The organism is Agrobacterium sp. LAD9 (genome assembly GCF_003031125.1).
In the GTDB taxonomy this organism is placed as follows: domain Bacteria; phylum Pseudomonadota; class Alphaproteobacteria; order Rhizobiales; family Rhizobiaceae; genus Agrobacterium; species Agrobacterium radiobacter.
In genome coordinates this window covers 461,372-519,042 of sequence record NZ_PHGS01000025.1, presented here as the reverse complement: position 1 = coordinate 519,042, position 57,671 = coordinate 461,372, and the positions used below count along the sequence as shown (strand labels likewise).

50 protein-coding genes and 1 pseudogene (2 of these 51 running past the window's edge) are annotated in these 57,671 nt (G+C 59.1%); 19 read left to right on the top strand and 32 right to left on the bottom strand.

The window, feature by feature from the left end:
• On the top strand, window positions 1-413 hold the 3' portion of the coding sequence (locus tag DA915_RS23840; RefSeq protein ID WP_035213215.1) for an Lrp/AsnC family transcriptional regulator. 106 nt of this gene lie to the left of the window's left edge; only the last 413 of its 519 coding nucleotides appear in the window; its start codon lies off the left edge, out of view; it ends in the stop codon at window positions 411-413.
• 48 nt (window positions 414-461) lie between these two features.
• Here DA915_RS23840 and DA915_RS23835 read toward each other — a convergent pair.
• Window positions 462-554: pseudogene (locus DA915_RS23835) on the bottom strand (L,D-transpeptidase); the annotation flags it as partial.
• A gap of 305 nt (window positions 555-859) precedes the next feature.
• Between DA915_RS23835 and DA915_RS23830 the strand changes: the two are divergent.
• Both DA915_RS23830 and DA915_RS29490 read left to right on the top strand, forming a co-directional pair.
• On the top strand, window positions 860-1,900 hold the full coding sequence (locus tag DA915_RS23830) for an alpha/beta hydrolase (protein ID WP_162722620.1): 1,041 nt from the start codon (window positions 860-862) through the stop codon (window positions 1,898-1,900).
• A 20-nt stretch (window positions 1,901-1,920) separates the two neighbouring features.
• Window positions 1,921-2,169, top strand: coding sequence for a YXWGXW repeat-containing protein (locus DA915_RS29490; RefSeq protein WP_080570356.1), 249 nt, complete (start codon window positions 1,921-1,923; stop codon window positions 2,167-2,169).
• 101 nt (window positions 2,170-2,270) lie between these two features.
• On the opposite strand, the gene DA915_RS23820 is transcribed toward DA915_RS29490, so the two are convergent.
• The 9 genes from DA915_RS23820 to DA915_RS23780 all read right to left on the bottom strand — a co-directional run bounded on the left by DA915_RS23820 (window position 2,271) and on the right by DA915_RS23780 (window position 14,432).
• Complete coding sequence (locus tag DA915_RS23820) at window positions 2,271-2,516, bottom strand: DUF378 domain-containing protein (protein WP_060723529.1); 246 nt, start codon at window positions 2,514-2,516, stop codon at window positions 2,271-2,273.
• A gap of 10 nt (window positions 2,517-2,526) precedes the next feature.
• Window positions 2,527-3,564 (bottom strand): AI-2E family transporter, encoded by a 1,038-nt coding sequence (locus DA915_RS23815; protein ID WP_107677496.1) that lies wholly within the window; start codon window positions 3,562-3,564, stop codon window positions 2,527-2,529.
• Window positions 3,565-3,669: 105 nt separating this feature from the next.
• Window positions 3,670-5,106, bottom strand: coding sequence for an amidohydrolase family protein (locus DA915_RS23810; protein WP_107677495.1), 1,437 nt, complete (start codon window positions 5,104-5,106; stop codon window positions 3,670-3,672).
• 107 nt (window positions 5,107-5,213) lie between these two features.
• On the bottom strand, window positions 5,214-6,458 hold the full coding sequence (gene arcA / locus DA915_RS23805; protein ID WP_003508257.1) for an arginine deiminase: 1,245 nt from the start codon (window positions 6,456-6,458) through the stop codon (window positions 5,214-5,216).
• A gap of 17 nt (window positions 6,459-6,475) precedes the next feature.
• Window positions 6,476-7,906, bottom strand: coding sequence for a basic amino acid/polyamine antiporter (locus DA915_RS23800; protein WP_099086982.1), 1,431 nt, complete (start codon window positions 7,904-7,906; stop codon window positions 6,476-6,478).
• 81 nt (window positions 7,907-7,987) lie between these two features.
• Window positions 7,988-9,418 (bottom strand): basic amino acid/polyamine antiporter, encoded by a 1,431-nt coding sequence (locus DA915_RS23795; RefSeq protein WP_107677494.1) that lies wholly within the window; start codon window positions 9,416-9,418, stop codon window positions 7,988-7,990.
• 3 nt (window positions 9,419-9,421) lie between these two features.
• A complete protein-coding gene (locus DA915_RS23790; protein ID WP_107677493.1) occupies window positions 9,422-12,574 on the bottom strand; it encodes an efflux RND transporter permease subunit in 3,153 nt (1,050 codons plus the stop codon).
• Window positions 12,571-13,713, bottom strand: a complete 1,143-nt coding sequence (locus DA915_RS23785) for an efflux RND transporter periplasmic adaptor subunit (protein ID WP_107677492.1) — start codon at window positions 13,711-13,713, stop codon at window positions 12,571-12,573. Before DA915_RS23785 ends, DA915_RS23790 begins: the two co-directional genes overlap by 4 nt.
• A gap of 197 nt (window positions 13,714-13,910) precedes the next feature.
• On the bottom strand, window positions 13,911-14,432 hold the full coding sequence (locus tag DA915_RS23780; RefSeq protein WP_003508248.1) for a YqhA family protein: 522 nt from the start codon (window positions 14,430-14,432) through the stop codon (window positions 13,911-13,913).
• A gap of 224 nt (window positions 14,433-14,656) precedes the next feature.
• Here DA915_RS23780 and DA915_RS23775 point away from each other — a divergent pair, with 224 nt between their 5' ends.
• The gene (locus DA915_RS23775) at window positions 14,657-15,358 is read left to right on the top strand and encodes an MgtC/SapB family protein (RefSeq protein ID WP_244600781.1); all 702 of its coding nucleotides are present in this window, start codon (window positions 14,657-14,659) and stop codon (window positions 15,356-15,358) included.
• A 323-nt stretch (window positions 15,359-15,681) separates the two neighbouring features.
• Window positions 15,682-17,235, top strand: coding sequence for an FAD-dependent monooxygenase (locus tag DA915_RS23770; RefSeq protein ID WP_107677491.1), 1,554 nt, complete (start codon window positions 15,682-15,684; stop codon window positions 17,233-17,235).
• Between the two features lie 15 nt (window positions 17,236-17,250).
• Here DA915_RS23770 and DA915_RS23765 read toward each other — a convergent pair whose 3' ends face one another.
• Window positions 17,251-18,069 (bottom strand): helix-turn-helix transcriptional regulator, encoded by an 819-nt coding sequence (locus DA915_RS23765; protein WP_107677490.1) that lies wholly within the window; start codon window positions 18,067-18,069, stop codon window positions 17,251-17,253.
• A 107-nt stretch (window positions 18,070-18,176) separates the two neighbouring features.
• Between DA915_RS23765 and DA915_RS23760 the strand changes: the two genes are divergently transcribed.
• Entirely contained in the window at window positions 18,177-19,061 is an 885-nt protein-coding gene (locus tag DA915_RS23760; protein WP_107677489.1) for an SDR family oxidoreductase, read from the top strand.
• Window positions 19,062-19,104: 43 nt separating this feature from the next.
• Here the strand turns inward: DA915_RS23760 and DA915_RS23755 are convergent, their stop codons facing one another.
• On the bottom strand, window positions 19,105-22,185 hold the full coding sequence (locus DA915_RS23755) for a multidrug efflux RND transporter permease subunit (protein ID WP_107677488.1): 3,081 nt from the start codon (window positions 22,183-22,185) through the stop codon (window positions 19,105-19,107).
• Window positions 22,186-22,199: 14 nt separating this feature from the next.
• Entirely contained in the window at window positions 22,200-23,366 is a 1,167-nt protein-coding gene (locus DA915_RS23750; RefSeq protein ID WP_107677487.1) for an efflux RND transporter periplasmic adaptor subunit, read from the bottom strand.
• Between the two features lie 163 nt (window positions 23,367-23,529).
• Here DA915_RS23750 and DA915_RS23745 point away from each other — a divergent pair, with 163 nt between their 5' ends.
• The 4 genes from DA915_RS23745 (at window position 23,530) to DA915_RS23730 (ending at window position 27,622) form a co-directional block, all read left to right on the top strand.
• Complete coding sequence (locus DA915_RS23745) at window positions 23,530-24,219, top strand: response regulator (protein WP_003508238.1); 690 nt, start codon at window positions 23,530-23,532, stop codon at window positions 24,217-24,219.
• Window positions 24,216-25,280: an ATP-binding protein gene (locus tag DA915_RS23740; RefSeq protein ID WP_107677486.1), complete on the top strand. Its 1,065-nt coding sequence runs from the start codon at window positions 24,216-24,218 to the stop codon at window positions 25,278-25,280. The genes DA915_RS23745 and DA915_RS23740 overlap by 4 nt, the downstream gene beginning before the upstream one ends.
• A 164-nt stretch (window positions 25,281-25,444) precedes the next feature.
• The gene (locus DA915_RS23735; protein WP_107677485.1) at window positions 25,445-26,983 is read left to right on the top strand and encodes an MFS transporter; all 1,539 of its coding nucleotides are present in this window, start codon (window positions 25,445-25,447) and stop codon (window positions 26,981-26,983) included.
• A gap of 66 nt (window positions 26,984-27,049) precedes the next feature.
• Window positions 27,050-27,622: a cytochrome b gene (locus tag DA915_RS23730; protein ID WP_107677484.1), complete on the top strand. Its 573-nt coding sequence runs from the start codon at window positions 27,050-27,052 to the stop codon at window positions 27,620-27,622.
• Between the two features lie 80 nt (window positions 27,623-27,702).
• Here the strand turns inward: DA915_RS23730 and DA915_RS23725 are convergent, their stop codons facing one another.
• The 3 genes from DA915_RS23725 to ampC form a co-directional block, all read right to left on the bottom strand.
• Entirely contained in the window at window positions 27,703-29,025 is a 1,323-nt protein-coding gene (locus DA915_RS23725; RefSeq protein WP_107677483.1) for a solute carrier family 23 protein, read from the bottom strand.
• 347 nt (window positions 29,026-29,372) lie between these two features.
• Window positions 29,373-30,536, bottom strand: a complete 1,164-nt coding sequence (locus DA915_RS23720; RefSeq protein WP_060723480.1) for an MFS transporter — start codon at window positions 30,534-30,536, stop codon at window positions 29,373-29,375.
• 133 nt (window positions 30,537-30,669) lie between these two features.
• Entirely contained in the window at window positions 30,670-31,827 is a 1,158-nt protein-coding gene (gene ampC, locus DA915_RS23715) for a class C beta-lactamase (protein ID WP_107677482.1), read from the bottom strand.
• Window positions 31,828-31,960: 133 nt separating this feature from the next.
• Between ampC and DA915_RS23710 the strand changes: the two genes are divergently transcribed.
• Window positions 31,961-32,842 carry a LysR substrate-binding domain-containing protein gene (locus DA915_RS23710; protein WP_107677481.1) on the top strand — a complete coding sequence of 294 codons (882 nt, stop codon included), beginning with the start codon at window positions 31,961-31,963 and terminating at the stop codon, window positions 32,840-32,842.
• 3 nt (window positions 32,843-32,845) lie between these two features.
• Here DA915_RS23710 and chrA read toward each other — a convergent pair whose 3' ends face one another.
• From chrA to DA915_RS29035, 6 genes are all read right to left on the bottom strand, one after another.
• Window positions 32,846-34,075 (bottom strand): chromate efflux transporter, encoded by a 1,230-nt coding sequence (gene chrA / locus DA915_RS23705; RefSeq protein WP_107677480.1) that lies wholly within the window; start codon window positions 34,073-34,075, stop codon window positions 32,846-32,848.
• Window positions 34,076-34,240: 165 nt separating this feature from the next.
• The gene (locus DA915_RS23700) at window positions 34,241-34,723 is read right to left on the bottom strand and encodes a hypothetical protein (protein ID WP_087745469.1); all 483 of its coding nucleotides are present in this window, start codon (window positions 34,721-34,723) and stop codon (window positions 34,241-34,243) included.
• Between the two features lie 139 nt (window positions 34,724-34,862).
• Window positions 34,863-35,405, bottom strand: a complete 543-nt coding sequence (locus DA915_RS23695; protein ID WP_107677479.1) for a hypothetical protein — start codon at window positions 35,403-35,405, stop codon at window positions 34,863-34,865.
• A gap of 219 nt (window positions 35,406-35,624) precedes the next feature.
• Entirely contained in the window at window positions 35,625-37,493 is a 1,869-nt protein-coding gene (locus DA915_RS23690; protein WP_107677478.1) for a tyrosyl-tRNA deacylase, read from the bottom strand.
• Between the two features lie 50 nt (window positions 37,494-37,543).
• On the bottom strand, window positions 37,544-38,446 hold the full coding sequence (locus DA915_RS23685) for a hypothetical protein (RefSeq protein ID WP_107677477.1): 903 nt from the start codon (window positions 38,444-38,446) through the stop codon (window positions 37,544-37,546).
• A gap of 594 nt (window positions 38,447-39,040) precedes the next feature.
• Window positions 39,041-39,208, bottom strand: coding sequence for a hypothetical protein (locus tag DA915_RS29035; protein ID WP_155272865.1), 168 nt, complete (start codon window positions 39,206-39,208; stop codon window positions 39,041-39,043).
• A 78-nt stretch (window positions 39,209-39,286) separates the two neighbouring features.
• On the opposite strand from DA915_RS29035, the gene DA915_RS23680 reads away from it, so the two are divergent.
• The gene (locus DA915_RS23680; protein WP_107677476.1) at window positions 39,287-39,913 is read left to right on the top strand and encodes a hypothetical protein; all 627 of its coding nucleotides are present in this window, start codon (window positions 39,287-39,289) and stop codon (window positions 39,911-39,913) included.
• Here DA915_RS23680 and DA915_RS23675 read toward each other — a convergent pair.
• From DA915_RS23675 to DA915_RS23650, 6 genes are all read right to left on the bottom strand, one after another.
• Window positions 39,862-40,611 (bottom strand): aspartate/glutamate racemase family protein, encoded by a 750-nt coding sequence (locus tag DA915_RS23675; protein ID WP_107677475.1) that lies wholly within the window; start codon window positions 40,609-40,611, stop codon window positions 39,862-39,864. The genes DA915_RS23680 and DA915_RS23675 overlap by 52 nt on opposite strands.
• Window positions 40,612-40,622: 11 nt before the next feature.
• Window positions 40,623-41,441, bottom strand: a complete 819-nt coding sequence (locus tag DA915_RS23670) for an ABC transporter permease (protein WP_026372407.1) — start codon at window positions 41,439-41,441, stop codon at window positions 40,623-40,625.
• A 4-nt stretch (window positions 41,442-41,445) separates the two neighbouring features.
• Complete coding sequence (locus tag DA915_RS23665) at window positions 41,446-42,357, bottom strand: ABC transporter permease (RefSeq protein ID WP_003508215.1); 912 nt, start codon at window positions 42,355-42,357, stop codon at window positions 41,446-41,448.
• Window positions 42,358-42,585: 228 nt separating this feature from the next.
• A complete protein-coding gene (locus DA915_RS23660; protein ID WP_020812848.1) occupies window positions 42,586-43,875 on the bottom strand; it encodes a PotD/PotF family extracellular solute-binding protein in 1,290 nt (429 codons plus the stop codon).
• A gap of 30 nt (window positions 43,876-43,905) precedes the next feature.
• Window positions 43,906-44,991 carry an ABC transporter ATP-binding protein gene (locus tag DA915_RS23655; RefSeq protein ID WP_020812847.1) on the bottom strand — a complete coding sequence of 362 codons (1,086 nt, stop codon included), beginning with the start codon at window positions 44,989-44,991 and terminating at the stop codon, window positions 43,906-43,908.
• A gap of 181 nt (window positions 44,992-45,172) precedes the next feature.
• Window positions 45,173-46,153, bottom strand: a complete 981-nt coding sequence (locus DA915_RS23650; protein ID WP_107677474.1) for a 3'-5' exonuclease — start codon at window positions 46,151-46,153, stop codon at window positions 45,173-45,175.
• Window positions 46,154-46,343: 190 nt separating this feature from the next.
• Here DA915_RS23650 and DA915_RS23645 point away from each other — a divergent pair, with 190 nt between their 5' ends.
• Window positions 46,344-47,246 (top strand): hypothetical protein, encoded by a 903-nt coding sequence (locus DA915_RS23645; RefSeq protein WP_080866707.1) that lies wholly within the window; start codon window positions 46,344-46,346, stop codon window positions 47,244-47,246.
• Between the two features lie 36 nt (window positions 47,247-47,282).
• On the opposite strand, the gene DA915_RS23640 is transcribed toward DA915_RS23645, so the two are convergent.
• From DA915_RS23640 to DA915_RS23630, 3 genes are all read right to left on the bottom strand, one after another.
• Complete coding sequence (locus DA915_RS23640; protein ID WP_192886643.1) at window positions 47,283-47,696, bottom strand: hypothetical protein; 414 nt, start codon at window positions 47,694-47,696, stop codon at window positions 47,283-47,285.
• Window positions 47,697-47,864: 168 nt separating this feature from the next.
• Window positions 47,865-48,758: a lytic transglycosylase domain-containing protein gene (locus DA915_RS23635; protein ID WP_107677472.1), complete on the bottom strand. Its 894-nt coding sequence runs from the start codon at window positions 48,756-48,758 to the stop codon at window positions 47,865-47,867.
• A 230-nt stretch (window positions 48,759-48,988) separates the two neighbouring features.
• On the bottom strand, window positions 48,989-50,773 hold the full coding sequence (locus tag DA915_RS23630) for a PAS domain-containing methyl-accepting chemotaxis protein (protein WP_107677471.1): 1,785 nt from the start codon (window positions 50,771-50,773) through the stop codon (window positions 48,989-48,991).
• Window positions 50,774-51,263: 490 nt separating this feature from the next.
• Between DA915_RS23630 and DA915_RS23625 the strand changes: the two genes are divergently transcribed.
• The 5 genes from DA915_RS23625 to DA915_RS23605 all read left to right on the top strand — a co-directional run bounded on the left by DA915_RS23625 (window position 51,264) and on the right by DA915_RS23605 (window position 56,347).
• Window positions 51,264-51,737: a VOC family protein gene (locus tag DA915_RS23625; RefSeq protein ID WP_107677545.1), complete on the top strand. Its 474-nt coding sequence runs from the start codon at window positions 51,264-51,266 to the stop codon at window positions 51,735-51,737.
• Window positions 51,738-51,985: 248 nt separating this feature from the next.
• Entirely contained in the window at window positions 51,986-53,329 is a 1,344-nt protein-coding gene (locus DA915_RS23620; protein WP_003508201.1) for an extracellular solute-binding protein, read from the top strand.
• A gap of 81 nt (window positions 53,330-53,410) precedes the next feature.
• Window positions 53,411-54,301, top strand: a complete 891-nt coding sequence (locus DA915_RS23615; protein ID WP_003508200.1) for a carbohydrate ABC transporter permease — start codon at window positions 53,411-53,413, stop codon at window positions 54,299-54,301.
• 7 nt (window positions 54,302-54,308) lie between these two features.
• Window positions 54,309-55,193: an ABC transporter permease subunit gene (locus DA915_RS23610; protein WP_003508199.1), complete on the top strand. Its 885-nt coding sequence runs from the start codon at window positions 54,309-54,311 to the stop codon at window positions 55,191-55,193.
• A gap of 32 nt (window positions 55,194-55,225) precedes the next feature.
• Window positions 55,226-56,347 (top strand): sn-glycerol-3-phosphate import ATP-binding protein UgpC, encoded by a 1,122-nt coding sequence (locus DA915_RS23605; protein ID WP_107677470.1) that lies wholly within the window; start codon window positions 55,226-55,228, stop codon window positions 56,345-56,347.
• 248 nt (window positions 56,348-56,595) lie between these two features.
• Here the strand turns inward: DA915_RS23605 and DA915_RS23600 are convergent, their stop codons facing one another.
• Window positions 56,596-56,775 (bottom strand): hypothetical protein, encoded by a 180-nt coding sequence (locus DA915_RS23600; protein ID WP_107677469.1) that lies wholly within the window; start codon window positions 56,773-56,775, stop codon window positions 56,596-56,598.
• Here DA915_RS23600 and DA915_RS23595 point away from each other — a divergent pair.
• A protein-coding gene (locus tag DA915_RS23595; RefSeq protein ID WP_107677468.1) for an LLM class flavin-dependent oxidoreductase crosses the window boundary here: on the top strand, window positions 56,774-57,671 show its 5' portion. The gene runs 431 nt beyond the window's last position; 898 of the gene's 1,329 nt are visible here — the first part of the coding sequence; its start codon is at window positions 56,774-56,776; its stop codon lies off the right edge, out of view. The two genes, DA915_RS23600 and DA915_RS23595, sit on opposite strands and share 2 nt — an antisense overlap.

The window sequence follows — 57,671 nt, the reverse complement described above, 5'->3', positions numbered from 1 at the left end:
GCCCCTGCTGGCAGCGCGTCAAGCGGCTGGAAGACGAAGGGGTCATTCGCGGCTACACCGCCATTCTCGATCAAGCCAAGCTCGGACTGACCGAAACCGTTATCATCGAGGTGATGCTGGAGCGCCACGACGACGAGGTTCTGGAGCGTTTCGGGGAAGCGATGGCCGCTCTTCCGGAGGTGTTGGAAGCCTATCTGACAACGGGTGAATATGATTATCTCATCAAGGTGGCGGTGGCGGGAACCGCAGGCTACGAGCAGTTTTTGCGGCGGAAACTCTATAAGATAGAGGGTGTGCGCCACTCCCGATCCTGTTTCGCGCTCAAATGTCTCAAACACACATTATCAGTCGTGCCCGATCCCGAACCTCCAATAACCGAAGCGGCAGGCATTGCCCGCGTGCCGGCAAGATAGCGGAATGCATTCCCATTCTTTTGCATGGTCTGTCCCTTGAGTTCGCAAAGGCTTCCATCTCGGCCATGGCTGACGCCAATGGATGTTACCCCGCCCCTGCCACGCAAATCCATCCCGGCCAATGCCGACGCCATAGCGCATGCAGGCGCATCGGGCTCGACAGTTTATCCACCTCCTGGCATCCGGCCTGCGGCTCTGACGATCGTTGTGGTGCTTAGCGTCTCCCTCGGCAAGCGCTGCAAGAACTCGTCCGATGATCATCACCTGGCAGCATGATATTATCCCTATTTACCAATATCCTCGGGGTATGTTTTAATCTCGCCATGTTGGAGAAACCAAGGTGTTTCGGGGTATCCACCCTTAAGGCGTTATGCCTTTTGCTGAGTGTTTCTGTATGTCTTTTCCTGGCCTCGTGTGCGCGGCCAGGCCAGGCGAGTTTGCAGGTCGTGCAGCCGGCAAGGGGCGCGACACAGCAGACAATTCTGGTCGTGACAACGCGCGAACCGGATAAATTGGGCAATAACGGCTTCTCCAGCGAAAGAGCCCAATATCCGACCTATCTCCGCATGGTCGTTTCGGTTCCACCGGGACACAGACCGGGGACGATCGAATGGCCACGCGGAACACCAAATGCCGCGTCTTCCTTTGCGGTCATCGAAAGCAAAGTTATCTCTCACGAGAAATTCATCGATATGGCTGCAGCCGGGCGCTCGGCTTTGGTCTTCGTGCACGGTTACAACAACAATTTTCAGGAAAGCCTGTTCCGGCTCGTCCAGATATCGGCCGATGCTGACGCCAGGAGCACACCGATATTGTTTGCGTGGCCGTCTCGGGGAAATTTCTCGAGCTATCTCGCCGACAGGGATTCCAGCAATTTCTCCCGTGACGAACTCGTGCAAACCCTTGATGATCTCGGCACCAGAAAAGTCGAGACGAAAATTCTGGCACATAGCATGGGCAGTTGGCTGACCGTCGAGACATTGCGGCAATTGCGCCTTCAGTCGAAAAGTCTTTCCCTTGGCCAGATCGACCAGGTGATACTTGCCGCGCCTGATATCGACATCGATATCTTCCGGAAGCAACTGAAAGTCGTCGGCAACCTGAAAAAACCGATCATCGTACTGTCCACAAAGGACGATCTCGCTCTCGCGACATCACGATGGCTGTCAGGCGCATCAGCCAAAGCCGGGGCGCTCGATATCGACGATCCCCGCACCATCGCATTGGCCGAAGAACGCAATCTCCAGATCATCGATATTAGCGATGTGAGAGCGCCGACGAGGATCAGACACGACAGATTCGTCACGCTGGCGACCATGCTGCCCCGGATTCCCTTGAGGGCCCTGACGGCGGGAACGGTGGGAACGGGCACGCTTTCCGTCTCGCCGGCCAACTCCGAGGATGAACGTATTCTCAGGGAGGCCGCCGAACTGCTGGACGAAGACAACCATCCGGCATTGCCACGTCGATCCGCCGGTTCAATGTAATAACGCGAGAGGTGAGTGAAATGGAAAGACATCGCAGATTGTTTCTTCAGCTCATTGGAGCCTTGATACTGGTACCAGGGGCAGCATCCTCGGAAACGGTGGGGCCTCGCGCTCCCGTGGGCAGACGCCCGCCGCCGCCGCCGAAACGGAAAGAACACACTCCTCCTCCACGAAAGGGCTATCGATGGATTGAGGGACGATGGGTATGGAATATCCGGCGAAGCCGATATGTCTGGGTGGCCGGGCGGTTTCAACGCCATCGGTCATAGGACGAGATCAGGCTATAGCCGCGAAGGATCAGGTCGTCCTGCGCTTTCACAACGACATTCTGCTCCGCCAAAAATGGTGCCCCCGGAGCAGATTGCATCATCTATGGCCGATGGACATTGCTACGCTTTATCTTGGCTTCAGCGTCGCGACGAGCCACCGCACCGAAGAGGGGAAGGAGTTGCCAGAGAGCGGAAACCCCGATCAACGTATAGATGATACGCGCAAGGATGGCGCCCGGGCCTCCCAACAAAAGCCCTATGGGATCGAACTGGAACAGGCCGATGAGAAGCCAGTCAAGCCCGCCGATGACGATAAGAAGCAATGTAATCGTGTTGAGTATACGCATCTCGCCGCTCCTACCCATCTGAATTTGCAGTTTCGCTGTCTGAAAGGACGGTGGCGAGCCACGTCGTGGAGGCGACCATCGAACAGAAGACGATGAATGTGATCAATATCGGAACCCCTATGAAGGCTCCGGCCAACCCCCACATGAAACTCCAGAAGAACACCGAAAAGATGACCGCAAAAGGCGATATGGCCAGTGATGCACCCGCCAGCCTCGGTTCGAGGTAACTGCCGATAACGAACTGTATGAGGTTGAGGCTCACAAAGATAAGCAGTGCTGGCTGCCAGGTATCGAACTGGGCAATGGCGAAGAGGGTCGGCAGGGTCGTCGCCACCAATGGCCCCAGAAACGGAATGTAGTTGAAGGCAAATGCGATGACGCCCCAGGCCGCGGCCAGTTCCAATCCCGCACCGATGGACAGGAGCCATACGAGCAATCCCGTGAGAATGCTGGCGAAGGTACGCACAAGCATGAAACGGCGAAATTTCATTGCGATGATGCGGCTCGCCGCAAGGATGATCTGGCCGTGAGGCTGCGCAGCCGGCAGCCCCAAGCGAACGGCGAAATCCTCGACCTCCAGAAGCCCCAGCATGACGAAGATCAGCACCAGCAGCGTAAACCCGCCGAAGCTGTTCAGGCGCCCCGCCGTGTTCTGCAGAACCGACAGCAGTCTGGTGACATCGAACCAGTCCCCGATCGGCCCGGCTATCGCTATGCCATGCTGTTCCAGCCAATCCACGACAGCCGAATAAGTGGCTTGCAGGCGGTCGGCATTCATGAACAGCCACTGGCCCAGCCTGCCCAATCCCCAGGCGAGCGAGGAACCGATCGCGACGATGAAGCCGATCGTGATGATCAACGTGATCAGCAGCGCCAGAAGACGCGGAAGCCTCGTCTGCAAGGCAAGCTGGCAAGGCCACACGATGGCGATGATGAAGAGAGCGAAAAATAAGGGCGCAAAAACCGCTTGCGCTGTGAACAGGAGAGCCAAAACGAGAATGCCGGAAACGAGCATGCCTGTCATCGGTCTGCGAGGTGCTTCCGGCATTTTCCGCTCCTGACAGCTGCCAAATCGGGCGTGCTCGCTTGTCTCGTGGCCTAAAGCGCTAAAGCTGGCCTTCGGCGGCCGCCGTAGAGCCCGGATGGATTGATTTCAAAGAATGTTTTTATGGATGCGGCCATCCTTCATGATGACGGAAAGGTATTTCTGAGGATTTTCCATGAGGCTGATGTCATCGAGCGGATTCCCGTCAACGACGATAAGATCTGCCAGTGCATCGGCTTCGATCACACCGAGCTTGCCGGGATAGGGATTGCGGAAACTGGAAAGTGCCAGCAATTCCGCATTGCCGGACGTCGCCATCTGCAGGATTTCTGCACTTGTGTACCAGTGACGCAGATGCGTGAGCATGAAATTCTGACGCGGACCGAGTTGCGGCGAAAACAGAACATCCGACCCCCAGGCCGTCTTGATCCCGTATTTCCGGGCAAACTCATAGATTCTGGGCGTGCCGGCGAATAGTTGCTGGATACGCTCCAGACCCGGTCCGATCTGCGATGCCGCGTCCTCCATCGTCAGGAAGGGCTGCATGCTGAGCCATGCTCCCTTGTCGGCGATCATTCTCGCCGTTTCCTCATCGATCAGATGGGCGTGCTCGATACAGGCGACACCCGCTGCCAGCGCCCGTTGCACCGCGCGAGGCGTATAGGCGTGGGTCGTAACATAGGTGTTCCAGTCCCGCGCCACCTCGACGGCTGCCCGCAGCTCTTCCTCGCTGAATGTCGTCATGTCGAGCGGACTTCGCGGAGACGACACACCCCCGCTTCCGACGATCTTGATCTGCGATGCTCCCTGGAGCAATTGCTCCCGAACACGCAATCTCATCTCGCCTATGTCGTCGACAATTGCCGATGCCCCCATCAGCTCGCTTGAGCTTAGCCGCCCTCCATCCCTTGGGATTTCCGTCGGCAAACGTAAATCGCCGTGACCACCTGACGTCGTTATCATCGCCCCGCACGGGAATATGCGTGGCCCGGGTATCATCCCTGCGTCCACGGCCTGCTTGAATGAAAATACAGGTCCTCCAAGATCGCGCACCGTTGTGAAGCCGCGCATGAGCGTCCGCTCGGCTTCGGCAGTCGAGGCCGCAAAAATGATACCGGGGTCTCCCGCCAAGAGGATATTAAGGGGAACCGCCGCAAAAATCGTATGCCAGTGAGCATCGATCAAACCCGGCAGCAGAACACCATTGCGGCAGTTTATGACGGTCGCGTCTGCGGGTACCGGATTGTTGGCCGGGTCAACAGCGGCGATTTTCCCGTTTTCTACAAGGACCTGCACCCCCGTTTGCACCGTGCCTGATTTACCGTCGAAAAGACGCACCTCGCGGAATACGGTTTTCGACTGGGCTTCCTGGGCAGCGGAGGACTTCGGCATTCCGGTCGAAAGCGCGGCAGCTGCGAGACCCGCCAGGAATCCCCGTCTCGACAGGGATTCCAGCCGACGCGAGACGGTCTGCAGCGAAGGATTGAAGCAGCCGCAGCCAGCACTGTGGACCAGATGGCTATATTTCCGTCCGAAACTTTGCATGAGGCGTCGTCTCCTCAACAGGGGCTGCCTGGATGACGGCATCCCATTACGGCAAGACAGGAAGCGCGCGTGTCAGGTGCGCGCTCCCAGCGGTTTCGTGAAATGCTTCAATAGTCAACGGCATCGCGGACAATCGGGCACGTCATGCAATGGCCGCCGCCGCGACCGCGCCCAAGCTCGGCGCCGGTGATCGTAATGACCTCGATACCCTCCTTGCGAAGCAGGGTATTGGTGTAGGTGTTTCGGTCATAGGCATAGACGACGCCAGGTGAAGCACATACGAGGTTCGCGCCGCTGTCCCATTGGGTTCGCTCGCGCATATAGTCGTTGCCGCCGGTCTCCACGACGCGCATCTTTTTCAGGCCGAGGGAATCCCTGACAGTCTCAACAAAGCTGCCCTTGTCCTTGTGCAGTTCGACCCCTCCATTGCCGTCCGGGCGGAAAGAAAAGGCCTCGATACCGTTGACGATATCCGGATAGAGCAGGACGCAGTCGCGGTCGGCGAAGGTGAAGACCGTATCGAGATGCATGGCTGCGCGCAGCTTGGGCATGGCGGCGACAATCACACGTTCCGCCGCTCCCTTTTCGAACAAGGCGGCCGCGACCTGGCTGATGGCCTGACGGGACGTACGTTCGCTCATGCCGATCAGGACATTGCCTTTGCCGATCGGCATCACGTCACCGCCTTCCAGCGTGGCAAGGCCCCAGTCCTTGGTCGGATCGCCCCACCAGACATTGACCTTGCCCGCAAAGTCCGGATGAAACTTGTAGATAGCCGTGGTGAGGATCGTCTCCTCATGACGCGCCGGCCAATAAAGCGAGTTGAGGGTAACGCCGCCATAGATCCAGCATGTCGTGTCCCGTGTGTAGAGGGTATTCGGCAGAGGTGGCAGGAGATATTCGTTGACCCCCGCAGCATCGCGTATCAGAGCGAGCTGCTCTCCCCCGACACTGTCCGGAAACTCAAAGGTCGACAATCCGCCGATCAGCGTTTCGGCGAGTTCCCGATCTCCCAGTCCTTCGAGATAGGACCTGACCTCATTGAGAAGACCCAGCCCGATCTGGTTGGGCACGACCTGTTGATCGAGAATCCAGGTTCTGGCTTCCGGTATGGCCACGGTTTGCGCCAGGAGATTGTGCATCTCCAAGACCTCGATTCCGCGATCCCGCATTTTCGTCATGAAGTCGAAATGATCGCGCTTGGCGTTTTCCACCCACAGGACATCGTCAAAGAGAAGCGCGTCACAATTGCTTGGTGTCAGTCGCTGGTGCGCTCGCCCGGGGGCGCAGACCATGACCTTGCGCAGTTGCCCAACTTCGGAATGAACGCCAAAAGGTGTCGTTTGTGTCATGACCTTCGCCTCTCAGTTTAGGGTGTGATGATACCTGTAAGCAATCCGTAGGCCCCAACCAGGCCTCCGATAATCGTCACTGCGAACACGATGAGTTCGGCCGGTGTGAACAATGTGAGTTTCTGTTCGCGCCGTGCCCAGAAGTAGAGAATGGTGCCCGGCACGAACAGCACTGCGACAAGCAGGACATATTTCAAACCGGCGGCGGCAAACATAAAGAGCGTGTAGACCACCGCAACCCAGGCGAAGAATTGATCGCGCCCCCGTTGTTCCGGCGTGGTCTCGTAACCCTCACCCCGACGAGCCACCAGCACGCCGTAGCCAGCAACGAGAAGATAGGGCAAGAGCGCCGTCACGCTTGTCATGTCCAGCATGAAGTTGAATGCATCTCGCGACCAGTAGGTCGAAATGACGAAAAGCGAGACAACGATATTGGTCAGCCAAAGCGCATTTGCGGGCACCCTGTTGCCATTCTGCTCTGCAAACATTTTCGGCATGTCCTGCGACTTGGCTGCGGCAAAAAGCACTTCCGCGCAAATGAGAGACCACGCCAGATATGCGCCGAGAACGGAAATCAGGACGCCGATGGATATGAACACAGCACCCCAATGCCCAACGACCGCTTCGAGAACGCTGGCTATGGATGGCTGTTGAACCGCTGCAATGGCCGATTGGGGCAAGACCGCATAGGGCAGCAACGTTACGGCGACCATGAGGCCCGTAACGCCAACGAAGCCGAGGATCGTGGCAGAGCCGACGTCAGATCGTTTCTGGGCGAAGCGGGAGTAAACGCTTGCCCCTTCGATGCCGAGGAACACGAAAACGGTAATAAGCATCGTATCCCGCACTTGTGAGACAAGCGACTTCACGGGCATGTCGGCGCCACCGAAAAAGTTCTCGGAAAACTGTGTGTAGTTGAAGAATATGATCAACGCCACAATGAAGACCAGGATCGGAACGATCTTGGCAATGGTAACGATCGTATTGACAAAAGCCGCCTGCTCCACGCCGCGCAAAATCATGAAATGAAACGCCCATATGCCGACAAGCGATACGATGATTGCCGTCGCGCTGCTTCCATCTCCGAAGATTGACGGAAAAAAGCGACCGAGAGTCGAGCCGATCAAAACCCAGTAAAAAACGTTGCCAAGGCAACTGCCGAGCCAATAACCGAAGGCGGAAAGGAAACCCATGTAGTTTCCAAAACCTTCCTTGGCGTAGGCGAAAACACCTGAATCTATATCCGGCTTCTTCTCCGCGAGCGCCTGAAAGACGCGCGCGAGCATATACATGCCCGTCCCCGCGATAACCCAGGCGATGATCGCGCCAAAGGGTCCCGTGGCAGATCCGAAGCGGCCCGGAAGGTTGAAAATACCCGCCCCCACCATGGAGCCGACAACCATTGCCGTCAGTGAGAATAACGTGAGTTTCTGTTGCGACGTTGCCATAAACATACCTCTCCCATTAAAGTATAAATTCAGCACCAAGCTCGCAAAAGCGAGCAAACACCTCTTCGCCAATCGCAAAAACTAAATAACCAGATAACCGTTCATAATACTGAAAATGACCATACAAAATCCGGCACCCAGAATTGTAAAGATAATCCACTCCAGACGGTTAAATAGATTCATACTTTGCTCAGTCCTTGCCATGAAGAAAAGCAAAGTACCTGGAGCATAGATCAAGGTCGTCAGAAGGAGATACTTCACTCCGGCCGCATAGATAAGTCCGGCGGTGTAGATCAGTGCGATAAGTGACTGTATCGTTTCAGTCCGATTGAGCTTGCCTTTGATCAGTGCGCCATTGCGCTGCAAGTTCGTTTTCACGCCGAATGCCGCAACAAGCAGGTACGGCACAAGGATCATGGAGCTCGTCATTGCGACAGCGAGCATGAACGCATAGTTCGAAAACATCGATACGATCAGAAACAGCTGGACAATGATGTTCGTCAGCCAGAGCGCGTTGGCCGGAACGCCAGACCTGTTTTCCCTGGCGAGAAACTTTGGCATGGTCTTGTTAGTCGCCGCGGAATAGAGGATTTCCGCCGCCAGAAGCACCCAGGCGATATAAGCGCCGGCGACAGATATGACCAGGCCGATACTGACGAAGACCGCTCCCCACGGTCCCGTGGCCGCTGCCAGCACCCCTGCCATTGACGGGTTGCGCAACTGTGCAAGCTCTTCCTTGGGCATGATCCCATATGAGAGCAGCGTGACGGCCAGCATCAGAGCAAGAACGAACAGAAAGCCGGTGACCGTGGCGGTTCCAACATCGGCGCGCTTTCGCGCGTATCTCGAATAAACGCTCGCGCCCTCTATCCCGACAAATACGAAAACGGTGACCAGCATCGTATTTCTGACCTGGCTGGCAAGCGGCCCTAATCCGGCTTCGCTGGCGCCCCAGAAATTTTCACGAAAAGTCTCCCAATCGAAGGCCATCAGGACCAGCAGGAGAAACGCGAAGATCGGCAGGATCTTGGCTATTGTCACCACGGTATTGAGCGCCGCCGCCTGCCGGATACCTCTCAGGATCAGACTGTGAAACACCCACAGCAATACGGACGATGTCGCAACCGCAATCAACGTGTTGCCATCACCAAAAGCTGGAAAAAACAGACCGAGCGTCGATTTCACCAGAATGAAATAGGTCACGTTTCCGAGAAGAGCCGCTGCCCAGTAACCAAGCGCCGAGAGAAAGCCGAGATAGTCTCCAAAGCCTTCCTTCGCATACATGAAGATGCCGGCATCCAGGTCCGGACGCCGCTGCGCCAGGGCTTGGAAAACGAACGCCACCATGAGCATGCCAATTCCGGCGATGGTCCAGGCGATAATCGCGCCAAACGGTCCGGTCGCCTTTCCGAATGCCTGCGGCAGCGAAAATATCCCGGCGCCGACCATGGAGCCGACGACCATGCCCGTCAACGTTACCAGCGACAGCTTTGCGTCATCTTTTCCGGACATGGTTCATTCCCCCTCGCCTGCCATCGGTTGCCGGGGTTGCGCGTGCCTGCCAAACCAGGACGACTTGATCCTTTCCCGCGTGGTCTGAACAAGGACGTATAGAAGTGGAATGATCAGAATGCCGACCAAAGTGCCGACCAGCAGGCCGCCGAAGATCGAGACGCCGATCGCCTGTCGGCTTGCCGCTCCGGCCCCCGTCGCAAAAACCAGTGGTAGCACGCCGAGAACGGACGCCATCGCCGTCATGAAGACGGGCCGGAAACGCTGGAATGTGGCCAACCGTGCAGCCTCGGTAATCTCGAGGCCCGCCTCCCGCCGGTCCTTGGCAAATTCGACAATCAGAATTGCATTCTTGGCCGCAAGCCCTATCAGGAGAACCAGTCCGATCTGTGCGTAGACATTCAGATCCAGACCCGCAATCAGGAGGCTGCACAGCGCGCCGGCCGCAGCAGCAACTACGGAAAATATGACGGCTAACGGCACCGACCAGCTCTCATACTGGGCGACGAGGAACAGGTAGGTGAAGACAACGCCCATGATGAGCAGCACGGCGGTTTGCGCGCCAGCCTGCCGTTCCTGCAACGCCAGCCCGGTCCATTCGAAACCAAATCCCGCAGGAAGCGCCTCAGCGGCGACATTCTCCATCGCGACAAGCGCTTCTCCCGTGCTCACGCCCGGACTCGGCTGGCCGTTGATCGCGGCAGCGGGAAAAAGATTGTACCGGTTGATGGAGCTTGGGCCGTATATCGTGGAAACAGACGCCACGGCCTGTATTGGCACGAGCGCACCGTTTGAAGACCGCACTCTGAGACGCTGGATGTCCTCGACACGAGAGCGGAATTGACCGTCGTTTTGCAACCGCACCTGAAAGACGCGGGAGGAAAGATTGAAATCATCGATATAGGCAGAACCAAGCTGCGCCTGCGCGGCGCTGAAAATGGCCGCAGGCGATACGCCATATAGTTCCGCCCGGTTTCGGTCGATATCCATGAATAATTGCGGCGAATCGGCCGAGAATGTGCTGAACACCCCAGCAAGATCGGGGCTCTGATTTGCCTTGCCTATGAGGCCGCGCATGACCTGACCAAGCTCGTCCGGCTGCTGCCCATCGCGCGCCTGCAGCCGGAAATCGAAACCGCCCGTGGTGCCCAGTCCAGGTATCGCGGGTGGATTGAAAGCAACGACGGAGGCGTTGGAAAATACGGTAAAATCGCCTCTGAGTTTCCGCAGGATAGCATCGGCGCTTTCGTCCGGGCCACGCTCGCTCCACGGCTTCAAGGCAGCAATCACCATGCCGGCGTTCGACCCGCCTCCTCCAATGAGGCTCATGCCTGAAATGCCGATGACGTTTTCAACGCCGGGCGTGTTGCGCAGAATTGTCTGGACCTGCGCCACGGCCTGTTCCGTCCGCCCGATCGCTGCGGCATTCGGGAGCTGGACATTTGTGAAAAGATAGCCCTGATCCTCCGAAGGGATGAAACCAGTCGGCAGCACGCGCACCAGTGCATAGGTCCCGGCGAAAATCCCAAGGATGACCAGGATCGACACGGCAAAACGCGTCGACAGCGCAAGGAGCATCCGGATGTAGAAATCCCTGATCCAGCCCAATGAAGAATTGAACCTTTCAAAGACCTTCGCCCGTTTCGCCGGCGGCGGCTTCAGCAGCATGGCACATAGCGCCGGGCTGAGAGTGAGGGCATTGATCGTCGAAAAGCTGATCGTCACCAATATCGTGACTGCAAACTGCCGATAGAGCTGTCCGGTTATTCCCGGCAGAAAGGATACGGGAACAAACAATGCCGCAAGCACAAGCGTCGTTGCGATGATCGGGCCCGTAACCTGTTCCATTGTCCTGAGCGTCGCGTCGGTAATCGACAGCCCTTCTTCCTGCATGACACGCTGCGCATTTTCCGCCACGATGATCGCGTCATCCACGACAAGGCTGATCGCCAGAACCATTGCGAACAATGTGATCGTGTTTGCAGAGTAGCCAATGAAATAGAGAACGGTAAAAGCGCCGATCAACGAAACCGGAATCGTGAGTGTCGGGAGGATTGTGGCCCGCCAATCCTGCAGGAAGACATAGACAACCGCGACCACCAGAACGAATGTTATGGCAAGGGTTATGATGATTTCCTGGATCGTCGCGTTGAGAAAGCTCGTTGTGTCGAAGACTAAGGTATAAGCGATGTCTTCAGGGAACTGCTGCTGCAAACGCTCCAGTTCGGCTCTCGCGGCCTGAGATACCGACAAGGCATTTGCATCGGCCGATTGATAAAGAACAATCGTCGCGCTCGGCCTTCCGTTGAAGGTCGACACGGTGTCATAGGACTGAGCCCCAAGCTCGACCCTCGCCACATCACGCAATCTCACGATCGCCCCGTCGCTGTTGGTGCGGACAACGATGTTGCCGAATTCCGAGGGATCGCTCAGCCTGCCCTTTGCAAGTATGGTGAGCTGCAATTGTTGTCCGTCCGAGATCGGCGGCGAGCCAATCTGGCCTGCGGACGCCTGGGCGTTCTGGGCTTGGATTGCGGCGCCAAGATCAGCCGCGGTAACACCCAGCGCCTCCATGCGATCGGGGTTCATCCAGATGCGCATGCTGTAGGCGGGGCCAAAGACGCCGGCGTCTCCAACACCCGAAATGCGGGCCAACGCATCTCTGATGTTGATAGAGGCATAATTGCTGACAAAGAGCGCATCCTTGGTGCCCTTCGGCGAATAGATCGCGACCCCCATCAACATGCTTGACGATCGGCTTCTGACCGTGACGCCGGTTTGCGAAACCACCGCCGGCAAACGCGGCGTCGCCGTCGCCACCCTGTTTTGCACGTTGATCTGCGCAATTTCGGGATCCGTCCCGACGGCAAATGTAACGGTGAGCGAATAGGTGCCGTTGTTGGTGCTGGATGAAGACATGTAGAGCATGCCTTCAACACCATTCACCTGCTCCTCGATCAGAGCCCCCACGCTTTCCGCCATGACATTGGCGTTGGCGCCGGGATAACTCGCAGAAACCTGTATTTCGGGAGGTGTGATCGGTGGAAATTGCGTGACCGGGATCTGCGTCATCGCAAGGGCGCCGGCAATCACCATGACGATCGCGATAACCATCGCAAAGCGGGGAAGCCGGATGAAGCTTCCGGGGCCTATCATGGTTTCGTTCCCGCGCCGCCGGTATCCCCGGGCATCACTTTGAGCGGCATACCCTCGGCAACACTCTGGAGGTTTCCCGTAATAAGCCGCTCGCCACCGGCGAGACCTTCCTCCACGATCCAGTTGCCGGATATTTCGTTATCAGCCTTGATGCGGCGCAATTCTGCACGATCGCCGGCACCGGCGACGAGCACATATTTCCCCTCTTGATCCTGCAGTACGACCTCCTGCGGAACCACCGGTTTCATCACGGGCGCTCCCTCAGTCACGACAACAGTCACGAACTGGTTGGGCACGAGCAAAGCATCCGGGTTGGCAAACAACGCCCGTACGGCCAGCGTCCCGGTCTGCATATCAACCTGATTGTCGAGGAACTCGATCTCGCCCGTCTGAATGTAAATCTGGCCATTGGACAAACGCAGGCTGGTCTTGAAGTGCCTCGCAAGCTCTTCCTTGGAAACCCCGCCGGCGGCGGCGCGCAGGTCGAGGATAGAGCGATCACTTATCGAAAAAACCACCCGAATTGGATCCATCTGGACCACGCGAGCAAGCACGGTCGTGGCGTTGGCCACAAAGCCGCCAACGGAAACGTGCGAGACACCTATCCTCCCCTGGATCGGCGAGGAAATTTTTGTGTAACTGAGGTTCAGCCTGGCTTGGCTGACCTTCACATCGGCAGAACGAAGACTGGCGGCTGCGGAATCGCGTGCGGCCTGACTTTGCTCGAGAACCGCCTGGGAAACGCTGCCTCTGGCGAGTGAAAGGTTCCGGCTGAGGCTTTGTTCGGCGTTCACGAGGCTGGATTGCGCGGCGTCCCGCGTAGCCTGCGCATCGTCCAGCGCCAGTTGATAGCCGTCCTGCTCGATCACATACAAGGGCTGGCCAATAGTGACCATCTGCCCTTCCTGAAACGTTCGTTGCTGGATAAATCCCGGTACCCTTGCGAGGATGTCCACCGAATTTGCCGCCTCTACCCGGCCAACGAATTCGTATTTCGGAGAGACATTCATCAATAGTACGGGAACAACTTCTACGCTCTGAAGTGGCTGCGCGTTGAGATCGAAAGAAATCGCCGAGAATAACAGGGCTGCACACAGCCATCTCAATCTTGGGATAGTGATGAAGTTACATTGGCGCATTCAACTCACACTCCATCTTTAGCTGACAGGCAACTGCCGACTATCGATCTTGGCTACAGAGTTATTGCGGTAAGCCGCAGATGCACGTTTAAAACTAAAGAATGCAGGTACTTAGAACTGCATCCACTCACAATTTCATCTACCGGATACTAGCTGTAACGCAAAAAAAATATGACACAACTACAAGAAGTAGTGAGTTAGTCGTCTCCCGCAGAAGAACGGTTGACGTCACTGGTCTCCGCAACATGGCGCGACGAACCGTGTGTCGTCGCGATGATCTTCATGGCAGCCGCGAGGAGAAGGATGGAAACCGGTAACACCAATGCATTCCAATCGGGCATCTCCTCCAATTCCGCGACCAGCGTCACGAAATGCACGACGAGATAGAGAATGATCATCTGAAAGAAGAGATTCTTGAGTTCGGCGACGCCTTCTATCAGCATCCAGGGAGGGAGTTGCGCTCTCCAGTTTGCGGTTGAACTGACAACGAAACCGACCGTAATTGCACAGCCGAAAATCACGAGAACAACAGCGAAGAGCAATTTGTCGACGCCCTGCAACACCGCTGCGACAATTACCTGATCGGGGTTCGTCCGAACCTGGACGAAGGCTTTGCCGATGGCCGACAAACCTTCCCAGAACATAAGCGACGAGGCTGCAATCACGCCGACAGACGCAAGGGCCATGACGTATCGAAGGCTTAGCAGAAGTGTCAACATGCCCCATCTCCCCGCAAGTGCGCCGGACTTCCAACTTCCTGCATGCTTTTGCAGACACTGTGCCTCAACTATGATCGGCACTGCAAGAATGCTGCAGCACCCAATATAATTCATGAAATCTTGGGGTCGACTTCATCAGTTTCATAAGTGTTTCTATGCTGGACGCATTCGGAAAATCTGGAGTTTAGACTTGTAACGCGTGTAAAAATCGGCGGGTGGCGCACTTGATCAATGACCTCATCCCTTGGCTCCATGACACGTTGTCCATCTCGGTTCGCTTGATTGCGGCCGTTGTATTCGGAACGATAATCGGCCTCGAGCGACAATGGCGACAAGGCATGACCGGGCTGACAACGCATGCGCTTGTCGCCTTTGGCGCCGCAGCCTATTGCGCGCTGCCTGCAATACTCAACGTCAACGAAGACATCAGAATGGGTGGCCAGGTCGTCACGGGAATAGGTTTTCTTGGCGCCGGCTTGATCATGCGCGACGGCCATAACATCCGTGGGCTCAGCACGTCAGCAACTGTCTGGGCGACCGGAGCGATCGGCGTTTTGGCCGGCTACGGAGAACTGTTCGAAGCGGCCGAAGCCACGCTCCTGATCTTGCTGATCAACATAACGTCTCCTAAATTGGTCCGGCTGGTTGCAAGGGTCGTTCCGCATGGTCCAATCACCGCACAACAACATACGATCGAGGTTCGCACGGCCGCCGAAAACGAAGCCGAGGTCCTGGCGCGCCTGATGGCACAGATCGGAGATCACCAGCTATCGGTCAAATCGCTTGCACGGCGCAGTAACTCGCTTGATCAGACGATTACCATCGAGATCGTTATTTCAGGCGAAGTGATCGATACCGAAGTCGTCAGCGCGCTCGTTCAATCACTCAGTCTTTCCCCAACAGTCCTCTATTGCGCTTACAGATAACGCATTCAATCCGCATGTGGAGAGAACCTACCGCAGCTGCGGCGTTGGGTGGATACCTTCAAACCGTTGGCATGGCCCTCACTGGCCTCGAAAACGGCATCCGTTGCATACCGCCAGTCATTGCGCTATTTTGGCCCCGTCGGAAAAGGCAGACTTGGTTTGGTAAGCCCAAGTCCTTCTGGTAACGGAAGCTCTGGTCTTTGGCCTCTGGTCGGAGATCCCCGCGACGAACGAAGGATGCATTGTGCATCCATCTGTTCGTCCGTGTGGGTCTCAGGTTGGAGAAACGCTCCGGTCGAATATCGACTTTAAGGAGCCCGACCGTGCATATACCCTCTATTTGTTTTCATGACGTCCTGATCGCCGGCGCTGGCCCGGTCGGCCTGTTTCTCGCCTGCGAGTTAAGGCAGGCCGGTTGCTCGGTGCTGGTTCTCGAAGCATCGCCATATCCGGATTCACCCCTGAAACGGCCTCCCTTCGGCCTGCGCGGCCTGACGGTGCCGACGATCGAAAGCCTTGATCGACGCGGTCTGCTCGAGGCGATCAAAGAGCGGGAGGCAGGCCGTGACACACCCGGGACGGCGCACTGGATGAAAGGGCAGCGGCGGCCCGCCGGGCATTTCGCGGGCATCCAGTTTTTTCATGACCAGATCGACGCGCAACGCTGGCCTTATCGCCTTGCCGGTTCGGCCAGCAACCTTGCCACCGATATGGCGAGTATAGAGACCGTTCTGGCGGCGCGGGCCGAGGCTCTGGGCGTCGAGATACGGCGTGGGTTTGCCGTGGAAGGCTTCAAGCAATCCGAGGAGGATATCGCCGTTCAGGCGGGCGGCGCGGTGTTTCGGGGCCGCTGGCTTGTCGGCGCCGATGGCGCTCGCAGCATAGTGCGTAAGGTGGCAGGGATCGCTTTTGCCGGCACTGAACCCGAATTCACCGGCTATTCCGCGCAGGTCGAACTGGCCGATGCCGGGGCGCTGAAGCCCGGCCGCCACTATACCGCTGCTGGCATGTACATGTTCACGCCAACAGGTACGATCGCCATGGCCGATTTCGACGGTGGCGCCTTTCATCGTTCCGCACCGATCACGCGTGAACATGTCGAAGCGGTGCTGCGCAGGGTCTCGGGCACGGATGTTTCGGTAACAAGGCTTGATCTGGCCACCACATGGACAGACCGCGCCTTCATGGCGGTGGAATATCGCCGGAAACACGTGCTGCTGGCGGGCGATGCCGCCCACATTCACTCGCCGCTGGGCGGCCAGGGGCTCAATCTCGGCCTGGGCGACGCGATGAACCTTGGCTGGAAACTCGCTGCCGTCATTCGCGGCGACGCATCGCCGGACCTGCTCGACAGCTATGCCATCGAGCGCCAACCCATAGCCTCGCAGGTTCTGGACTGGTCGCGTGCGCAGGTGGCGCTGATGCGGCCCAGCCGAAGCTCGCGGGCGCTGGAAGGCATCATCCGCGATCTCGCCGCCACGCGCGATGGCGCAACCTATTTCGCCGAGCGCGTCTGGGGCATCGGTATCCGCTACGATCTTGGCTCTCCCCAAGCCCTTGTCGGCCGCAGCGCGCCGGATTTCGCGCTCCTTGACGGCACAAGACTGAATGAGCACCTGCGGAGCTGCCATGCGGTGCTACTCGATTTCGATGCGCGCCCAATGCTCGGCAATGTCGCGGAACGCTGGTCTGATCGGCTAGACTACGTTGCTGTGGATGCCGAAGATCGAATGGGACTGAGTGCCTTGCTGGTACGCCCCGATGGCATTGTCGCATGGGCCTGTGACGCCACCCCCGACGAGGCGGAACTTGAAGAGAGTATCGTTCGCTGGCTGGGCGTCTCGGTTCTGGAACTGGAGCGCCCCGATTGTGGATAGGACGGCGTGATGGGATCAAGCGGATTTTGAGATCAGCGAGCGAAACCGTTCGGTCATTTCGGGATTGGCGGGATTATAGACCATCATGTTGAGATCCGAGCGTCCCTCCACCGCAAAGCTTGAAAACTCCAGTTCAATCGTTCCGAGAACCGGGTGGTGGAGGCGCTTGAGGCCCTCATGCATGCTTGTGACCTCGTTATCATCCCACATGGCCTTGAATTCGGGGCTGGCGGCAGAGAGCTCATCGACCAGTTGCTGGATGCCGGCCCCCGCGCCGGCGCGCGCAGCATCCGCCCGGAACGCGCCGACGACATAGCGGGCGACATTGCACCAGTCCTCCTGGGCGGTGCGCACCCGTTCATCGGAGAAGATCAGACGCAGAATGTTGCGGTTCTCCCTCGCCAGTTTGCTGTAATCCGTCAGGATGAGGGCGGCGGCCCGGTTCCATGCCAGAACATCCCATGTCGCCGTCCTGATGATGGCGGGGCTGAAGGGCATGGCGTCTAGCACGCCCTGTAGCCGGGGCGTTATGGTCTCGGGTTGACGGTAACGCTGCTCGGGCGGATGTCCGAAGGCCAGTATATGCAGGTAATCGCGCTCGGGATCGGTCAGCATCAATCCCTTGGCGATGCGATCCAGCACATCCGCCGAGGGCGAACCGCCACGACCCTGTTCCAGCCAGGTATACCAGGTCGGACTTATGTTGGCGCGCTGGGCAACCTCTTCCCGGCGCAGGCCCGGTGTGCGGCGGCGGCCGATGGGAAAACCGAAGGTTGCGGGATCAAGCCGCAGGCGACGATCGCGCAGGAAGGTGCTGAGTGCATTGTCCGTCATTGCATTTCCTCGCCGCAGCCTGTTGAGAATTATACCATGATAAGGTCACTACTTTAACAGGACAATTCTTCATGAGATCACCTCTCCCGTCAACGCGGGAGATTTATATGCGTGTTTTTCTGACAGGTGCCACCGGGTTCATCGGCTCCCGGATTCTTCGCGAACTGCTGGCGAGTGGCCATGAGGTGACCGGTCTCACCCGCTCGGAGGCCGGCGCAAGAGCGTTGCAGGCCGCAGGCGCTTCCGCCCATATTGCCACGCTGGAAGATGCGGCAGGGCTTGCCGCGGGTGCGGAAACTGCCGATGCCGTCATCCATACGGCTTTCGATCATGATTTTGCGAATTTTGCCGCCAATTGCGAAAAGGATCGCCGGGTGATCGCGGCGCTGGGCTCTGTATTGGCTGGCTCCGAACGGCCGATGCTCATCACCTCAGGGGTCGGCATGGGTGATCCCGGCAATGGCGAACCTGCACGGGAGAATGTGTTCGACACGCATCATTTCAACCCGCGCATCGCCTCCGAACTGGCGGGCCAGGAGCTATTGCAGGCGGGCGTCAATCTCGGCGTCATCAGGCTTCCGCAGGTGCATGACACGGTGAAGCAGGGTCTCATCTCGCCCTATATCGAGATGTCGCGCGACAAAGGCGTCGTCGCTTATGTCGAAGACGGTGGCAATCGCTGGTCGGCTGGTCATGTGGACGATGTGGCAAAGCTATACGTGATGGCGCTCGTTCGGGGTGAACGGGGTGCTCGATATAATGCCGTGGCGGAAGACGGCGTTGTCGTGCGCGATATTGCCGGGATCGTTGCCGAGGGGCTGGGGCTGCCACTCGTTTCCATAGGCAAAGATGAGGCCGCCGCCCATTTCGGCTGGTTTGCCCTGTTCGCTTCAATGGATCTCAGGGCTTCCAGCGCCCTGACACGGAAGAAGCTCGGCTGGGTGCCGAAAGGGCCGAACCTGCTCGATGATCTCAGAGCCATGGACTACTAATTTGGAGGCAGGCGTCCGCTGAGGCGGAGGCCTGCCTCCAGCATCAGTTGCGGCGCAGACGGGCCACGACGACGTAAAAGACGGGAACGAAGAGCACCGCCAGCACGGTCGCCGAAATCATGCCACCGAAAAGGCCGGTGCCGATGGCGTTCTGCGTCTCCGAACTCGCGCCCTTGGCGATGACAAGCGGCACGATGCCGAGCGTGAAGGCGAGCGATGTCATCACGATCGGCCGCAGACGCAGGCGTGATGCCGCAATGACGGCATCAGTAAGCGTCTGCCCCTCCTGCTGGCGTTTTCGGGCAAACTCCACGATCAGCACGGCATTTTTCGCCGAAAGCCCGATGAGCGTGATCAGGCCGACCTTAAAGAACACGTCGTTTTCCAGCCCGCGCAGATGCACCGCAATGACAGCGCCGATAATGCCGAGCGGCACGACAAGCATGACGGAAAGCGGCACAGTCCAGCTTTCGTAAAGTGCTGCAAGAACAAGGAAAACGATGAGGAACGAAAACGCCATCAGCATGGGCGCCTGCGCACCGGACTGGCGTTCCTGCAACGATTGACCGGTCCACTCAACCGCAAAGCCCTTGGGCAATTTGGCTGCGAGCCGTTCCATTTCTTCCATCGCCTTACCGCTGGATACGCCCGATGCGGCGGAGCCGGAAATGCTGGTCGAGGGATAGCCGTTATAGCGGGTGAACTGCAGCGGCATTGTCGACCATTGCGGCGTGACGATTTCCGAAAGGCGGACCATCTTGCCGGCATCGTTGCGGACGTGGAGGTTGAGCACGTCATCCACCTGCATGCGGCTTGCGGCCCTGGCCTGCACGATCACCTGCTGCAGGCGTCCATCGCGCGGGAAATCATTGACATAGGTCGAACCAATGGCCCCGCCGAGCGTATCGGCGATGGTCGAGTAGGACACGCCGAGCGCGCTCGCTTTCTGCCGGTCCACGTTCACGGTGACGCTCGGGCCGCTGGGAAGACCATCGATGCGGACATCGCTCACGAGCTTGCTCTCCGCCGCAAGCCGGGTCAGTTGGGCCGCAGCCTCGCCGATCGCATTCGCCCCGTGGTTGGCGCGGTCCTGCAGCCGCAACGCAAAGCCCGATGTCGTGCCGAGCTCATCGATTGCGGGCGGCTTGAGGCTGAATATCTGCCCTTCGTCGGCGGCCGCCATCGCGCTGGTCGCAGCGCCGACTTCGTCGTCCACGCCTGTCTTACGCTCGCCCCATTCCTTGAGCGTGGTGAAAGACATCGCCGTGTTCGGGCCCGAGCCCGAGAAACCAAAGCCCATCACCGTCAGATTATTGGCGATGTCAGGCCGGGTCTTGACGTGATTTTCGAAGAGGTCGACGACGACGCGGGTGCGCTCGGCCGTGGCCTCCGCCGGCAGGGTAAAGGATGTCATGAAGGAACCCTGGTCCTCATCCGGCACAAAAGCCGTCGAGAGCGTGCCATATCCATAGGCAACCGCGCCGATGATAGCGAGGTAAACCACCATGGTACGCCCGGTCTTGCGCACGAGAATGGCGACCCAGCCGGCATAACGCGCGGTCAGACGCTCAAAGGCGCAGTTGAACCAGCCGAAGAAACCTTTCTTCTGATGGTGATCGTGACCGACCGGCTTCAGCAGGGTCGCGCACAGAGCGGGTGTGAGGCTGAGGGCCAGAAATGCCGAGAACAGGATCGATACGGCCATCGATACGGTAAATTGCCGGTAGATCGCACCGACCGAACCGGAGGCCATGCCCATCGGCAGGAAGACGGCGGTCAGGACCAGCGTGATGCCGATGACCGCGCCGGATATTTCCGTCATCGCCTTGCGCGTCGCTTCAAGCGGCGACAGGCCCTCCTGAGCCATCAGGCGCTCGACATTTTCAACGACCACGATGGCGTCATCGACAATGATGCCGATTGCCAGAACCATGCCGAACATGGTCAGCGCATTGATCGAATAGCCGATCGCCAGCATGACCGCGAATGTGCCGAGAAGTGCGATTGGTGCAACGATGGCCGGAATGAGCGTGTAACGCAGGTTCTGGAGAAACAGCAGCATGATCAGGAAAACCAGAACCATGGCCTCGGCGAGCGTCTGGACTACCTTCTCTATCGAAACCTTCACGAAGGGCGCGGTATCATAGGAGATGGCGAATTCCATTCCCTCCGGCATGGTCGTGGAAAGCTCCGCCAGACGCTCCCGCACACCGGTCGAGGTGCTCACCGCATTGGCGCCGGGCGTCATCTGAATGGCGGCGGCCGTCGCAGGTTTGCCGCCATCGAGGATGGAGAAGCTCGATGTCTGTGATCCGACTTCGATTATCGCTACGTCTCCCAGTGTCAGCCTGGAGCCGTCTGGGTTGGAACGCAGAATGATCTGCGCGAATTCATCGGGCGTCTGCAATTGACCGCTTACGCTGAGCGGCACGCTGACCTTCTGGCCCGGCACGGTTGGCGTTTCACCCAGACGGCCGGGGGCGACCTGAATATTCTGAGACTGTATGGCCTGTGTCGCCTCGGCCATGGAGATGGAATGGGCAACAAGGCGGACGGGGTCGAGCCAGATGCGCATCGCCGCTTCGGACCCGAAGGATTGCACGCGACCGACACCGCCGACACGTTTCAGTTCCGGCGCAATGTTGCGGACGAGATAATCATCGAGAGCGAGAGCGTCGAGCGAGCCGTCCTTCGATTTCAGCGAAACGATCATCAGAAATCCTGACGATGCCGATTCCACCGTCAGTCCGGCGCGGCGGACCTGTTCCGGCAGGCGCGGTTCCACGGCCTTCAGCCGGTTTTGAACATCCACCTGCGCAAGCTCGGGATTGGTGCCCGGCTTGAAGGTGACGGTAATGGTGGCCGAGCCCGAGGAGTCGGCCGATGAATCGAAATAGAGGATGTTTTTCGCGCTCGAAAGTTCGCGTTCGATCAGGCTCGTCACGCTGTCATTGATCGTCTGCGGCGTGGCGCCGGTATAGGTGGCGTAGATCGAAACGCTGGGCGGAGCGATGACGGGAAACCGTGAGACGGGCAGTTGCGGGATGGACATCACCCCCGCGATCACGATCAGAATGGCGATGACCCAGGCGAAAACAGGCCTGTTGATGAAAAACTGCGGCATGATCTGTCCGCTCCTTAGGTTCGGGTCTCTGGGGCGGCAGGGGAGAAGGGCGACGTTTCAAGCGGCTGTCCACCCTGGACGCGATCCTGCCCCAGAACGACGATGGTTTCCCCGGCGGCAAGGCCTCCCGTGACGATGTATCGACCGTCGGCCAGCGGCCCCAGTTCCACCGCGCGGCGCGCACCGGTCTTGTCTGCGCCGACAACAACGATCTGCGGCCGGCCGGCCGGATCGCGGATGATTGCTTCCTGCGGCACGCGGATCGCAGCGCCGTATATGGCGCGCGGAACCATCGCGCGGATATACATGCCCGGAAGCAGCTGTTCCTCCGGGTTTGGAACGAGGATGCGAATGCCGAGGCTGCCCGTGGCGCTGTCGACGGAGATGTCGGAGAACAGGACCTTTCCATCGTGGCCGAACGGCTTGCCGGCGATGGTGATGATCTTTACCGGCAACTCGTCCGGATTTTCGGTGCCCGCCCCGGAAGCCGTGTCACGCAGGGCCTCCAGGCTCATCGCTGACTGGCGAACATCCACATAGACCTGATCGATCTGCTGAATGACCGCCAATGGTGCAGTTGCCGAGGATGAGGCAAGTCCGCCTTCGCTCATGAAGGACTGGCCAATGACCCCACTGATCGGGCTGCGCAGCGTCGCATAGGAAAGCTCCAGCTTTCGCCGGGCGAGAATGGCGCCCGCTTCCGCGACATTCGCCTTCGCCTGCGCAAGGGCGGCGGTGGCGTTATTGAAGGATTCCGCACTGGTGATCTCGCGCGAAGACAGCGATCTGGCGCGCTCGTATTTAACCTGTGCGTTCAGAAGTTCCGCGTCCGATCGCGCCAGCACGGCGGTTGCAGCGTCCACATCGGCTGAAAAAGGTGCGGGATCGATCTGGAAAAGCGGTGTGCCGGCTTCCACGAAGGCGCCTTCCGTGAACAGCTTCTTCTGGATGATGCCACTCACCTGCGCCCGGATCTCCGCCGTGCGGTAGGCCGACACTCTGCCGGGCAGTTCGTCGTAGACCGTCACGGGTTCCGGCTGAACGGTCATGACGCTGACGCGTGCGGGCGGCGTCGTTTCGGCGGCACCGCCGGCATCCGTTCCGTTATCGCTGCAGGCACAGAGAAGAAAGATCGGCAGGCACAGCGCGCCAAGTTTCCAGAAGTATGATCCGCGTCGCATGAGTATCCACCATCCATTTTAAACAACGAGCTCGATGGCGGCTATCTAGGCTCTGTGCATTTGCGCTTTGTGGAGGTTTTGTTGCGGCTTTGTGGAGGCCGGCACCCGATACTCGACGGCGTGGCCGTTCGGTGGCATGGATGTATCAAGGAGTTTGAAGACGATGGCAGAACTAGTTTTGATCGCTGAAGACGACATGAAGATCGCCGGCATTCTCGAAGCCTATTTTACCCGCGAAGGTTTCCGCACCGTGCATGCCCGTGACGGCAAGGTGGCGCTGGAACTTCATCGCGCCCTGAAACCAGATATCGTGCTGGCGGATGTCTCCATGCCGCGGCTGGATGGCTGGGAGGTTCTGGCGGAGATACAAAGGCGCGGCCATACGCCCGTCATCATGGTCACCGCACTCGACAAGGACGTCGATCGTCTTCAGGGGCTGCGCATCGGGGCGGATGACTACATCGTCAAGCCGTTCAATCCCATCGAAGTTGTCGCACGGGCAAAGGCGGTGCTGCGGCGCGCGGGGCTCAGGCAGGCGGGCGCCGTCGTTCGGGTCGGCAACCTGACCATCGATCTCGACAGCTACGAGGCCAAGATCGAAAAAGACGATGCCACCATTCGCCTGTCGCTGACATTGACCGAATTCAGGCTGCTGGCGCATCTTGCGCGCACGCCGACCAAGGCCTTTACACGCGGCGAGCTGGTCGATGCCTGCCTGCCCGGTTCGGATGCGCTGGACCGCACGATAGACAGCCACTTGAGCAAACTGCGCAAGAAACTCGAGCAGGCCGGTGGCGAAGGCATGCTGGCCAGCATTCGAGGTGTCGGTTATCGTCTGGCGGTCGAGCCATGATGCTGAAAAAAGGCCTCAGCCGCCAAATATTGCTGGCCATGTCATCAATGACGGTGATTGCCGGTCTGGTGGTCTTTTTCGGCACTTACATCGCCTTCAGCATCATCTTCTATTTTTATCCCTGGTCTGAAAGCGAGGACAACTGGCTGACGGGCGTTGATTTCATCATCCTCTCCGTCCTGATCTTCATCGCCCTCATCGTTGCCGCCATCGCCTCCGTCCGCTTGACCCGGCGCATTCTGCAGCCGCTCGAATCCCTCGCCCACAGCGCGAGACGCATCAAGGACGGCGATCTTTCGGCGCGCGCCTTGCCGGGTGATCATTCTTTGGGAGAGACAGCCCATCTCGTCGAGGACTTCAACGCCATGGCCCAGCGTCTGGAGGATATGGCGGCGGATATGAAGCTCTGGAATGCAACCATTGCCCACGAGTTGCGCACGCCGCTCACTATCCTCAAAGGTCAACTGCGCGGCATGATCGACGGTGTGTTCGAACCGGATGAGACGTCACTTCAGGGTCTCGTGCTGCAGGTGGATTCCCTTGCCCGGCTTGTCGAGGATCTGCGCACCGTCACACTTGCCGATAGCGGCCATCTCGAGCTGCGCATCGAACCCGTGCGGCTGAAGGAAGAAATAGAGCAGCTTGCCGCCGTGCTGGAACAGGAATTGAGGCAGGAAGGTTTCGAGCTTCGGCTTCACCTCTCCGATATGGTGGTGCGGGCCGATACCATGCGCATTCGACAGGCCCTCCTTGCGCTCATCACCAATGCGCGCCGTTACGCCCTGGGCGGCGCGATCGACATAAGCCTTGGCGTTGAAAACCGTGTCACGGTCTTGCGGGTCACGGACGAAGGGCCCGGGCTTGACGGTGATATCGCTCCTTGCGCCTTCGAACCGTTTCGAAGGGGTAGCCAGACCGGCTTGACGGAAGAGAGCGGCAACGGGCTAGGCCTTTCCGTCGTTCGCGCAATCGTGGAGGCTCACGGCGGCAAGATACGTTATGCGCCATCTGAAAAAGGCGGCGCCATGTTCGAAATTTCACTCGGTCAGCCGGTGTCCTGACCGCAACCAGCGCCCGCTGCCGGCTGCCGCCCATCTCCACACATTCTCCACACTTCCTCCATGAAACCACAAAGCGCAGCCGGTAGCGTTCAGGCTGCGGAAGTAGTCGCCGCCGCAACAGCGGCGTCTCACTGCCGCGATCTGGCATTTTGATGGTGAAAACAATGACGGTGTCTTTCGACCCGAACCACGTCCCCCCGCCCTCGCCGCTTCATGCGCACCGGTGGATCATTCTCATTGCGGTCATGCTGGCATTTCTGCCTGTCGTTCTCGACATGACGATCCTGCATATCGCCGTGCCGTCGCTGACGCTTGCGCTGCAGGCATCGACCACACAGGTCCTGTGGATCATCGATATCTATTCGCTGCTCATGGCCGGTTTGCTGGTGCCGATGGGCACCCTCGCCGACAGGATCGGCCACAGGAAAATGCTGCTGACGGGCCTGTTCGTTTTTGGCCTCGCCTCCGTCGTGGCGGCGTTTTCGCTTACGCCGTCGATGTTGATCGCCGGACGCATCCTGCTTGCATTTGGCGCGTCGATGATCATGCCCTGCGTGCTCGGCATCATCAGGCGCACATTCGAAGATCCGGGCGAGCGCGCCATGGCGCTCGGCCTTTGGGGAACGGTCGGCGCAGCGGGTGCGGCGGTTGGCCCGCTGGTGGGCGGCGCCCTTCTCGAGCATTTCTGGTGGGGATCGGTCTTCCTCATCAATGTTCCCGTGGTGCTTGTGATCATGCCGATCATCGCCTTCATCCTCCCGGAAAAGGAAATCCTCTCTCCGGGCAAATGGCAGATAAGCCAGGCCCTGCTTTTGATCGTGGGGATCATCGGACTGGTCTTTGCCGCCAAAACCGGTTTCAGCGGTAAAGAGCCGCTCGCAATCGTCGGACTGGCCCTTCTGATCGGCGCGACTGCCCTTGCAATCTTCGTTCGTAACCAGCTCTCCGTCGCAGAACCGATGCTTGACGTGACGCTCTTTTCCCGCCCGGCCATCGTGACGGGTGTCGGCATGGCCGTCGTCACCGCCGGAGCGCTTGCGGGCGTCGAGCTTACGCTTGCGCAGGAGCTGCAGTTCGTTCTCGGCAAGTCGCCGCTGCAGGCCGGCCTCTTCATGCTGCCCATCATGGTCGCGGCGGCCGTTGGCGGCCCGGTTGCCGGCTTCCTGTCGAACCGTCTCGGCCTTCGGGCGGTTGCGAGCGCCTCGCTTCTTGTTGCCGCCGCCTGCCTTGTGACGCTGGCGCAGTCCGATTTCCATGATCCTGGCCTCGCCGTGCCGGCATGCCTGACATTGCTCGGCCTGTCCCTCAGCATCGGCCTGACCGCCTCGTCGATTGCCATCATGGGTGCAGTTGAGGCTGAAAAGGCGGGCGCTGCCGGCTCCCTGGAGGCAACGGGTTACGAACTCGGCGCGGGCCTCGGCATCACTTTCTTTGGCGTGGCGCTATCGGCAATCTACATGGGGGCGCTGGTGCTGCCAGCCGGCATTCCGCCAGAACTGGCCGACGCGGCAAGCCACTCGATCGGCGATACCTACGTGTTGGCGGGAAAATTGCCGCAAGACCTCGCGGCAGCGCTGGTAACCGCCGGCAAGAGCGCCTTTTCACAGGCGCATGCGGTTCTGCTGACCGCGGCGGGAACCTTGATCGGACTGCTTTCGGCAGCGGTCTTCTTTGCCCTGAAAAATGTGAAGGCGGGCCACTGAGCCCGTCTTTTCATCATTCGCCAAAATCAATCGGGCCGAATGGACCTCGATCAAGGAGATATCGCGATGTCACACATCATCAATGAGAGCCGAGCCGTAAAATATCCCCTGCCGATACGCTGTCTGCATTGGGTAAGGGCGGCGCTCATCATCGGGCTTATCGCCTCCGGCTGGTACATGACGCGATTGCCGGAAAGCGACATGGCCACCGCCTCGATCTTTTATCCCAACCATAAACAGTTCGGCGTTCTGGTCTGGCTGCTTGCCCTCGTTCATCTGGCGCTTCGCTGGCGCTACAGGCAGATCATGCCTTCAGCGCCATCGGCTCTGGCGCCATGGGAGAGAATTCTCTCCCATGCGGTACACAAGCTCCTGATCCTGTTGACTTTCCTTGTGCCGCTGCTCGGATATTCGCTGTCCAGCAGTTTTTCCCAGAGCGACGGGGTACCGTTTTTCGTGATTTCACATCTGCCGGAGCTGCTTCCCAAAAACGACAGCGCCTTCGTGGTTTTCCAAACGCTGCATCGATACGGCGCTTACGCAATTCTGGTTCTGATCGGCCTTCACGTGCTGGGTGCTCTCAAACACAGGCTCATGGACAGGCGCGGCCCGACCGATGTGCTTCCGCGCATGTTGTGACGGGGCTTGACCGATAAATCCCGGCAGCATCGGAAAACCGATGCTGCCTCTCGATATGGTGGATGTTCAGGCGGCAGGCATCACTTGCCCGACGCCGGCCTGCCAAGGCCCAGCAGGTGGTAAAAGGCAATCGCCCCAATTGTTGCCGTGCCGATACCATCAAGCGTGAAGCCGGCGACATTAAGCTTGAAGTTGCCCGCACCCAATACCAGCGCGATACCCACGGTGATGAGGTTGCGGGGTTCGGAAAAATCGACCTTGTTTTCAACCCAGATCCGTCCGGCGGTCGCAGCGATGAGACCGAAGACCACGACGGAAAGGCCGCCGATGACCGGCCCCGGTATAGTCTGAATGAGCGCACCGAATTTCGGCGAGAAGCCGAGAATGATGGCGACCAGTGCAGCCACGATGAAGACGAGCGTCGAGAAAATGCGGGTTATCGCCATGACGCCCATGTTTTCGGCATAGGTCGTCATGCCGGTTCCGCCGAAGGCGCTTGAAAACATCGTCGCAATGCCGTCGCCGATAAAGGCGCGGCCGAGATAACGATCAAGGTTCTGCCCGGTCATCGCGCCTATCGCCTTGATATGTCCGAGATTTTCCGCCACCAGAATGACGACGACCGGCGCGATCAGGGCAATCGCGGATCCTGAAAACACCGGTGCGGTGAATGTCGGCAATCCGAACCACGGTGCAGCCGCCGCGCCCGAGAAGTCGACGGACTTGCCGAAGCCGAAGCCGTTGGCGAGCACGAGATAAGCGAGATAGGCAATCGCGCCGCCGAGAAGAATGGGCAATCGGCGCGCCATGCCGGGGGCATAGACCGCAATCGCACCGACCGATGTGACAGTCAGGATCGCAATCCAGCGCGACAGCTGGTCGCCATCGGGATTGCCGGGGCCGGAGCCGGAAGCGCTTGCGATCGCAATGGGGGCGAGAACGAGACCGATTGCTGCAACGATCGCGCCGGTCAGAACCGGCGGCATCAACTTTTCGATCCAGTTATGGCCAGCGATCATGACGATGACGCCGATCAGCGCATAGAGCACACCGGCGGCGATGATGCCGCCGAGTGCCAGCGCGATATCAGGACTTGCCGCACCCGCGGCTGCACCCGTTGCCACAAGCACGGGCCCGATGAAGGCAAAGGAGGAGCCGAGATAGCTCGGCACACGACCGCCGACGGCAATGAAGAAAATGAGCGTCGAGATACCCGAAAACAGGATCGAGACATTCGGATCGAACCCCATGATCAGCGGCGCAAGAACCGTGGAACCGAACATCGCCACGACATGCTGAAGACCGAGCACCGCTGTCTGCCCCGCAGGCAGCCGCTCATCGGGCAGGATGCGCCCTTCGGTTTTCAGTCGCCAGCGCGGAAAATAACCACCGGTATCGCTCATGTCGTCCCCCCAGGAAACAGCCGGCACGCGCTTCCCGGGCTTTCCCGTTTCAGTTCGTAGCCGCGCAGAGATTTGCTTTTATGATTTGCGCGTGTAACCGAGATCGAATCGGCAGCCGGCGCATCTTTTCTCCGTTAGCGCGATTAGATGTCGCTGTCATCGGGAATGGATTGTTTCCACCGGGATGCATTTTTGAGGCGGATTGGCGGCGAAGTGTAATCGTGAAGGTTGAAGCCGCGCCACCTTGCCTGCCCTGGCTTTCCTCGTGCCATAGCATCCCGTCGTTTTGACCCGAGGTCTCCTTTTTGGGGACCGCGACGCGACATTCGCGATACCGTCCCAAATGATTATTCAGCCGGGGCTGGCTTCGCCCTCATACCGTTCAACCGCAGCAGGACCGCCAATGCCGCTGTGCTCATGATACCGAGCACGGCAAACACCGCGTGTGGGCCGATACTGCCCATCAACGCCGCCAGCACCGGCGGAGCCAGGGCGTTGATCAGGTTCATCGGCAGGGCGATGGTGGCCATTGCAGCCGCGTAATCAGACTTTTCGAAAAACACCAGCGGCATGGTCGCCCGCGCGACGGCAAAGGCGCCACTGCCGATACCGAACAACGCAAGATAACCGCCCACAGACAGAAATCCCGCCCCTCCGAGCCAGATTGCGGTGAGGCCCATGGGGATCATCACCCCCGATATGACCGCCGTGGACAGCCCATCCCATTTTTGTCCACCCGCGAGATCAATGACGCGTCCTCCAACCTTGAAAACACCGAGCAGGGAGGCGACCGCAACGGCGCCGGCAAGCTCCATTCCCATCGCCTGCAAAAGCTGTATGCCAAGAGCATCGACGCCGAAGGTGACAAAGCTGTTCAAGGCGATGGCGGTGACCAGAAAGATAAAAACCCGCCCTCTTCTCTCGCTGCCCGGTCTCGCCGTGGGCTGAGCCGCTCCATCGGTGACCGGCAGGCCAAAAAACACCAGCGGGCAGACAACCATGAGCATGATGCCGGCGTAAATGGAGACAGCGCCGCGCCATCCCAGCCCGTGATCGAGGAACGTGGTGATCGGCCAGAAGATACTGCCGGCCAGTCCGGTCACCAGCATCAGCGTTCCAATCAGGCTGCGCGCCCTGTCCGCTGCATATTCGGCAATATAGGCATAAGCAGACGTTGTGAGGAACATCGCGCCGGCAAGTCCCGTCAAGGCCCAGCTCATCCAGAACATGGCGAGGTTCACAGACAGGGCGAGCAGGAACAGGCCCAAGCCCATGATGCCGGCACCGGTCGCCATGACACGCCGCGTACCGAACCGCCGGAACGCGCGACCCACCCAAGGCGCGGCAAGCCCCATTGCCGCGAACATGACAGAGGTTCCCACAAAAACCGATGGCAGGGAGGTCGCAAATTCTGTCGCGACCGGGCCGGCCAGGACGGGCAGGATGCCAACCGCACCCCAGCCGGTTATCTGGGTAAGAGCAATGAGAAGGAGGACGTAACGAGAGTGCATCGTCCACCCTTAGAACCGAAGCGTGATGGCCTGATGACGGCGCGGGCACCACCCGCCTCCGGGGTGACCGGTGCGAATGGCGCGAGGGTAACGAGTTCCCGCGTCGCAATGAGGAGCACTGAAATGCCGCTTCCTATTCCACCTTTTCAAGCGCCGTCAGGATCTCATAGGCCACGGAAACCCGTTCCTCGTTGGGATAGTTTTTATTGGCCAGAATGACGATGCCCAATTTCTGTCTGGGGATGAACGCCACATAGGCGCCGAAACCATTGGTGGAGCCGGTCTTGTTGATGAAGACATCCTGACGCGGCTTCATCGGCGGAGAGATTTCAGAAGCCGGAACGGTCTTGAGCAACGCACCGGAATTCAGCTCTCGCAGCGTCTTAAGCGGCGTTGGATGGGCATATTGCTCCCAGACCATATCCTGCGTCATGGCGTCGACGCTGAAATATCCCGTATGGGTGTTGGTGAGCGCCTGCTGGATTTTTCCGTCCAGCTTTTCAAGGCCCATATTGGCGTTGACGAAGCGGATCATGTCCTGCGCTGTCGATCTGACGCCGTAGGCCTCGGATGAAAGAATGGCGGGCGTCATGCGGGCTGGTTCGCCGGTTCGTTTATAACCCTGCGCGTAGTCACCCATCTTTGCCTTGGGCACCACGGTGAAGGTGTTCTTCAGGCCAAGCGCGGGGAACAGCGTGTCCTGCATGGCGCCATCAAAGCTCTGCCCCATGGCTTTTGCGGTGATGTATCCCAGCATTCCGATGCTGGGATTGGCGTAGCTTCGGTGCGTTCCGGGCTTGTAGGAGGGTTTCCAGGCCTTGAGATAGGCCAGCAACTGCTGTTCCGTCTTGATGTTGTCGGGCACCTGAATCGGAAAGCCGCCGGCAGTGTGGGTGCCGAGATGCATCAGCGTGACATCGCCGAAAGGCTTGCCCTTCATGGAAGGAAGATAATCTTCGACCTTGCCGGAAAGCGAGAGCTGGCCGTTTATCTCGGCATAGGTGCTGAGCGTGACGGTGAATGTCTTGGAGATGGAGCCGAGTTCGAACAGCGTCTGCGGGGTCACGGGCTCATTCGTGCTTTTGGACATGACGCCATAGGTGAAGATGTGGCTCTGACCATCAACGCTGATACCAACGGCAAGACCGGGGATGCCGTTCTTCTCCATGACCGGCTTGATCGCGGCATCCGTTATCGCTTTCAGCCTCGTTTCATCGGCGGCAAAGGCCTCCGTGAACAGGCTCGTCGAGAGCAACGCAGCCAGTGCGATATGTCTGCGATTAAGTTTCATCTTTCGCATTCTCCAAAACCTTGAGTGGATTTTCGGCTTGTTCGCCATCCCCAGCGAAAAACGTTTAACCGCCCTACATTGCACGAACAAATCATGATATCTCGGAAGAGACACAAGAAAATCTAGGTCTTGAATGGTTCGGCAATTTCTTCCCCTGAACGGCTTGCGGGCCTTTGAAGCATCCGCCCGGCACCTGAGCTTCACCCGCGCGGCCATCGAACTGTGCGTGACGCAGGCGGCCGTGAGCCAGCAGGTGAAGGGGCTGGAAAAGCGGCTGGGGGTTGCGCTGTTTCAGCGGCTTCCACGCGGGCTGAAAATTACCGCCGAAGGTGAGGCCCTGCTGCCGACGGTGACCAGCTCCTTCGACCAGATGGCGACGACGCTCGACCGGATCGAGGCCGGACAGGTGCGAGAGCTGCTGTTTCTGGGTGTCGTGGGAACCTTTGCCGTGGGCTGGCTGCTGCCCCGGCTGCAGGCGTTTCAAAAGCAGCATCCCTTCATCGATGTGCGGGTTTCCACCAATAACAACCGCGTCGATATGGCGGCGGAAGGGCTGGATTTCGCCATCCGTTTCGGCCAGGGCTCCTGGCACGGCACGGATGCCTTTCGACTATTCGAGGCGCCTCTTTCCCCACTCTGCACCCCGAAACTGGCGGAGACGCTGAAAACGCCCGCCGATCTGATGGAAGCGACGCTGCTGCGCAGCTACAGGGCCGATGAATGGAGCAACTGGTTTGCGGCCGCCGGCGTAACGCCTGCAGCACAGGTGAATGCAGGCATTGTTTTCGACACATCTCTGGGCATGATGGAAGCCGCCCTGCAGGGGCTCGGCGTGGCGCTGGCGCCGCCATCGATGTTTTCGCGGCACCTCGCCTCCGCTGCGATCATCCAGCCTTTTCCGGTTACCATTTCGCTCGGAAGCTATTGGCTGACCCGGCTGCAATCGAAACCGCCCACACCCGCCATGCAGGCATTCTCCGACTGGATGTTCGAGACCATGGGCGCTGCAGTATGACGCCTATATCAAGGCAAGTAGAACGCCGCCGGCCGCGCAGAGGACCACCACGGCCCATGGCGGCGTTTTCCAGATCGTCAACAGGATGAAGCCTGTCAGCGCCAGGGCGAAATCCTTCGGGGTGAAGATGGCGCTTGTCCAGACCGGATCATAAAGCGCCGCGCCAAGAATGCCGACGACGGCAGCATTTGCACCACGCATGGCAGCCTGCGCCAGAAGGTGCTTGCGGAACCCTTCCCAGAAGGGCAGCGCGCCTACGAGCAGCAGCATGCCGGGAAGGAAGATCGCAACAAGGGCGATCGCCGCGCCCGCAACACCGTTGGGCTGCGGCCCCACCACCGCACCGAGATAGGCGGCGAAGGTGAAGAGCGGACCGGGCACGGCCTGGGTTGCGCCATAACCCGCGATAAAGGCATCTTCCGTGACCCAGCCTGTGGCGACGACTTCCGATTGCAGCAGCGGCAGCACCACGTGGCCGCCGCCGAAAACCAGCGCACCGGCGCGATAAAAGGCGTCGAACAAGGAGAGGCCCTGTGAAGCCGCCGCCGCCGCAAGCAGCGGCAGGAGGCCGAGCAGCAGGGCGAAGGCGGCAAGCGCGATATATCCGACGCTTTTGGGTACACGGAAGGCGAGATGGGTGGCCTGCCCCGCGGCATCCGAACGACAGAAGACAAGCCCGGCAACGGCGCCAATGGCAAGCGCCAGAACCTGCCCGAAGGCGCCGGCGACAAACACCACGCAGACGATGCCGGCCAGCGCGATGCTGGCGCGTTCACGATCCGGCGCGAGGCTTTTCGCCATGCCCCAGACCGCCTGCGCAACAACGGCGACGGCAACGATTTTCAACCCATGCAACAGGCCGGTGCCGACCGGCCCATCAATGGAGGCGGCAACCATGGCGAAGAGAAGGAGGAGAATGGCGGATGGTAATGTGAATGCCGTCCAGGCCGCCAGCGCGCCGAGCGGACCTGCGCGCAGCAGCCCGAGCGCAAACCCTACCTGGCTGGAGGCCGGGCCGGGCAGAAACTGGCACAGCGCCACAAGATCGGCGTAACCGGCCTCATCGATCCATTTGCGCCGCACGACCAGCTCATCGCGAAAATAACCGAGATGGGCGATGGGGCCGCCGAAAGAGGTGACGCCGAGCTTCAGGAAGGCCGCAAAAACCTCGCCGGGCGTGCCGTGCCTCTGGCTGCGCACTTCGGTCTCTATGGTTCGTGTTGACGATTTCACGAAAGAACTCCCTGCGTGCAACGGCTATTCGTCAACACATATCGGCCTCAAGACGGTTTCGGTATCAGACACCATTATGACAGGGATATGAAGGGGCTGGCGGCAGGGACGCCGGAAAGTTGCGAGAAGTTTCCGGCGTCGTCTGGCGATTATCCGACGAAGGGCCTATCGCTCGGTCGGCAATAAGTCGGTGAAGTGCGAAATCCAGCCATTTTCATCCGTGCCGCCGGAAAAACCCGTTGCCTCCCAAATGATGTGATGCCTGTTGCTGCCGTTGTGAATGGTCACCGCGGCGGCGATGGGGGTCGGCGACCGCCACGAAAAGTTGCGGTTCGGACCGGGCTCGAGATGGCTGAGGGATTCAAGCTGGACATCATCGAGGAACAGCACCGTGCTCATCTGGGTCTCATAGAGGTTCTCCCATCGCGCCTGCGCCAGCGCATTGGCTGCCGCAACGAGAAGATTGCTCTCGCCGACGGGATCGGCCAGGGCCGCCAGGCGCCATGCCGCGAAGATATTGGTGATATCCCCTGTGCTGAGGCCGAGGCTTGAGAGGAATTCGATGGTCTGCGCATTGCCGAAAGCATCATAGCCCGCTTCACCAAAGGGCCGGATATGCTTGACCACGAAATTGCTGAGAATTGGCATGTTTGTCTCCTTTTTTGGACATGAGCCACCTGTTTCCGGACGTTGACGTGCGGGATCGCATGGTGGGATTCTGTGTTGATTGGGTGCCGGAATATCTCCGGCAATCGATGGGAATGTGGTTAGTGTTCGGCTTGCCGGCCTAACCGAAGGTGATGGCGACGCGGGCCGGCATGCCCAAAAACTCCTGCAGGCCGAGGCGCGTTCTGGCCGCGCCCCGCCCGGCCGGCCATGGGTCGAGAATATGCAGTTCGAGATCCTTGCCGTTCACAGTGTAGCCGTAGACGAGGTAATAATGGTATTCGGTTCCGATCACGAAGACGCGGTTGTTATCGATCTCGCTCCTGACGATATCGGCCGTCAGACCGTTGACGAAATGGCCGCCGGTCGTGGTGTGATCGAAGGCGTTCCACTGGCTGGATACCAGCTTGACGATATTGCTGTTCGGATTTGCCCCGCCCAGTTCAAGGATGCCGGCGGATTGATCCAGAACCTGCGCCAGCTCCCAGCGTTCCTGAACCTGCGGATCGACGGTCGCGAGCGCTGCGGTATTGCGTCTCGCAATGTCGTACTGCGTGGCCGCAGGAAGCCCGCGATAGGCCCGCACCATCTGCTCGACGGCGGCAAAGCACCAGGCGGGGGTGTCCTGAGGCACCAAAACGGGAGGGTTATTGACTGTCGGCATGGTCTTCTCCTTTCTGAAAATGACGCGGCATGGGGCGCTTCGATGGCCGCGCGGTGCCCGTCGTTGATTTGGTGAATGTCGAAGTTCCGGCGGCCGTCCTGCCGGCATATGCGCCGGCAGGACATTGCCCATGATCCCATGCCCGAGGGGACGTGTTCGGCCGGGACCATGGATACGCTTCCTGCCGGGCCGGGACAGGAACGGCAGGCTCTCAGGGGATCAGGCGGTTTTGCTCAGATCCTGACGATAGGCCTGCAGCGACGCGATTTTTGCGTCCGCAGCGGCCTCGCGTTCGGCGACGATGGCCGAGACCTTTTCCGAGGCTTCCGCCATATAGTTCGTCAGTGCGGGGCCTGTGATATATGAGCCTTGCAACCCGTTGAGCTTCGACCATCCGTGCGCAAAACTGCGGTTGAATCTGTCACTGACGATCACCACCGCGTGCCATTGGGCGGTCTGCCTGACAAAGAACTCGTCGACGGAGCGAACGAGCTGGGCGAAGCGGTTCTTGCGAATAGTCTCCTGCCCCGCGACATTTTCGATGCCATCGATCTGATGCTGGGCATCGTCGGCAACGGCCTGCATGAAATCGGCGAAGCCTTTGAAGAAAAAGGCGATTTCCTCAATGATTTCCTTCATGCGTTTCAGCGCCGAAATGCTGACGTTGAGCGACTGGACCGCAAGCTTGATCTTGTCATCCTCGGCCTGTTTGCCCTTGAGCAGAGCGTTGATCTTTATGAGTTCGGCGGCCTGGTTCCGGCGTTCTTTCTCATAGGTTTCCACCTTGTCGATCATCTTCATTTGCATTTCACGCAGGCTCGCCGCCTGCTGCTGCTGCTCGTCGGTGAGCTTGCCCAGTCCCTTGTCGAGCGCGTCGAGCGAAGCCTGCAGGCTGGAAATCAGGGTTTGCTGATTTGCAATCTTTTCCTCCTGCGCTTTCAGTTCGGCAGCACGCGCGGTCAGGCGTTTATCGAGCTCGGCAAGTTCCACGGCCTTGCTCGATTTCGGATCGGCGCCGTCGGCGTCCTTCGCCAGCGCCGACCTGCTGTCCTCCAGCGATTTGATATCCGTCTTCAAGGTGTCGCGTTTTTCCTCGGCTTTGCGGAGTTCAGCCTTCTGCTCGGAGATCTTGCTCTGCGTTGCCGCCGCATCCGTCTTGCCGTCGCCGGTTGCCGGCGTGCGGCCGCCACCGCCTTGGCCCTGTCCGTCACCACCCTGCCCGCCTTTGGACTGCCCCGAGAGAGCACCACCAACCGAGGATGCCAACATCGAGGCCGGTCCGCCCGCGACCATGGCGATGGCAGGAACGACGCCGGAAATCATCTGCGCGCCGACACGAACGATCGACATGACGAAAGCGCGCTGTTCTGCCGTATTCGCCCGCTGTTCGTATTCGCGGGCTTTCTTTTCAAATTCCGCAACCTGCGCCTTGAGATCGTTCACAAGTGATTCAAGCTGTTGGCGCCGCGCATCGGCCTCGTGGATTTCCCGCTCCATCACCGCCTTGTCTTCGAGACGCCTGCTCAAAGCCGTTTCGCTCATGCTGGTGGCTTGAGCCGTTTTCGCAATGATGGCGTCATATGTGTCGGCAAGATTGAGAAGATCGTTGCGCACCTCCAGTGCTCTATCGCGGATATTTTTCGCCAGTTTTATCAGGTCGTTGGAGACAAACGCCTTGATTTCGGCCTGATCATTTCCCTCCCTGATATCGAGCCAGTCCGGGAAAAGATCGGCGATGGACGAACCGATGCGGGTGGCCGTCCCTATCGCGCCTCTCATGACTATTTCGCTCTTCTGCTGCGAATCAATCAATCCATCCATGATCGCAGTAATGCGCGCGCGAATTTTGTCCTCTTCCTGCGGCGTGGTGTTATAGGCGATGTAAAGCAGATCAATCGCATTGTCGGTGTCGCGCTTGGCGCGCTCGACATCATATGTTCCCTGGATCTTATCGACATAGGACCGGACAAGCGCCGTATCCGACTTGGGAAGGCTGAAATTCGGTTGCGAAACGATCGCATCGACGCCGGCGTCGATTGCGCTGTTGATCTGGGCGGTCCGGCTTTCGAAAGTCACGACATTGTTCATTTTCATGCTCCTGTTGATGGGTGGTTACGGAGAGTCATGGGGTTGATCGTTCACGATCCGCATTGTTTCTTCGCGTCGTCCGGCAGTCCGGCCTCGGTGGAGGAAATGAACTGCGGCACGTCTTTGGTCAGGCCGTCGATCTCGGTGGACAGCCGCGTAACCTGACGTATTTTCGCGTCGTCAGGATTGACCTCGCTCGCTTCCTTGAGAGCACTGGTGAAGTTGCCGACCTGAATGTTGAAGTCCTGAACCTTGACGTTGATGGTGGAGATCGTGGCTTTGAGCCTGGTGATCTGCTCTTCCAGAGTTTTCACCGCCTTCTGGTTTTCCGCGTGGCTCTGCTGTGCCGCCGCAAGCTGGCGGCGATTGTTTTCGAGCTGGTTGCGAACGCCTTCAAGAGCCGCCCGGGCGTTGTCCAGACGTGGCTGCGCGGTGCGGTATTCCCTCTCCGCATCCTTCATCCAGCCGAACGCCTTGACCGCAGCGTCACCGGCCTGGCAAATTCCCGGCAGGAAGAAGAGGACCCCGCTGCATATTTTTACTCTCTTGGCCTGTTCGTCCATTTCCCTCCGGGCTTTTTCGAAGGCGATCTGACGCGTCCTGACGTTCTCGCTCTCGGACTGAACCAGCTCCTCATAGCCCTTCACGCTGGTTTCGGACTGCACCACCTGCCGCTCCAGCTCGATCTGCAGGTACATGGCCTGCCCCAGCGCCTTCTCGCGGTCGGCGCTGAGCTGCTGTTGCGCCGTCAGATGCTCCATCAGACACACAGATCGGCGGCCGAGCAGCTCGCGGCTCGCTTCCGCCTGCTCCAGTTTCGACTGGAAATCCGCCACCTGTTCGGTGGTGAGGGTGGCCGCGTTCGCAAGGGCCGGCTGGCCCATGGACGGAATATCGAATTGCATCGCGATGGCCGCAAGGCCGGCAAGAAAAACATGTTTAAGTTGCATCATTTCAACCTCCTCTGGAGAATTGGGGATGAATAAAAGGCATGACGGGCTCTACACGCCGCCCGGCATCGCTGCCGACCGTGCCAGAGACATGGCAGTAACATTCGGGTGTCATGTGGTTTCGGATGCATCTTTCGCGACGCCGTCAATGCCTAAAAAGCAACCATCAAAGATTGTATTCACGGCAAATGGACGAAAGATTTCGCATCCATGGCTTCATTAAATTATGCAATAAAAACAGTAGATAATGTCATTGTCAGCGTCACCTTCACAAACCGTCTCAAAAGGGAACACATTTTAACGCGCCCCTTAACATTCAATTTATGAGAGTATTTTTTAATACCGCGCAACAGAGCCTCGGGGGAGTGCAACAAAATGCACGCATCTTCCGGAGCGGAACCTTTCGGCTGTCACGCCTGCCCCAAGCAGCCGTCGTCAGCGAGCAGAACTCACGTTTTCGAATTCGCCATAAAGTAGCGAAGAGCAAAAAACCACGGGAGAAAGGTATCCGGAAAAGCAGGCGCTCCAGTTTCAAAGACGCACCCCAAAAGGGACTTCGTCCGGTCTCAGCCGGACGTGCTTCGAGAGAGGCTGGGCTTACTTGCGAACCGCATCCTGAACGATGACGCCCTTGGTGATGCTGTCACCCATCTTTGCACCCACATATCGGCCGTCTTCAAACAGGAGCAGCGCCTCGTCCGCGCGTTCGGAGACTTCGGCGCTTTCGCCACCGTCATGTGCGCCGTCGGCCTCGGATCTGTTCATGGCGGGCAATTTACGCTGGCGGCGGTTCAGGCAGTTGTCGTTCCACCTGGCTGGGCATCCAGCCGCAGGACACGCGCATTGATCGACTGGCTGGAACTGGAAGATACAGCGCAGCGGCACCCGCCAGGCGGCGATAATCGCGAGCGGCCGTGGAGCCTGAATGGCTGGCTCATTGCGGCAATCGAGACGCTCGCCACGGCCTATCTCACCGCGGCTTCGCCATGGGGAATCTCCCCGGCAATGGAGGCATCAGACGAAGAGGCTATCGGAACAGACGCCGTTATCGACGGTGTGAGCTGGTCACTGCGGCACGCGCAGGACTTGTCTTTTCTTTCGGAGGAGATGCGGATGTTCCTTGGGCATGCGCCCGGTTTCCCCATCCTGTTGGACTTGCTGTCGGCCGCGAAAACAGGCGCTTGCGATGCGACGGGTTGCGCGTTCTCCCGCAAGGCGGCGGCACGGGCCTATGGGATCAGCCGCGCTCACGTCACGGCCATGCTTGCCAGGGCCGAGCGGCTGAACATGCTGAAGAGAAATGGATCAAGAATAGTTCTGAGCGATCTGACATTGCACAACGTCCAGCGCGATCTGGCCTATCAGCTGGCATTCGTCATTTTGTGGTCGGAGATAGTGAAAACCTCACGATCTCAACCTCACAATACTCCGGAGAGCCTGTCCGGCCGGAATACCTCCAGCAACCCGTGATAGGGTTTGACAAGTGGCGTGGCATAAGCGCCGCGCTTTGCGGTTGACAGCCCCATGGACACCAGCGATTCCGCCTGTTTGACGGCCGCTGCAACGCCATCGACAACCGGCACGCCGAATTCATCGCGCAATTCGGCGGCAAGGTCGGCCATGCCGGCGCAACCGAGCACGATCGCCTCCGCCCTGTCCTCTTTCAGCGCGAGCGAGATTTCCTCCCGCAGCCTTTCACGGGCGTTCGAGCCGGGATCTTCCAGCGACAGGACAGGAATATCGGCAGCGCGCACGTTGCAGCGGGCGGACATGCCGTAACGGTGGACGAGATGTTCCAGAGGCAGCCGTGAGCGTTCCATCGTTGTGACGATGGTGAATTTCTGCGCGATGAAGGCGGTAGCGGAGACCGCCGCCTCGCAGATGCCGATAACGGGAATATCGGCGAGCGCGCGGGCCGCATCGAGCCCGGTATCGTCGAAACAGGCGATGACCGCCGCGTCGGCTCCCAGCGCCGGGGCCTTTGCAAGCTCCAGCAGGAGGCCAGGCACGGCGAAAACCTCGTCGTAATAGCCTTCGATGGAGACGGGGCCCATGGAAGAGGTGACGGCCAGTATCTCCGTATCGCGGCCGGCTATCCGCGTCGCCGCGTCGGCGATGGTCGCGGTCATGGATTGCGTGGTGTTGGGATTGATGACGAGAATGCGCATTTTACGTTTCTTTATCCGCGTGAATGACGGCGATTGAGCGTAACGATCAGGCCAAGCGTGGCCGCAATCACCAGGAAGGAAAACAGGGTTGTAACAGCACCGAGCGCATAAAGCACCGGCGTCGTGACATTGGTGGTCATGCCGTAGATTTCCAGCGGCAGCGTGTTGTAGGTGCCTGACGTCATCAATGTACGGGCGAATTCGTCATAAGAAAGCGTGAAGCCGAACAGGCCGACGCCGATCAGGCTCGGCGCGATCATCGGCAGCACCACATGGGCGAAGGTCTGCCAGGAAGACGCGCCGAGATCGCGGGCAGCTTCTTCATAGGACGGCGAAAAGCGGTTGAAGACGGCGAGCATGATGAGTACGCCGAAGGGCAGCGTCCAGGTGAGATGCGCCCCGAAAGCTGATGTATACCATGAGGGTTCCAGTCCAAGCTGCTGGAAAAGAACACCAATTCCGAGCGAAATGATGATCGACGGCACGACGAGGCTTGCGACCGACAGGTAGAATAGCGGCGTCGCGCCGATGAACCTGCGCCGGAAGGCAAGGCCCGCCAGCAGCGACACGAGCACCGTGACGGCCATGACCATCAGCCCGAGGCCGAAGGAGCGGCGGAAGGAGCCGCCGAAATCGCCGACCGCCTGCTGTTCGAAGAGATTGCCGAACCAGTGCAGCGAAACGCCGTTCAGCGGGAAGGTCAGGCCGCCATTCGGCCCCTGAAAGGCGAGGATGAGGATGGCCGACAGCGGGCCGTAAAGAAACAGCACGAAGAGGGCGAAAAAGAAGGCGAGGATATAGAATTCGCGGCCGCGTTTTTCCTGATGCATGGGACTATAGCTCCTTGCGGATATCGACGATGCGCAGGATGCCCGCGACCATCAGAAGAACGAGGATGAGCAGGATGACGGCATTGGCGGCGGCGGCAGGATATTGCAGCAGCGACATCTGGTTCTTCATCATCAGCGCCACCGACGCGCTCTGGCCGCCGGACATGACCTGAACCGTGGAGAAATCGGCCATGACCAGTGTGACGACGAAGATGCTGCCGATGGCCATGCCGGGCTTGGCAAGGGGAATGATGACGTTGCTGAGCGTCTGCCAGCCCGTCGCACCGGCATCACGCGCCGCTTCGATCAGCGATTTGTCGATGCGCATCAGCGTGTTGAAGATCGGTGTGACCATGAACAGCGTATAGAGATGCACCATGGCGAGCACGACGGCGAAATCAGAATAAAGCAGCCATTCGATCGGCTCGGGAATGATGCCGGTGCCCACCAGCGCGCTGTTGACGAGACCGTTTCGTCCCAGAACCGGGATCCAGGAAATCATGCGAATGATGTTCGACGTCAGGAAGGGCACGGTGCAGACCAGGAACAGCACCATCTGCATCGTGGTGGTGCGGATATGGAAAGCGAGGAAATAGGCCACCCAGAAACCGCAGAACAGCGTGATGGCCCAGACCACGGCGGCATATTTCAGGGTGTTGAGATAGGTCTGCCAGGTGACCCACGAGCCGAGCGTTTCCAGATAATTGAAGGTCACGAAGTCGGGATACATCTGGGCGAAATCGTAATCCCAGAAACTGACGACGGCGATCATGAGGATCGGCAAAGCCAAGAAAAAGCCGAGGATCAGCAGAAGCGGGGCGGCCTGCACATAGGACACAAGCTTTTGCGGCAGCGCGAAGCTGCGGGGCGGCCTGTCCTTTTTGTCGCTGACGCCGATGAGCCTGACCGTCACCATGGTTGTGCCTTTCGCTGAATTTGGAGAAACACCGGCATTGACCGCCGATGAGAATATTTACGAGGCTCCCTCCACTCTCCCGTCATCCTCGGGCTTGACCCGAGGATCCACAACCCGGCGTGACCATGGATCCTCGGGTCAAGCCCGAGGATGACGGCGGAGAGGTTTGAACGCTCTGTCGTTCTCAAAACCGGCGACCTTCGCCGCCGGCTTCGTCCCTGAAAAACATCAGGCCGCGATGAATTCGTTCCAGCGGCGGACCATGTAGCGGTCTTCGTCCATGACGGAGTTCCAGCACGCGACCTTGCCCATGCGCTCCTCGAAAGAGCCGCCATCGCGCACCGCGCCGGCCTTTTCCATGACCTTGCCGTCGGGCGCGATGATGTCGCCCTGCGCCGGCTTGCCTTCGACCCAGTAACCCCACTCGTCGGCGGACATGTGCTCCTTGGCCGTTTCCATGGCGGCGGAATAATAGCCCTGGCGGTTGAGGTAAGCGCCGACCCAGCCGGAGGTGTACCAGTTGATATATTCATAGGCCGCATCGAGTTTCGCGCCGGATAGATGCTTGGCGAGACCGAGGCCACCACCCCAGGAGCGATAACCTTCCTTCAGCGGCTGGTATTTGCAGGCGATCCCCTTCGAGCGGACCGCCGCGACGGCGGGTGACCACATGGACTGGATGATGACTTCACCCGAGGCCATGAGGTTGACGCTTTCATCGAAGCTCTTCCAGAAGGCACGGAACTGGCCGTCCTTCTTGGCCTTGATGAGGAAGTCGATGGTCTTGTCGATCTCCTCCTTGGTCATGTTGCCCTTGTCGGCATATTTGATGTTGCCCATGGCTTCCATGATCATGGCCGCATCCATGATGCCGATGGAGGGGATGTTGAGGATCGAGGCCTTGCCCTTGAACTTGGGGTCCATGATATCGGCCCAGCTGGTGATATCGCGGCCGACGAGATCGGGGCGGATGCCGAGGGTGTCGGCATTGTAGATGGTCGGGACCATGGTGAAATAATCGGTCTCACCCTTGGCGAACTTCTTGTCGCCGGGCTTTTCGACGAAACCGACCGTGTGCGGGGCCGTGCCCTGCGCCACGACGCTGTCCGGCTTCAGCTTGCCGTTTTTGAACAGCGGCACGATCTTGTCGTAATATTTGAGCTTCTTGATTTCCATCGGCTGGATGACGCCGGCGGGATAGACCTTCTTCAGGATCCAGTATTCGATATCGGCGATATCGTAGGAGTTCGGCTGGGTGACGGCGCGCTGGGCGGCCGCATCCGAATCCGTCGCCGTCATCTCGAGCGTGATGCCGAGATCGGCCTTGCACTTTTCGGCAATGGCGTTGAGGTTCGACACACCCGTGCCGAACTGGCGGATGGTGATGGGGTTCTGCGCCCAGATGGTCGGGAAGCCGGTGATGAGGCCGGAGCCGATCGCGGCGCCCGTGGCGGCAGCGCCCGCCTTCAGGAGGCCGCGGCGGGACAGGCCCATTTTGCTGTTGGTAGTATCTGTCATTTCAAAGTTCTCCTCTGGTTATTTTTGGGGTCACTTCTCTACCCGGCCGAGCACGATGGCATCGGCCGCATTCCATGAAAGCGGTATGGCGTCACCGGTCCTGACCGGGTTTTCGAAGAAGGCGGCATCGCTCAGGATGACGTTGAAATCCTCGATGCCCGCGCCGGTCACGGCGATCTTCACGCTCGCGCCGCGATATTCGACATTCGAGACGATGCCGGTGAAACCGAGCCCCGGCTGGTCTGCTTCGCCGACGCGGACGCGGTCGGTGCGCACGGCGATGTCGACTGCGCCGTCATCGGGGGCGACGCCGCTTGCTGTGAAAGTGCCGCCGCCCACCACTTCGAGCGTGACGAGATCATCCGATTTTTCCCGATAACGCCCGGAAATAACGTTGTGGTCGCCCATGAAACGGGCAACGAAGGCGGTGGCAGGACGCTCGAACACCTCGCGCGGGGTGGCTGACTGTTCGATACGGCCGTCATTCATGACGACGATGATATCGGCCAGCGCCATGGCCTCTTCCTGGCTGTGGGTGACGTGGACGAAGGTGATACCGAGCGAGGTCTGCAGCTTCTTCAGCTCGGCGCGCATGCGGATTTTGAGGAACGGATCGAGCGCCGAAAGCGGCTCGTCCAGCAGCAGCGCCTCGGGATCGGTGATGAGCGCACGCGCCAGCGCCACGCGCTGCTGCTGCCCACCGGAAAGCTGGGCCGGACGCCTGTTGGCATAGGGCTCAAGCTGCATCAGCTGCAGCATCTCAAGCGCCTTCGCCCGGCGAGCTTCCTTGTCCACACCCTTCATCTTGAGGCTGAAGGCGACATTGTCGACGAGATCGAGATGTGGAAACAGCGCGTAGGACTGGAACATCATCGCCGTGCCGCGTCTGGCCGGCGGCAGATCAGTGACGACCGTATTGCCGAGCCTGATATCACCGCTGGAGATGCTCTCGTGGCCGGCGATCATCCTGAGCGTCGAGGTCTTGCCGCAGCCCGACGGGCCGAGCAGGCAGCAATAGCTCCCGGCCGGTATCTTGAGGCTTATCGCATGCACGGCGGTGGTGTTGCCGTAAATCTTGGATACGGAAGCGATGTCGATTGCTGCGGCTTTGCTCATAAACACTCTCCTGCGACGTCTTTGTCATGCAGGAGGCGTGCCAATCGGCTTAGCCATTGATGTAAAATGATATTTTTCTGCGCACCCGAAACCCGTGTGCGGACCTGCTCAATTTTACATCGATTGTTTTCGATTCATTGCAGAAATTGTATGCAATCTGAAGCCCAAAATATCTCGCGTTTCAGCCGGCCTTGAACCTGTCGAAAGCGGTGAGATATTTGACTGTCGGGTCGGCATCCCAGCGGTAGATTTCGGTCCGCAGGAAATGCAGTTCCTCATCGAGCTTTTCTTCAGGCAGTTCCACCCACCAGGATTTCGGCCGGCCATCGGAACCGTCGGACCAGCGATAACCCCGCTTTTTTAGATGATCCTTCATGTCGAAGGGGCTGTTTTCCGCGTAGAGACGCACCCTTGACCGCTGGCTCGCCTCATGGAGTTCGGCAAAGGGCGTGCTGCTTTGGCCGGGGCGCGTCTGCTCCAGCACTTCCAGCAGGGCGAAACAATCATCCACCGCGCGATGGCCGTCGTGGAAATAGCCTGACTGTCCGATCAGATAGCCAAGCTTGTTGCCCTCAAAACCACGCACCCGCCAGTCTATTTCCGAAACGGAACAGGCCCAGGCCTTGTCGCGGAAGATCGGTGAGAAGGCCTCGCAAAAGGGGCGGTCGAAACCCGCATTGTGAGCGACGATCAAATCGGCATCGGCAATGAGGGAAGTCAGCCGCGCCATGTCGATCGACTGTCCCGCGACCATCTCGTCGGTAATCCCCGTCAGGCGGGTGATCTCTTCTGGAATGGCAATAGCAGGCTGCCGCAACCCGCCATAGATGCCGGTGACATCGCCGATCGCACCGTTATCGTCGAATGTGAAGGTGATGACGCCGATTTCGATGATCTCGTCCGTGCGATGGTCGAGGCCCGTCGTTTCCGTATCAAGGATGACGCCCTGGCGGGGAAATTCCGGCCTTGGACGGTCGACGACCGCGCGCGGCTGCAGCCGGCGCAGGACACGATAATTGCCGGTGGATTCAAGGTATCCGGCAAGGGTCTCATCGTCCGTAGCGGTCTTTTGGGTCGTTTCGCGACCACCCGCTTTTCGCCCTCTTTCAGCCTGAGGAAGCCGCGCTGACGCGGGTGCGAAAAAATCCAACTGGGAGGTCATTATGCGCCTGTCCGCCTTGCACGCAAATCAAGATTAAGTACTCCAACATATGCGCACAGGCTCACAGTAACAACAGCGGTCACTCTCATCCACAGGAACGGGATATATCACGGGGTACAGTTAAGGGTTGCGGCTTCAATTTACGATGGTAAAAAAACACACCGTTCCCGTGTTTCAGGAGAGAAGAAGAATGCCGCTTCCATCACCTTCCAACCCGAAAACGCTTGCCGACCAGGGCCAGTTGAAGCTCTTTCCGCTACAAAGCGGCCCGCACTTCGCCAATGTCGGCCTGACCAACGGGGCGAGCGGCATTGTTTTTACGGGCTATACGCGCGATGCGAGTCGGGACAATGAAGCCTTCTCCTGCTGCGGCAGTTACACCCTGCGCAATTCCGTCCACGCCGCGATTGCCGGCACGACCAGCGACAATTGCACGGTCTTTGCCCTGAAGAGCATCATCAACCAGCGCCCCTGCCTGGCGGTTGGGAAATTCGACCCCGATGGCAAGCCGCTGGAATTGTCGAAGTCGGAGTTCGATCAGGTCACCAAACCCCTGTTCCAGTTCGCGGACAAGGTTTCGCCGATCCTCGGCAGCGAGCCGGCGCCCGGCATCCAGATCCGCAGCGGCGACGCCTCCTATAATTATCAGGTGGATGCGCGCAGCGGCCGCTTCCGCTTCACCTATAAGGACGCCATGAACGGCGGGCGTTTCGGACCTTCGGCCGACGGCAATCTCTCTCTCGAGCACGACGGTCATCGCCTCGCCAGAATAAGTGCTGGCGGCAGCTATAGCAGTTCGGACAATTCGATTGCCGCCTCGGCCTATCGCGACATCGATTCCCGCGGCTTCGAGACGACGGTGCGCAGCGGCCAGGCTTCCGCCATGTTCGGAAGAACCTATACGGAAAATGCCATTACCCGCAAAATGGGCGTCGGTTACGGCAACACCTCGTTCCGGCGCGAGGACACGCCGGGCGGAACGATCAAGGAAAGCCTGGGACACAAGCTGGACAAGGTCACACTTGAAGTATCCCGCACACGCGACCGGGCGAAGGGCACCGAATATATGCTGACCATCAAGATGGAGCTCTGAGGCACTCGGGAACCGGAGCGGCTGCGACGGACCTTCTCAGGAGGCTGGACGATTGAGAAGCGTCTCGCAGTTGGCGGGATTGCCGATGATCTCACTCGTCTTGATGGTGGAGGCGGCATTCGCGGTGATCTTGATGATGCAGTCGCGGCGATGTTCCTTGATCTTCATGCCTTCGGTTTCCGAGACCCTCGCCTGCCCGTCCACGGTCTTGACTTCGCGCCTGTTGCTGAGGCCGGCATAGGTCTCCACATCGACCTTCAGCCAATAGGACTCGGTTTCGCCGTTTTCGATGATAACCTTGTTCGGGCGGCCAAGCCGGGCGATTGCGGCGTCACGCGGTTGCCCCACGAAACTTGCGACCGCGCGGGAGACCTGCGTCTCCCCGGTGCTGGTGCACCCCGCAACGACGACCAGAACGGCCGCCAGACATCCGGTTTCAAACCATTTCATTTCCAGATCATTCCCCACACATGCAGCCGACCCCTGTCGGCCAGCATTCGCGGCAAATCTATGCACGATCATTCCCCCCCTGAAAGATGGTACGGCCTTCAAGCCGATCAACTTGTTATGATCAGCCTTGTCGCGGGAGGAAGACTTATCGGTTCGACGCGGCCGTTTTTACCGGTTGCGGAACACGGTGCAGGGAACACCCGCCCGCCGGATATCGCCACAAAGGGTGTTGGCTTCGGCTCTGGTTTCGCGGCCGATGCGGGCGGCATAACGCGGCCGCGACCCGAAGTTTCCACCCCTCTGCCGCACGATCAGAGCCCGTTCGGCATTCAGCGGTTCCGAAAGCTGCAGGATCGCCCGGGTGAACAGCCGGTTCGCTACAGCAGGGTTATAATGCGCCGCAAGCTGCACGCCCCAGGGCGCCCAGTCGGCTGATGCAATGAGGACGGGATCGTTCATGGTGCGGGTGTCGGCGAGGCGCACGCATGCATCAAGGAAAGGGCGGCTGTCATCCAGTGCCGGCGCCGCCTTTTCCGGCGGGTTGTCCTTCCAAGTCTCCACCGGATAACCGGTGATCGCAAACACATAATCCCGGGTCTCGGTCGGCAGGCGGCCATTGGCGATGAAGTTCCGCAAGCCCGCCTCGCCCGCATTATAAGCTGCGGCGGCAAGGCCGAAATTGCCGAACTGCACATTCAATTCGGAGAGATAACGGGAAGATGCCTCAAGGGCGGCGATGATGTTGAAACTGTCTTCAAGACCGCGCAGTCGCGCCGTTCCCGGCATAAACTGGGCAATGCCCTCCGCCCCCTTCGGGCTGACCGCACTCGCCCGGAACAGGCTTTCCCGCCAGATCAGCCGTGCGAAATAATCAGGCGGAACGGCATGGCGGGCGGCGAGAACCTCCATGGCGTGGCAAAGATCATTATTGTAACTGCCGACATTGATGCACAATTCCGGCGCGACATCATGGGTGTAGGCGCAGGAGGTCTTTCCCTTGGCGGGCTCTTCTGCTTGCGCCGCGCCGGAGGCTGCGGCCAGCAGACAGATGACAAGAGCCAAGCGGCTTATCGATATCCCTGCCAAGCGCGCGTCCCCGAAAACTCCAAACACAATGCCCGTTATCTGCCAGTCAGGAAGATATGCCCAGCTTGCGGGCTTGTCATCCCGTATCGTCTGAAGGGACGATGAGCCAAGCCAATCACGCCGACGTCATCCTCGGCACGAGGCCGGGGATGACGTCGAGAGGATGCGCACTTTACCACCGGGCTCAGGGCGACTGCAGCCCGACTCTAAAAGTCCTGCCATTCCTCATGATTGACAGCAACCGCAGCTGAACCGCGCGCCGCAAGCGGGCGAGATGCGCCACGACGCGGGCTCGCCGGCACGGGTTGCTGCTCGAAGCCCCCCCGCGGCGAGGCTGTGTATCGTGTCGCGTCATCGAACCGGAATTGCCCGAGAAGCTCGAACAGCGCGGTCGCTTCCCGCGCAAGGCTGTGGCTTGCGGCGGTCTGCTCCTCCACCATGGCGGCATTCTGCTGGGTGCCCTGATCGACGGTGTTGACCGCCTGATTGATTTCCGCAAGCGCCGTGGACTGTTCGCGCGCTGCATCGACAATCGCCACGACATTGGTGTTGATGTCCCGCACCTGCTCGGCGATTTCCTGCAGCGCCGAGCCAGCCCTGGTGACAAGACCGACGCCATTTTCCACCTGCGTGCCGGAGGCATTGATCAGGCTCTTGATTTCCTTGGCCGCCGTTGCGGAGCGTTGCGCGAGTTCGCGAACCTCCTGCGCAACCACGGCAAAACCCTTGCCCGCCTCACCCGCACGGGCGGCTTCCACGCCGGCATTCAGCGCCAGAAGATTGGTCTGGAACGCGATCTCATCGATCACGCCGATAATGTTGGAGATTTCGCGCGATGATTTTTCGATCTGGTCCATGGCGCCGATCGCATCGCGCACCACCTGGCCCGAATGTTCCGCATGGTCACGGGCACGGGCGACGATCTTGCCCGCCTCTTCCGCGCGGCGGCTGGAATCGTTGACGGCAGTGGTAATTTCTTCCAGCGCGGCTGCCGTTTCCTCGATGGAGGCGGCCTGCTGCTCCGTACGGCGAGCGAGATCATCGGCAGCGGACCTGATCTCGTTGGAGCCGGAAGAAATCGCGCCGGCATTTTCAGACACCAGCGTCATTGCCCTCTTGAGCTTTTCCGAAGCAGCGTTGAAATCCGTGCGCAATCTTTCAAGCGAAGGGATGAAAGGCTTGTCGATGCTCTGGGCAAGATCGCCCTCGGCCAGATCGGTGAGGCATTGTGCGAGTTTTTCGACATTTTCGACGCGGCCGGTCACATCGGTCGCGAATTTGACGACCTTGAACACCTTGCCGTTGAGATCGAAGATCGGGTTATAGGACGCCTGAATGAAGACCTTGCGGCCGCCCTTGCCAAGCCGCATGAACTCGTCCGCAACGAGATCGCCGCCGGCCAGCCTTTCCCAGAACTGTTTATATTGCGGCGACTGCGTATAGGCCGGTTCGCAGAACATGGAATGATGCCTGCCCTGCACTTCCGCCAGCGAATACCCCAGCGCCGCCAGAAAATTCTCGTTGGCGGTCAGCACCTCTCCATCAGGGGAGAATTCGATGATGGCCTGCGCCCGTGACAGGGCGTCGATCTTGCCCGCATCTTCCGCCGCCTTCAGCTTGCGATCGGTGATATCGGTGGCGATCTTGACCACTTTCACCGGCTTGCCGCGACGAAACACCGGATTGTAGGATGCCTCGATCCAGACTTCGCGGCCGCCCTTGCCGATGCGCTTATATTGCCGCTGATCGAACTGGCCGGCCGAAAGCTTGGACCAGAAGGCCTTGTAATCCTGCGAAGACACGACGGAGGGCTCCACGAACATGCTGTGGTGCCTGCCGACGATTTCCGAAAGCTCATAACCGAGCGCCCGACAAAAATTCTCATTGGCGGTAAGAATCTTTCCCGAAAGGTCGAATTCTATAATGGCCTGGGATTTGGAAAGCGCGGCGAGAACCGCAAAAGCATTGGCACCACGATCAAGAATACTCACGCACAATCCTCCGATTAAAATAGAATGTTTCCATCCAAAATTATTCACGAATATTACGATTACATTATTAAATTACATTTAAGGACAATATTGATTTTTGTCATATGTATTTAAATGGCCCATAAAAATGTCAATTCTCCGGTTTTCCTTTAAAAATTTCAGGTGTGTTCCCGTGGTTGAAGTCACGACGGTGTAACAGTTCTATCGTTACTTTGGCTCCGGGTCGGTAGCTTGCTTTCCGTCTAGATCGCAAGGCTCGACAATGCATTGGGAAAACATGGCTGATTTGATGGTCGTGTTTGCGGTGTGGGCCTATGTCGGCGGATTTTATTGGCTGACCGCCCTATTGGCGCTGGCTTAACGGTGGTCGACGCAGCGTTTTCGGAACGTTTGCGCCGCGGCTGCATTTTATGCCTGATGGGGAGCCGGCAATAGGCAAGCAAGTTGACCGGCGACAGGGGGACGATTTCAACTAGGGAGGATTATGCACGTGGAAAAGAACACGATCTGTATCTGGTACGACAAGGATGCGGAGGCAGCCGCCAGATTTTATGCCGAGACCTTTCCAGACAGCGCGGTAACCGCCGTCCACCATGCGCCGAGCGATTATCCGTCCGGCAAGAAGGGAGACGTGCTGACGGTGCAGTTCACCGTTGCAGGCGTATCCTGCATCGGCCTCAATGGCGGACCGGCCTTCAAACAGAGCGAAGCTTTTTCGTTCCAGATATCGACCGAAGACCAGGAAGAGACGGACCGCTACTGGAACGCCATCGTCGGCAATGGCGGTGAAGAAAGCGCCTGCGGCTGGTGCAAGGACAGATGGGGCGTCTCCTGGCAGATCACGCCGCGTGTGCTGATGGACGCCATGGCCGCCGGCGGCGCGGAAGCCAAGCGCGCCTTCGACGCGATGATGGATATGAAGAAAATTGACGTTGCTGCCATCGAAGCCGCACGCCGAGGTTGACTTGCGAGAGATGTTCAGCAGCAAGTAGTGAAACGGGCTGAAAACGTAAACCGCTTGATAAATAAGGATAAATAAAGGTTTTCCGGCTTTTCCGCCGCGCAGATTTGGCTGCGCGGCCAGTCATCATAAAATGTTCAACAAAATGTAAGCGATCCGTCAAAGACGGCTGTTAGCAGAGCCCGTGGCTAGGTGCCTGGGACATGAGGTCCTTGCCGAGCAGGCCATCATTCCATCAACGGGGCTAACTCATGAAATCTTCCGCTCTGACTTCCTTCGTGGCCGGCGTCGCCATCGCCGCCGCCTTCGGCGCCACGGCCGCCCAGGCAGAAAAGACCAAGTTCGAATTCTGGTACGGCCTTTCCGGCGATCTTGGTGACCGCGTGCAGGAGACCTGCAAGAAGTTCAACGATTCCCAGGCCCAGTTCGAGATCGTCTGCACCTCGCAGAACGATTACGAATCCACCCTGCAGAACACGATTGCGGCCTACCGCGCCAAGAAGCAGCCCGCCATCACCCAGATTTATGACGCCGGTACGCTGGACATGATGCTGTCCAAGGCTTTTGTACCCGCCAAGAAGCTGATGGCCGACAATGGCTACAAGATCGACTGGAACAATTATTTCCCCGGCATCGCCAATTATTACGCCACGGCCGCCGGTGAGTTGAACTCGTTCCCTTACAACTCCTCCACGGCCGTCTTCTATTACAATGTCGACGCTTTCGAAAAAGCCGGCATCACCTTCAAGCCCGACACCTGGGAGCAGGTTGAAGAAGCTTCCAAGAAGCTGAAGTCCGCAGGTTTCGAATGCCCGCTCGCCTTCAACTTCGACACCTGGATGCTGATGGAGCAGTTCTCCGCCATCCACAACCAGCCGATCGCCACCAAGGGCAATGGCTATCAGGGTCTCGACGCCGAACTGACGATCAACAAGACCAAGTTTGTCGATCAGGTCAAGTTCTTCAAGAAGATGCAGGACGAGAAGCTGTTCGTCGTCAAGACCAAGCAGCTCGGCATGGACATCCTGCCCGCCTTCACCTCGCAGACCTGCCAGATGTTCATGTCCTCAATCGCCAGCCACGGCACCGTCGGCAAGGCCATGCCTGAAGGCGTAAAGTGGGACGTCGCCATGCTGCCGATCTGGAAGGGCGCGGAGCGTCACAACTCGCTGGTCGGCGGCGCTTCGCTGTGGGTCATGGCCGGTCGTCCGGACGCCGAATACAAGGGTGCAGCCGCATTCCTCAACTTCATCGCCCAGCCTGATATGGTTGAGTGGTGGTCGACCGTTACCGGCTACATCCCGGTTACCAAGACCGGCTTCGACGCCATGAAGGCCAATGGTTTCTACGACAAGGCTCCCTACAAGGGCCGCGAAAAGGCGATCGAGAGCCTGACCTTCACCCCGCCTTCCGAATATACCCGCGGTATCCGCCTCGGCGGTTTCACGCAGATCCGCAAGGAAGTCGCCACTTCGCTCGAAGCCATCTTCATGCAGAACGCCGATATCCAGGCTGAACTCGACAAGGCCGTCGAGCGCTCCAACACCGGTCTGCGCCGCTTCGAAAAGACCTATGAAGGCGCCAAGCTGAACTAAGCGCTCTTTCATCGCTGCCAGAAGCCTGTCCGGACAATCTCCGGGCAGGCCCGCCGAAATCTCGAACATTGCCGGACTCCAATGGAAAAGCGTACCGTCTTCAAAAGCACGTGGCTGCCTGTGCTCTTCGCCCTGCCGCAGTTCCTGCTCATCCTTCTGTTCTTCTATTGGCCGGTTGCGGCGGTGCTGAACTGGGCATTCACCCTGGAACCGCCCTTCGGCGGCCAGGCGGAATTTGTCGGCCTGGCCAATTTCGTGGAAACCTTCGGTGATCCGCTTTATTGGCAATCGATCCTCACGAGCCTGATCTTCGCGATCGCCGGTCCATTTTTCGCGATCCTCATCGGCCTCGTGCTCGCCCTTGCGGTCGACCGCCAGCTTCCCGGCTCCGGCTTTTTCCGGGTGCTTTATATCCTGCCCTATGCGATTGCCGGTCCCGCCGCCGGCATGGCCTTCCGCTTCATCCTGTCGCCGGAACGCGGTCTCGCCGCATCGCTGAATTCCTGGTGGCCGGATATCTGGAACCCGGCCAAATACGGCGAACACGCGCTCATCCTCGTCATCGTCATCTTCATCTGGAAATGGGCGGGTTACACCTTCATCTTCCTGTTCGCCGGCCTGCAATCCGTGCCGCGTTCGCTGACGGAGGCCGCCGCCATGGACGGCTCCGGGCCCATTCGCCGCGCCATCGACATTCAGGTGCCGCTGCTCGCGCCAACCCTGTTCTTCCTGACCGTCATCATGATGACCGAGGGTTTCGTCGGCGCCGATACGTTCGGCATCGTTGCCTCCACCACCGAGGGCGGCCCCAACCATGCTACCGAAGTGATGGTCTACCGCATCGTCAGCGAAGCCTTCGAGGGGCTGAACTATTCCGGCGCCTCGGCGCAGAGCCTCGTCCTCATCGGCCTCATCATGGTCTTCACCTTCATCCAGTTCCGCTTTGTCGAGCGGCAAGTCCATTACAAGTGAGACGGCCATGATCCAGCGCACCCCTTACGCCGACGCCCTGACCTATGCGATCATGGCGGCCGGCCTCCTCCTGCTTATCGGCCCCTTCATCGTCGTTATTTCCGGCGCCAGCCAGACGGTCCAGCAGGTCAACAGCGTCCCCTTCAGCTTCATGCCGCAGGGCGAATTCTTCACCAATGCGCAGGCTGCCTGGCAACGCGCCAATCTCGGCAACGCCCTCTTCAACAGCATCATCATGGCGACGCTGGTCACCATCGGAAAGGTCGCCCTTTCGGCCTTCACCGCCTTTGCCATCGTGTTCTTCCGCTCGCCGCTCAAACACCTGTTCTTCTGGACGGTGTTTATCACCCTGATGCTGCCGCTCGAAGTGCGCGTGGTGCCGACCTATTCGGTCGCCGCCGATCTTTTCCAGCCGTTCCGCTCGATTCTCGGCCTGTTCGGCATCGAGGTCACGCTGGAATGGAACCTCCTCAACTCCTATGCCGGCCTCACTTTGCCACTGATCGCCACCGCCACCGGCACGTTTCTCTACCGGCAGTTCTTCATGACAATCCCGGACGAGCTGGCGGAGGCCGCGCGCATGGACGGTTCGGGCGCGGCGCGTTTCTTCGTGGACATGCTGCTGCCGCTGTCGCGCACCAACATGCTGGCGCTCACCACCATCATGTTCGTTTATGCCTGGAACCAGTATCTCTGGCCGCTCCTGATGGTCACCGACCCGTCCTACAAGACGGTGATGATGTCGCTCCGCGCGCTTTTGCCCGCCGATGACGGCACGCCGGACTGGAACGTCACACTGGCCGGCTCCCTCATCATCATCCTGCCGCCGCTTCTCGTCGTGGCCTTCCTGCAACGCTGGTTCGTCCGCGGCCTCGTCTCGTCCGACAAGTGACGGTGCGGCTCTCAACAACAAGGTTTCATATCATGGCTCAGATCGATATTCGTCAGGTCCGCAAATCCTATGGCAAGACCCCAACCCTGCACGGGGTGGACCTCTCTTTTAACTCCGGCGAATTCGTCGTCATCCTCGGCCCCTCCGGCTGCGGCAAATCCACGCTGCTGCGCATGATCGCCGGTCTGGAGGACATCACATCAGGCGAAATCGCCATTGGTGGGCGCGTGGTCAACACGCTGGAACCGCGTGAGCGTGGCTGCGCCATGGTGTTCCAGAATTACGCGCTTTATCCGCATATGTCGGTGGCCGGCAATATCGGCTATGCGCTGAAGGTCGCCGGTGTTCCCAAGGCCGAGCGCCAGCGCCGCATCGAGGAAACCGCAAAGATCGTCGGCCTCTCCGATTATCTGGAGCGCAAACCGGCCGCCCTTTCCGGCGGCCAGCGCCAGCGCGTCGCCATGGCCCGCGCCATCATCCGCGAACCTGCGGTGTTTCTTTTCGATGAGCCGCTCTCCAACCTCGACGCCAAGCTGCGTGTGACCATGCGCGCGGAAATCCGCAAGCTGCACCAGCGTCTCTCCGCCACATCGATCTTCGTCACCCATGATCAGGTGGAAGCCATGACGCTGGCCGACCGGCTGGTGGTGATGAACAAGGGCAATGTCGAGCAGGTCGGCCATCCGCTGGATATCTATCATCGCCCGGCCAGCACCTTCGTGGCGTCCTTCATCGGCTCGCCTGCCATGAACCTTTTCGCCACAAGGGTGGAGGTGGAATCCCCCGCCGTGATGCTGGATGGCACACCGGTGAAACTCTTCCCCGAAACCGCACTGGAACTGCGCGGCCGCGACGTGACAGTGGGCATCCGCCCGGAACAATGCGTCGTGAGCACGGACGGCGCGGGCGTACCGGCTATCGTGGATTTCGTCGAAGAACTGGGCTCGGGCCGCATCGTCCATGCCAATACCGCCGGCGAGACCTTCTCCGCCGCCATCGGTGAAGACCTCTCGGTAAAACCCGGCCAGCGCGTCCACCTGGACCTCCCCACCGCCCACCTCCACTTCTTCGATCCCGCCACGGGCAAGCGTATCGAAACGGAGGGCGCCATCGAAACCACCCGTATCGGCAACGAGAAACTGCTGGCGGTTTAAGCGCCGCGCAAGATGCCTCCGGTGCGGCTTCGGATATGGTCCGCCCGCACCGGCTCCAGCAGAGATGCAATCTTGGCGCCTTGCGACTAATGACACCAGAGAAATTACATCAGGAAATTTAGTCAATATTCTGATTTTTATATATTTAATAGCATTAATACACCAGAGAAATGTTTGCCGCCACCCGTCTCACTGTCACCACTCCGCTGTTACACTTCGAAGATGACCGAGCGGTTGCCACTACGGGATCACCGCCAAATGCAGAATTTCAGCAAAAATCTTTCGGTTCGGAAATCATAATCGGAATAGCCTTCGCCGCGTCGATCGTCCGGCAGGGATATCGTCGCGACAAGCAAAGGCCTGCCTGCAGTTAAAGCCATCAGCAACGCGCCGCGCGAGCCGAAAACATCAACGAAAGCGAAGCCCATGGCAAATGATCGCAAACTGCATCTCGGCGCCTTCATGCGGCCCGTCAGTCTCCACACGGGTGCATGGCGTTATCCCGGCGCCTTCCCGGATGCGAATTTCAATTTCGCCCATCTCGCGCGTTTCGCACAGCAGCTCGAGGCCGCGAAATTCGATGCATTCTTTATGGCCGATCATCTCGCGGTGCTGAACATGCCCACGGAGGCGTTGCGCCGCAGCCATACCGTCACCTCCTTCGAGCCCTTCACCCTGCTTTCGGCGCTCGCCGCCGTCACCTCCCGCATCGGGCTGGTCGCCACCGCCTCCACCACTTTCGATGAGCCCTATCACGTCGCCAGGCGTTTCGCCTCGCTCGATCACCTCAGCAATGGCCGCGCCGGCTGGAACATCGTCACCACGTCAAATCCCGACGCAGCCCGGAACTTCGGCCGCGAGGAACAGCCTGACCATGCGGAGCGCTATGGCCGTGCGCGGGAATTTTACGATGTCGTCACCGGCCTCTGGGATTCCTTCTCGGACGACGCCTTTATCCGGGATGTCGATAGCGGGCTGTTCTTCGATCCCGATAAGATGCATGTGCTGGACCACAAGGGCCCCGAATTTTCCGTGCGCGGACCGCTCAACATCGCGCGCCCGGTGCAGGGTTGGCCCGTTATCGTTCAGGCAGGGGCTTCCGAGCCGGGGCGCCAGCTTGCCGCCGAAACCGCGGAAGTCGTTTTTGCCGCAACACCCACGCTTGCGGCAGGAAAGGCCTTCTATAAGGACGTCAAGGACAGGACCGTCGCGGCGGGTCGTTCCCGCGACGGAATTGTCATCCTGCCCGGCGCTTTCGTTCTCGTGGGTGACAGTTTGGAAGAGGCAAAGGCCAAACGCGCCAGGCTCGACAGCCTTGTCCATT

Coding starts and splice junctions, on each gene's coding strand:
- DA915_RS23765 (WP_107677490.1), bottom strand. CDS start 18,069: ATGACGGACAATGCACTCAGCACCTTCCTGCGCGATCGTCGCCTGCGG.
- DA915_RS23745 (WP_003508238.1), top strand. CDS start 23,530: ATGGCAGAACTAGTTTTGATCGCTGAAGACGACATGAAGATCGCCGGC.
- DA915_RS23750 (WP_107677487.1), bottom strand. CDS start 23,366: ATGCGACGCGGATCATACTTCTGGAAACTTGGCGCGCTGTGCCTGCCG.
- DA915_RS23620 (WP_003508201.1), top strand. CDS start 51,986: ATGAAATCTTCCGCTCTGACTTCCTTCGTGGCCGGCGTCGCCATCGCC.
- DA915_RS23605 (WP_107677470.1), top strand. CDS start 55,226: ATGGCTCAGATCGATATTCGTCAGGTCCGCAAATCCTATGGCAAGACC.
- DA915_RS23655 (WP_020812847.1), bottom strand. CDS start 44,991: ATGAGCAAAGCCGCAGCAATCGACATCGCTTCCGTATCCAAGATTTAC.
- DA915_RS23720 (WP_060723480.1), bottom strand. CDS start 30,536: ATGCACTCTCGTTACGTCCTCCTTCTCATTGCTCTTACCCAGATAACC.
- DA915_RS23600 (WP_107677469.1), bottom strand. CDS start 56,775: ATGGGCTTCGCTTTCGTTGATGTTTTCGGCTCGCGCGGCGCGTTGCTG.
- DA915_RS23755 (WP_107677488.1), bottom strand. CDS start 22,185: ATGCCGCAGTTTTTCATCAACAGGCCTGTTTTCGCCTGGGTCATCGCC.
- ampC (WP_107677482.1), bottom strand. CDS start 31,827: ATGAAACTTAATCGCAGACATATCGCACTGGCTGCGTTGCTCTCGACG.
- DA915_RS23735 (WP_107677485.1), top strand. CDS start 25,445: ATGACGGTGTCTTTCGACCCGAACCACGTCCCCCCGCCCTCGCCGCTT.
- DA915_RS23610 (WP_003508199.1), top strand. CDS start 54,309: ATGATCCAGCGCACCCCTTACGCCGACGCCCTGACCTATGCGATCATG.
- DA915_RS23795 (WP_107677494.1), bottom strand. CDS start 9,418: ATGTCCGGAAAAGATGACGCAAAGCTGTCGCTGGTAACGTTGACGGGC.
- DA915_RS23790 (WP_107677493.1), bottom strand. CDS start 12,574: ATGATAGGCCCCGGAAGCTTCATCCGGCTTCCCCGCTTTGCGATGGTT.
- DA915_RS23730 (WP_107677484.1), top strand. CDS start 27,050: ATGTCACACATCATCAATGAGAGCCGAGCCGTAAAATATCCCCTGCCG.
- DA915_RS23685 (WP_107677477.1), bottom strand. CDS start 38,446: ATGATGCAACTTAAACATGTTTTTCTTGCCGGCCTTGCGGCCATCGCG.
- DA915_RS23725 (WP_107677483.1), bottom strand. CDS start 29,025: ATGAGCGATACCGGTGGTTATTTTCCGCGCTGGCGACTGAAAACCGAA.
- DA915_RS23645 (WP_080866707.1), top strand. CDS start 46,344: ATGCCGCTTCCATCACCTTCCAACCCGAAAACGCTTGCCGACCAGGGC.
- arcA (WP_003508257.1), bottom strand. CDS start 6,458: ATGACACAAACGACACCTTTTGGCGTTCATTCCGAAGTTGGGCAACTG.
- DA915_RS23665 (WP_003508215.1), bottom strand. CDS start 42,357: ATGGTGACGGTCAGGCTCATCGGCGTCAGCGACAAAAAGGACAGGCCG.
- DA915_RS23660 (WP_020812848.1), bottom strand. CDS start 43,875: ATGACAGATACTACCAACAGCAAAATGGGCCTGTCCCGCCGCGGCCTC.
- DA915_RS23615 (WP_003508200.1), top strand. CDS start 53,411: ATGGAAAAGCGTACCGTCTTCAAAAGCACGTGGCTGCCTGTGCTCTTC.
- DA915_RS23780 (WP_003508248.1), bottom strand. CDS start 14,432: ATGTTGACACTTCTGCTAAGCCTTCGATACGTCATGGCCCTTGCGTCT.
- DA915_RS29490 (WP_080570356.1), top strand. CDS start 1,921: ATGGAAAGACATCGCAGATTGTTTCTTCAGCTCATTGGAGCCTTGATA.
- DA915_RS23740 (WP_107677486.1), top strand. CDS start 24,216: ATGATGCTGAAAAAAGGCCTCAGCCGCCAAATATTGCTGGCCATGTCA.
- DA915_RS23695 (WP_107677479.1), bottom strand. CDS start 35,405: ATGCCGACAGTCAATAACCCTCCCGTTTTGGTGCCTCAGGACACCCCC.
- DA915_RS23640 (WP_192886643.1), bottom strand. CDS start 47,696: ATGAAATGGTTTGAAACCGGATGTCTGGCGGCCGTTCTGGTCGTCGTT.
- DA915_RS23820 (WP_060723529.1), bottom strand. CDS start 2,516: ATGCGTATACTCAACACGATTACATTGCTTCTTATCGTCATCGGCGGG.
- DA915_RS23800 (WP_099086982.1), bottom strand. CDS start 7,906: ATGGCAACGTCGCAACAGAAACTCACGTTATTCTCACTGACGGCAATG.
- DA915_RS23815 (WP_107677496.1), bottom strand. CDS start 3,564: ATGCCGGAAGCACCTCGCAGACCGATGACAGGCATGCTCGTTTCCGGC.
- DA915_RS23700 (WP_087745469.1), bottom strand. CDS start 34,723: ATGCCAATTCTCAGCAATTTCGTGGTCAAGCATATCCGGCCCTTTGGT.
- DA915_RS29035 (WP_155272865.1), bottom strand. CDS start 39,208: ATGAACAGATCCGAGGCCGACGGCGCACATGACGGTGGCGAAAGCGCC.
- DA915_RS23650 (WP_107677474.1), bottom strand. CDS start 46,153: ATGACCTCCCAGTTGGATTTTTTCGCACCCGCGTCAGCGCGGCTTCCT.
- DA915_RS23710 (WP_107677481.1), top strand. CDS start 31,961: ATGGTTCGGCAATTTCTTCCCCTGAACGGCTTGCGGGCCTTTGAAGCA.
- DA915_RS23785 (WP_107677492.1), bottom strand. CDS start 13,713: ATGCGCCAATGTAACTTCATCACTATCCCAAGATTGAGATGGCTGTGT.
- DA915_RS23690 (WP_107677478.1), bottom strand. CDS start 37,493: ATGAACAATGTCGTGACTTTCGAAAGCCGGACCGCCCAGATCAACAGC.
- DA915_RS23760 (WP_107677489.1), top strand. CDS start 18,177: ATGCGTGTTTTTCTGACAGGTGCCACCGGGTTCATCGGCTCCCGGATT.
- DA915_RS23670 (WP_026372407.1), bottom strand. CDS start 41,441: ATGCATCAGGAAAAACGCGGCCGCGAATTCTATATCCTCGCCTTCTTT.
- DA915_RS23810 (WP_107677495.1), bottom strand. CDS start 5,106: ATGCAAAGTTTCGGACGGAAATATAGCCATCTGGTCCACAGTGCTGGC.
- DA915_RS23675 (WP_107677475.1), bottom strand. CDS start 40,611: ATGCGCATTCTCGTCATCAATCCCAACACCACGCAATCCATGACCGCG.